Below are 57671 nucleotides of genomic sequence, written 5' to 3' on the forward strand. Positions count from 1 at the left end.
GCGTGCGGGGCGCTGCGCTCCACGGGCACCAAGCTCAAGTAGTCCGTGCGTCGGGGCCCGGCCCCGGTGCACCGGGGCCGGGCCCCCGGGGGGGGGGGGGCCCCCCAACCCCCTGGTCGGGGGCCCCCCCACCGCTGTGTCCGGCCTCAGCCGATCGCGCGCGGCAGCCGCAGGCTGAGGAGCGCCGTCAGGACCACCGCCCCGAGCTGCACCAGCAGCGTCACCGCCAGCGCGTCCCGCATCCCCACCGAGGCCACCAGCGTCAGGAAGAGCGAACCGAGCGTCGCCACTCCCAGCGCCAGCGCGGACTGCTGGGTCGTCACCAGCACCCCGCTGCCCACCCCGGCCCGCTCGGCCGGTACGTCCGAGAGCACGATCCGGATGATCACCGGGAGCTGGAGCCCCTGGCCGAGTCCGGCCAGCGCGATCCCCGGCAGCAGGTCCAGCGTGCCGAGCGCGGGCCAGTCCCGCCATACGGTCAGCACCAGCAGCGCCACGCCGATCCCCTGGAGCAGCGAGCCGGCCGTGACGACGAGACTGCCGTACCGCCGGATCAGCCGCGGCCCGGCCAGCGACGCCCCGAAGAACGCCACCGCCATCGGCACCAGCGCCACCCCGGCGGCCACCGCCCCCATCCCCAGCCCCTGCTGGAGCGCGACGGCGATCACGAACATGAAGCCGCCGAAGCCGATCGAGAACGGCAGGATCAGCGCCAGCCCCCGCCGCAGCGGGACCAGCGCGAACAGGCTCGGCGGCACCAGCGGCGTACGCCCCTCCCGGTCGGCCCGCCGCTCCACGCGCAGGAAGACGTACGCCACGACCGGGAAGGCGGCCAGCGAGACCCATGTCCACGCGGGCCACCCCGCGGCCCGGCCCTCGGTGAGCGGCGCGAGCAGCGTCACCAGGGAGAGCGCCAGCAGCAGCGTCCCCGGTACGTCCACGGGCGCGGGCCGCTGCGAGCGCGTCTCGGGCACCGAACGGAACGCCAGCACCAGGCCCGCCAGCGCCACCGGCACGTTGACCAGGAAGATCGCCCGCCAGCCGGTGCCCGCCAGGTCCGCGGCGACGAGCACACCGCCGAGGATCTGGCCCACCACCATCGCCAGCCCCGCGGTGGCCCCGTACAGGCTCAGCGCCCTGGCGCGGCGCGGCCCGGTGGTCGAGGCGTGGATCGTGGCCAGCACCTGCGGCAGCATCAGCGCCGCCGCCGCGCCCTGCGCGACCCGGGCCCCGACCAGGGTCCACGCGGTCGGCGCGAGTCCGCAGGCGAGCGAGGTGAGACCGAAGGCCGCCATACCGGCCAGGAAGAGCCGCCGTCGGCCGAACATGTCCCCGAGCCGGCCGCCGAGGACGAGGAGCACGGCGTACGAGAGCCCGTACCCGGCGACGACCAGCTCCAGCAGCGCGGGTCCGGCCGCCAGGTCGCGGTCGATGGTCGGCAGGGCGACATTGACGATGAAGAAGTCGATCAGGGGCAGCGCCGCGCCGAGCAGCACGGTGAACAGCCCGAGCGCGCCGAGGACGGAGCCGTGGTCGTGGATGGCGTGGCCGTCCGCGCCGCGATCGCGCGTTCCGTGGTCGCGTGCCGCGGGCGCCGCGGCGCCGGCCCCGATGGTGCCGGCGGCGGTGGACGGGGTGGGGAGGGGTGCGGATGTCTTGCTCACCTCATCGAGGTTGCTCCCCTTCCGAGCCTGGTACCAGAGTCTCTTTATCCGGGTATCGGCACTACCTGGCAACCGGCTCGGCGGTGCGGCACCCTGGAACCATGAGCACCACTGCGGGGACCGTACAGGCCGGACAGGCGACCGACATCCGGCGGCACGAGCTCGCGGGGTTCCTGCGGAGCCGCCGGGAGCGCATCACGCCCGAGCAGGTCGGGCTCGACCGGGGGCCCCGGCGCCGTACCCCGGGGCTGCGCCGCGAGGAGGTCGCCCAGCTCTCCGCCGTCGGCGTCACGTGGTACACGTGGCTCGAACAGGCCAGGCCCATCCAGGTCTCCGCGCAGGTCCTCGACGCGCTCGCCCGCGCCCTGCTCCTCGACGCCGGCGAGCGGGCGCACCTCTTCTCGCTGGCCGGAGCCGTCGACCCGGCCCCCGGGACGCCCTGTCCCACCATCACCCCCGCCCTGCGGGAGATGCTGGCCCGGCTCGACCCCTTCCCGGCGTGCGTGCAGAACAGCCGGTACGACATCCTCGCGTACAACCGGGCCTACAGCGTGCTCATGTGCGACCTGGACGCCGTGCCGCCCGAGGACCGCAACTGCATCCTGCTCGCCTTCACCAACGAGGAGTGGCGTTCCTCGCTGGGCAACCGGGACGAGACCGTCCGGATCATGGCGGCCAAGTTCCGGGCCGCCATGGCCGAGCACCTCGCCGAGCCCCCGTGGAAGACGCTGCTGGGGCGGCTGCGCGCGGCCTCGCCCGAGTTCCGGGAGATCTGGGAGCGGCACGAGGTCGTCGCCCCGGTGGGCGACCGGACCAAGCGGTTCGTCAACGCGCGCGTCGGCCAGCTCAACCTGGAGCACACCAACCTCTGGCTCGGGCCGGCCTCGGGGCCCCGGCTGGTCACATACGTACCCGTGGACGAGGAGTCCCGGCTGCGGCTGGAGAAGCTGGCACGGATCCCGAAGGATCGCGAGGCTCAGGCGCCGGCCCTGGTGTCCGCGGCGTCCGCGCGGGCCTGATCCCTCGGCACGCCCGCCGAAGAAGGACCGAAGGGGCCGGAGGGCTCGGAAGGGCCGGAAGGCTCGGAGGCCTCAGAGGGCTCGGAAGGTTCGGCCGCCAGGCGGTCCGCCGTACGCCGCGCCGTCCCCCGTGCCCACGCACCGCTGGTCAGCAGGCCCACGAGCAGGACACAGAGCCCGCACGCCGTGATGATCCACCACGCGGTGCCGCTCGCGCCGTCGAACGCCGTACGGTACGCGGCCGATCCGACCCCGTCGGCCGTGCCCGCGGCCACCCCGCCCGCCAGTACCGCCCCGATCACCGCGACCCCCAGCGTCTGGCCGATCTGGCGGCTCGTGGAGGCGACGGCCGCCGCCACGCCCGCCTGGGCGCGGGGCATCCCGGAGACGGCGGTGTTGGTGATGGGGGCGTTCACCATGCCGAAGCCGAGCCCGAAGAGCACGTACCCGGTGAACATCAGCCCGGTCGTCGCCCCGGTGCCCAGCGTGGCGAAGAGCAGCCCGCTCGCCGTCATCGCCGCGCCGGCGATCAGCAGCGACAGACGCGGGCCGCGGTTGCCGACCAGCCGGCCCGACAGCGGGGCGCAGAGGAAGGTCAGGGCCGCCATGGGCAGCATGTAGAGGCCGGCGTGGAGCGCGCCGAGGCCGCGCACGTTCTGGAGATAGAGCGTGTTCAGGAAGAGGAAGCCGCCCAGCGCCGCGAAGGCGCACACGGCGATCACCGTCGCCCCGCTGAACGGCGCGCTGCGGAAGAAGCGCAGGTCGATCAGGGGCTCGGCGCGCCGGGGCTCGTACAGCACCAGCCCCAGCAGACAGAGCGCGGAGAAGCCGGCGAACGACACGATCAGCGGTGAGCTCCACCCCTCCGAGGGCGCTTCGATGATCGCGTACGTCAGCGCCCCGAGGACGCCGATCACCAGGAGCTGTCCCACCGGGTCGGGCCGGCGCGGTTTCGGGGCGCGGGACTCGGGGACGTACCGCCAGGTCAGCAGCAGCGCGGCCAGCCCGATCGGCAGGTTGATCCAGAAGATCGACCGCCAGCCGACCGAATCCACCAGCAACCCGCCGACCAGCGGTCCCGCCGCCATCGAGATGCCCACGACGGCGCCCCAGACGCCGATGGCGCGGGCACGCTCGCGCGGTCCGGTGAAGGTGTTGGTGATGATCGACATCGCGACGGGATTGAGCATGGAGCCGCCGACGGCCTGCACCATGCGGAACGCGACGAGCGAGGTGAGGTCCGGCGCGAGGGAGCAGAGCACCGAGCCGAGCGTGAAGAGGGCGAGACCGGTCATGAACACCCGGCGGCGGCCGATCCGGTCGGCGGTGGAACCCGCCAGCATCAGCAACGAGGCGAGGACGAGGGTGTAGGCGTCGATCGTCCACTGCATCCCGGACACCGACGCGCCCAGGTCCCGCTGTACGGAGGGCAGGGCGACATTCAGGATGGTGTTGTCCAGGCTGACGATCAGAAGACTCATGCAACAGATCGCCAGAACCAGCATTTTCCGCCGGTGGCTCATTTCTGGCATGTCTCGATGGTACGACTGACTAGTACGGCTAACTAATGAACGCCCTCGTGCGCGACAATGGCCGGATGACCGCTCCACTCACCATCGGCCCGTACCCCGTGACCCCGCCTGTCGTGCTCGCCCCCATGGCCGGGATCACCAACGCCCCCTTCCGCACCCTGTGCAGGGAGTTCGCCGAAGGCGTCCGGGGGTTCGGGGATCGTCCCCCGACAGGCACTGCCAGTGGAGGGAAGGGGCTGTTCGTCAGCGAGATGATCACGACCCGGGCCCTGGTCGAGCGCAACGAGAAGACGATGCAGCTCATCCACTTCGACGCGTCCGAGACGCCGCGCTCGATCCAGCTGTACGGGGTGGATCCGGTCACCGTCGGCAAGGCCGTCCGCATGATCGTGGACGAGGATCTCGCCGACCACATCGACCTCAACTTCGGCTGCCCGGTGCCCAAGGTGACCCGCAGGGGCGGCGGCTCCGCCCTGCCCTACAAGCGGCCCCTGCTGCGGGCGATCCTGCACGAGGCCGTCTCGAACGCGGGCGATCTGCCGGTCACGATGAAGATGCGCAAGGGCATCGACGACGACCACCTCACCTACCTGGACGCCGGGCGGATCGCCGTCCAGGAGGGGGTGACGGCGATCGCGCTGCACGGCAGGACCGCCGCCCAGCACTACGGCGGCACCGCCGACTGGGAGGCGATCGCCCGGCTCAAGGAGCACGTACCGGAGATCCCGGTGCTCGGCAACGGCGACATCTGGTCGGCCGGGGACGCGCTGCGCATGGTGCGCGAGACCGGCTGCGACGGCGTGGTCGTGGGCCGGGGCTGCCTGGGGCGGCCGTGGCTCTTCGGCGATCTGGTGGCCGCGTTCGAGGGGACGGGGACGGTCGCGGCGCCGACGCTGCGCGAGGTCGGGGCCGTCATGCGGCGCCACGCCCAGCTCCTGGGGGAGTGGATCGGGGACGAGGCCCGCGGGGTGATCGACTTCCGCAAGCACGTGGCCTGGTACCTGAAGGGCTTCTCGGTCGGATCGCAGCTCCGCAAGCAGCTCGCGATCACCTCCTCGCTCGCGGAGCTGGACGAGCTGATGGCCGGGCTCGACCTGGACCAGCCGTGGCCGGACGGCGCGGACGGGCCGCGCGGGCGTACGTCGGGCAACAACCGGGTGGTCCTGCCGGACGGCTGGCTGAAGGACCCGTACGACTGCGCGGGGATCGGCGCGGACGCGGAACTGGACACCTCCGGCGGCTGAGCCCGGCGGCTGGGCGAGCCCGGAAGCAGGGCCGACCCCTGCCGAGTCGCGTGTTATGGAAACGTTATATTCCGGTCCTCTGGTGATCACACTGCCGCAGCAGCCTTCGTCTTTCTCTGACTCTCCGACGAGAAGGACAGGCAGCTTCGATGCGCAGACCCATCAGGCCCGTCAGGCCCACCAGATCCAGCAGACCCCACAGGCCAGGGGCACCCGTCGGATACCGGGCGGGCGCCGTCGCGGTCGCGGTGGCGCTCGCCGCCGGACTGGCGACCACGGCGGGCGCCGTGACGCCGGACGCGCCGGGCGGCGGCCAGGGCTTAGGGCGGGGATCCGTTCCGCAGGAGGCCACGGTCACACTGATCACCGGTGACCGGGTCGGTGTGGACGGCCGCGGCAACGTGACGCGGGTGGTTCCCGCCGAGGGCCGCGAGGACATCCGGATGTCGGTCCGCCGGGAGGGGGACCGTACGTACGTGATCCCGACCGACGCCCTGCGGCTCGTCGGCCAGGGCACCGTGGACCGGCGGCTGTTCGACGTGACCGGCCTGGTCGAGGCCGGGTACGACGACACCCACCGGGACACGCTCCCGCTGATCGTCTCGTACCGGAAAGCGGGCGCCGGTACGGCGAAGTCGCGCGTGGCCGCGGCGGGTGCGCGGGCCGGGCGGAGCCTCCCCTCCGTCGGCGGCCAGGCCCTCACGGCGGCCAAGGACGGGGCCGCCGACGTGTGGCAGGCCCTGACCGCGGGCGCCGGGACGTCCGGGGCCCGGGTCGCGGCCTCCGGCATCAGCCGCGTGTGGCTCGACGGCAAGCGCCGGGTGAACCTGGACCGGAGCGTGCCGCAGATCGGCGCGCCCACCGCCTGGGAGGCCGGGTACAAGGGTGACGGCGTGAAGGTCGCCGTCATCGACACCGGCGTGGACCAGACGCACCCGGACCTGGCGGGGGTGGAGGTCGAGGAGCGGAACTTCTCCGATGCGGGCGACGCCGTGGACCGTACCGGCCACGGCACCCACGTCGCCTCGACCATCGCCGGCAGCGGCGCCGAGGCCGGCGGGAAGTACAAGGGCGTCGCCCCCGAGGCGGAGATCCTGGACGCCAAGGTCTTCGACGACGACGGCTACGCCTCCGACTCGGGCATCGTCGCCGCGATGCAGTGGGCGGCCGACAAGGGCGCCAAGGTCGCGAACATGAGCCTCGGCGGCTACGACGAGGTGGAGACCGACCCGCTGGAGGAGGCCGTCGACTCGCTCTCCGCGAGCAGCGGCATCCTCTTCGTCGTCTCGGCGGGCAACGAGGGCCCCGGCGCGGGCACCATCGGCTCGCCCGGCAGCGCGGCGGCGGCGCTCACGGTCGGCGCCGTCGACCGCGAGGACGCCATCGCCGACTTCTCCTCCGTGGGACCGGCCGCCGACGGCTCGCTCAAGCCCGACATCACCGCGCCCGGCGTGGACATCGTCGCGGCAAAGGCGGCCGAGGGGACCATCGGCACCCCGGCGGGCGACGGCTACGTCGCGCTGAGCGGTACGTCGATGGCGGCGCCGCATGTCGCGGGCGCCGCGGCGATCCTCGCCCAGCGGCACCCGGACTGGAGCGGCGAGCGGCTGAAGCGGGCCCTCACCGCCTCGGCCGTCGCCACCCCGGGGCTGACGGCGTTCCAGCAGGGCACCGGCCGTACCGATGTCGCGAAGGCGATCACCCAGACCGTCGTCACCGAGCAGACCTCGCTCGGGTTCGGCACCCAGCGCTGGTCGCCGGAGGGCGCCGCACCGGTCACCAAGGAGGTCACGTACCGCAACGAGGGCACCGCGGCCGTCACCCTCGACCTGGCGGCGGACGCCGTCGGCCCCGACGGCGCACCCACCCCCGGCGGGCTCGCCACGACCGGTACGCGGCAGGTCACCGTGCCCGCCGGCGGTACGGCCAAGGTCGCGCTGACCCTGGACACCCGCGTCAGCGACCGGTACGGCGCCTTCTCCGGCGCGCTGGTGGCGACGGAGGCCGGGAAGCCCGAGGGGCAGAGCCTGCGCACCGCCTTCGGCGTCACGCGTGAGGCCGAGTCGTACGACGTCACGCTGGAACTGCTGGACAACAACGGCGAGCCGGCCGAGGCGTCCCCCACGTTCGTCGACCGTGAGACCGGGGAGCAGTACGGGGAGTGGACCGGCGACGGCAGGCTCACGCTCCGCCTGCCCAAGGGCGACTACCTCGTGGACGCGCCGATCGTCACCCCCACGGGCGGCGGGGACCCCGAACTCTCGCAGCTGATCCAGCAGAAGCTGAGCGTCACCGGGGACATGAAGGCCGTCTTCGACGGGCGCGCGGCCAAGCCGCTGGACCTCACGGGACCCGAGGCCGGGCAGGCCGTCCAGGCGTCGGTGTCCTGGAGCCTCGAACACGGCCGGGGCGGCACCTACGGCCTGTTCTACATGAGTTCGCTGGCCGGCTTCTCGACCGGCTCGGTCGGTGAGGAGGTGCCGGGCGGCACGTTCCGGGCCGAGGTCAGCACCATGCTGGCGGTCGGCGGGGACACGTACAGCCTGCTCTACGCGCGTGAAGGCAGCATGTTCGACGGCTTCACCCACCGGGCCGACCGGAGCGAACTCGCCCTGATCGAGGCGCGGGTCGGCTCCCCGGCGCCGGGCAAGGCGGGATCGGTCCACCCCATGTGGTGGAACGGCTTCATGGCGGTCGGCGGAGACGGCATCCAGGTTCCCCTCCCGTACACCTCGAAGCAGTACGTCACCACGCCGCCCGGCTACCGCTGGTCCTTCGGCGCCGGGCAGCTCCCCGCCGACGTGCCCTACGAGGGCGTGTACGAGGTGCTCTTCGACCAGGACGCGGGCCGGCGGTACGAGGCGGGCAAGAGCTACGGCCTCACCCTCAACGTCGGGGTGTTCGCCCCGGGCTTCCGCGCCGCGGACCTGTGGCGCGCCCAGGACTTCGCGCTCGTGTGCCTGCCGGTGTTCTCCGACCCCTCGGGGCGTCCCGGCCACACCGCGTCGGCCGTGGTGAAGACCGAGTTGATGGTGGACGGGAAGAAGCTCCTGGAGCAGGACGACCCGTGCATCCAGGTCTCCGGGCTGCCCGCGAAGGAGTCCGCGTACACGGTGCGCATCGACGCGTCGCGTGATCCCGGGGTCGCCCGGGTCTCCACGCGGGTCAGCTCCGAGTGGACGTTCACCTCCGCCTCGCCCGGCGACGAGGTGGTCGACCTGCCGCTGTCCACCCTCGGTTTCCGGCCGGAGCTGAGCGCGACCAGCACCGCGGCGGCGGGTGCCACCCTGCGGGTGCCGCTCGTCGTCCAGGGCAACGCGGCCGACAAGGGGATCGCGTCGCTGACGGTCGAGGCGTCCTACGACGGCGGCGCCACCTGGCGGAAGGCGCCCGTCACCACCGAGGACGGCGAGCGCGGTGTCACGCTGGACCATCCCACGTCCGCCGACTCGGTCTCGCTCAGGGGCGCGCTGAAGGACACCGAGGGCAACGGGTACGAGGTCACGGTCGTGGACGCGTACCTGCTGGCCTCCGGTGCGCCGAAGGCGTGATGTGCACGCGTGATTCTCGCCACGTTTGATGATGGAGAAGCTCAGATGAGCGGATCTTGAGTGGCCGTGGCATGGCTGTATCTCTGGAAGGGGTGGCACTGCGTGCCACCCCTTCTGCATTCAAGAAATGAACTCAGACGTCGATGTCATCGCTCATCTGAGCGGTAGAGGTCATGGGCAGGTCATGCCCGCTTCGAGGCGTGAAGGAGGGGCGCGCACCGCGCCCCCGCCGAGGTCGCTTTCGATCCGGTGGCGGACGGGTGGTTAAGGCCGTATGACAGTTAAGTGGCCGTGCCCAGGCGCCTTCGATCTGGGTATGTTCCTCGCCAGCCAGGTTCCCAGGCAGGTTCCCAGCCGGGTCAGTCACCGCGTCGTCGAGGAGTCGAGACCGTGCCGGAAAACAGTGATTCCCACGCAGCCACCTCCGAGAAGTACGTCTACGACTTCACCGAGGGCAACAAAGACCTGAAGCATCTCCTCGGCGGCAAGGGCGCCAACCTCGCCGAGATGACCAACCTCGGGCTGCCCGTCCCGCCCGGCTTCACCATCACCACGGAAGCCTGCAACATCTACCTCGACAGCGGTACGGAACCGGCCGCCCTGCGCGACGAGGTCGGCACCCATCTCGACGCCCTCGAAACCCGGATGGGCAAGAAGCTCGGCCAGTCCGACGACCCGCTGCTCGTCTCCGTACGCTCCGGCGCCAAGTTCTCCATGCCCGGCATGATGGACACCGTCCTCAACGTCGGGCTCTCCGACGCCTCGGTCGCCGGGCTCGCGGCGCAGGCGGGCGACGAGCGCTTCGCCTGGGACTCGTACCGCAGGCTGATCCAGATGTTCGGCAGGACCGTGCTCGGCGTCGACGGCGAGCTCTTCGAGGACGCGCTCGACGAGGCCAAGCGGGCCAGGAACGCCGCCACCGACGTCGATCTGCCCGTGGCCGACCTGAAGAAGCTGGTCAAGCACTTCAAGGCGATCGTCACGCGCGAGGCGGGCCGCGACTTCCCGCAGGACCCGCGCGAGCAGATGGACCTCGCGATCCGCTCGGTCTTCGAGTCCTGGAACACCGACCGCGCCAAGCTCTACCGCCGCCAGGAGCGCATCCCCGGCGACCTCGGCACCGCCGTCACCATCTGCTCCATGGTCTTCGGCAACCTCGGCCAGGAGTCGGGCACCGGCGTCGCCTTCACCCGCGACCCGGCCACCGGCCGCCAGGGCGTGTACGGCGACTACCTCCAGAACGCGCAGGGCGAGGACGTCGTCGCCGGCATCCGCAACACCGTCCCCCTCGCCGAACTCGCCACCATCGACAAGGAGTCGTACGAGCGGCTCCTGGCCATCATGGAGACCCTGGAGACGCACTACCGGGACCTGTGCGACATCGAGTTCACCATCGAGCGCGGCCAGTTGTGGATGCTCCAGACCCGCGTCGGCAAGCGCACGGCGGGCGCCGCCTTCCGGATCGCCACCCAGCTCGTCGACCAGGGGCTGATCGACGAGGCCGAGGCGCTCCAGCGGGTCAACGGCGCCCAGCTCGCGCAGCTCATGTTCCCGCGCTTCGACGAGGAGGCCAAGCGCGAGCTGCTCGGCCGGGGCATCGCCGCCTCCCCGGGCGCCGCCGTCGGCAAGGCCGTCTTCGACTCGTACACCGCGATCAAGTGGTCGCGCTCCGGCGAGAAGGTCATCCTGATCCGCCGCGAGACCAACCCCGACGACCTCGAAGGCATGATCGCCGCCGAGGGCATCCTCACCTCGCGCGGCGGCAAGACCTCGCACGCCGCCGTCGTCGCCCGCGGCATGGGCAAGACCTGTGTCTGCGGCGCCGAGGAGCTGGAGGTCGACACGAAGGCACGCCGGCTGACCGTGGGCTCCACCGTCATCGAGGAGGGCGACGTCGTCTCCATCGACGGCTCGACCGGCAAGGTCTACCTCGGCGAGGTCCCCGTCGTGCCCTCGCCCGTCGTCGAGTACTTCGAGGGCCGGATGCACGCGGGCGCCGACGACGCCGACGAACTGGTCGAGGCGGTCCACCGGATCATGGCCTACGCGGACCGCCGCCGCAGGCTGCGCGTGCGCGCCAACGCCGACAACGCCGAGGACGCGCTGCGCGCCCGCCGCTTCGGCGCCCAGGGCATCGGGCTCTGCCGCACGGAGCACATGTTCCTCGGCGAGCGGCGCGAGATGGTCGAGAAGCTGATCCTGGCCGACACCGAGGACGAGCGCGAGACGGCACTGGGTGCCCTGCTGCCGCTCCAGAAGAAGGACTTCATCGAGCTGTTCGAGGCGATGGACGGACTGCCGGTGACGGTCCGGCTGCTCGACCCGCCGCTCCACGAGTTCCTCCCCGACATCACCGAGCTGTCGGTACGGGTCGCCCTCGCCGAGGCCCGCAAGGACCACAACGAGAACGATCTGCGCCTCCTCCAGGCCGTCCACAAGCTCCACGAGCAGAACCCGATGCTCGGGCTGCGCGGCGTCCGGCTCGGCCTGGTCATCCCCGGGCTCTTCGCCATGCAGGTACGGGCCATCGCGGAGGCCGCCGCCGAGCGGAAGAACGCCAAGGCCGACCCGCGCGCCGAGATCATGATCCCGCTCGTCGGCACGGTCCAGGAGCTGGAGATCGTCCGGGAGGAGGCCGAGCGGGTCATCTCCGAGGTCGAGCGCGCGTCCGGCTGCGCACTCAAGCTGTCGCTCGGCACGATGATCGAGCTGCCGCGCGCGGCGCTGACCGCCGGGCAGATCGCGGAGGCCGCCGAGTTCTTCTCGTTCGGTACGAACGACCTCACCCAGACCGTCTGGGGCTTCTCCCGCGACGACGTGGAGGCCAGCTTCTTCACGGCGTACCTGGAGAAGGGCATCTTCGGCGTCTCGCCGTTCGAGACCATCGACCGGGACGGGGTGGGCGCGCTGGTACGGAGCGCGGTCGAGGCGGGCCGCGCCACCCGCCCCGGTCTCAAGCTGGGCGTCTGCGGGGAGCACGGCGGCGACCCGGAGTCGGTGCACTTCTTCCACGAGGTCGGCCTCGACTACGTCTCCTGCTCGCCGTTCCGGATCCCGGTGGCGCGGCTGGAGGCGGGGCGCGCGGCGGCCGAGTCGGGCGGCAGCGACTCGCGGTAGCGGCGCGGCCGTTGAGTACGGGGCGGCTGAGAGCCCGTACAGGACACGAGGGCCGCGTGGTGGCCCCGAACAAGGACGCCGGGGCCGCGTGTGGCCCCGTATCGGACACCGGGGCCGTTCCCGCGGCTCATCCCTCACCCTCGCCGGGCCGGCGGGGAAGGTCCCGGGGTACAGAAGGGGCGGGCGCGCTGTGCGGCGCGCCCGCCCCCGTCATGTGCCGGTGTCGGGGTGGACCTGAACGACGACCACTCGACCGGGAGAAGACCCAGGGAGAAGACCCAGGGAGAAGACCCGAGGGAAACACGGCCGTCCGCACGACGGACGCCTGTCCGTTGCCTGTCGGATGGCTGTCCGGTGCGACGAGTCCGGCGGGCGCCGAGCGCCAGTTCAAGGGCGCGGAACGCCCCGGCCGGCCCGGGTGATGTGCGGGACGGTCTCCAGCCGGGCGAAGTCGGCGCTGATGTCGCCCGCCGCCCGCAGCAACCGGGGGAGATGACCGTCGACCAGCTGTTCCACCGTCGTCTCGGCCGCGTGGGCGTTGACGTTCAGCGCCGCGACCACCCGCCCCGACCCGTCGCGCAGCGGCGCCGCCACGGACCGGATGCCGAGGGTGAGTTCCTCGTCCGTCAGGGCCCAGCCGCGCGCCCGGACCTCGCGCAGCACCTCCTCGCGCTCGGCGCGCCCCGGCTGCCGGCGGGGCACCAGCCCGGACCTGCTCGGCTCGGCGAGCACCGCGTCGGCCTCCCCGGGCGGGAGCGCCGCGAGCAGCACCTTGCCCAGCGAGGTCGGGAGCGCCGGGAAACGCGTCCCGATCTGCACCGCCAGGGCCACGATCCTCGGCACGGCGACCCGCGCCGTGCAGATGATGTCCGAGCTGTCGAGCTGGGCGATCGAGCACGACTCGCCGGTGCGCTCCGACAGCCTCTCCATGTGCGGGCGGGCCACGTCCCACAGACCCGTCGAGCGCACGTAGGCCACGCCCAGCTCCAGCACGCGCGGGGTCAGGGCGAATCCGGCGCCGGCCGGGCGCGCGTACCCCAGCTCCTGGAGCGTCAGCAGGATGCGCCGCGCGGTCGGGCGGGCCAGTCCGGTGGCGGCGGCCACCTCGCTCAGGGACATCGAGGCGCGGTGCGGGGTGAAGGCGGTGATCACCTCCAGGCCGCGCGCCAGGGCCTCGATGAAATCCGGACCGGTGCCTTCACGCGGCATGGTTTCTCCTCGGCTCGCTCGGTGTCCGTCGGCCGGACGCGCTGTCCTGCCACCCCTCTCGGGTACCAACGGCAGGGTCAGACACGCTCCTTGACACCTCGGCACGCCCTCCGCAGAGTGGCGAAGGACATCTGAAGACCGTAGTACGGATGGCGGTCCGCTGCGTGGTCGCGTACGTGGCACGGCCCGGTCCGCTGCATGGCAGGGCCCCCGCGAGGCGGCCCGGGGCAAGGAGTTCAAGGATGAGTGAACGGACCGAGTTCGGGCAGGGCAGGCCCGTCCTTCTGCGAGGCGGCACGGTGCTCCCGATGGACGACCGGGGCCGGGTCCTCCACGACACGGACGTCCTCGTGGCCGGCGACCGGATCGCGGCCGTCGGCCGGGAGCTCCCCGTACCGGAGGGCACCGCCGTGATCGACGCGACGGACGGGATCGTCATGCCCGGCATGATCGACACCCACCGTCACATGTGGCAGACCGTCATGCGGGGGTACGGCGCCGACTGGACGCTGACCCAGTACTTCGTCTGGTACTACCTGGAGTCGGGCAAGCTCTTCCGGCCGGAGGACGTGCACGCCGGGAACCTGCTCGCGGCGATCGAGGCGCTCGACGCGGGCGTCACCACCGTCGTCGACTGGTCGCACGGCCTGCAGACGGTGGACCACGCCGACGCCGCCGTCGACGCGCTCCGGTCGGTGCCCGGCCGCTTCGTACTCGCGTACGGCAACATCCAGCAGCCGCCCGCCGAGTGGAGCACGGCCCCGGAGTTCCGGGACTTCGTACGCCGCTGCGGCACCGACGACGACATGCTCGGCCTCCAGCTCGCGTTCGACGTCACCGGCGACCCCGCCTTCCCCGAGCGGCCCGCGTTCGAAGCCGCCAGGGAACTCGGGCTCGCCGTCACCACCCACGCCGGCGTCTGGGGCGCCACCGGCGACGACGGCATCAAGCTGATGCACGACCACGGCTTCATGACCCCCGGGACGGTGTACGTGCACGCCGCCTCGCTCTCCGCCGACTCGTACCACCGGATAGCCGCCACCGGCGGATCCGTCTCGGTCTCCACGGAGAGCGAGCAGAGCGCCGGCCAGGGATACCCGCCCACCTGGGCGCTGCGCGCCCACGGGATCCCGGTGTCGCTCTCGATGGACACCAGCGTCTGGTGGAGCGGTGACCTGTTCTCCGCCATGCGGACCACGCTCGGCGCGGACCGCTCGCGCGAGCACCTGGAGGCGCACGCCGAGGGCAGGACCGTCACGCACTGCGCGCTCCGCGCCGACCAGGTGGTCGACTGGGCGACGCGGGGCGGCGCGCGGGCCCTCGGCCGCGACCACGACCTCGGCAGCCTGGAGGTGGGCAAGAAGGCCGACATCGTCCTCATCAAGAACGACCGCTCGCCGGTGTCCTTCCCGCTGCTCAACCCGTACGGCCATGTCGCGTTCCAGGCCCAGCGCGGCGATGTGCACACCGTCCTGGTCGACGGGCGCGTCGTCAAGCACGAGCACCGGCTCATCGGCGTCGACCTCGCCGCCGCCCGCCGCGCGGCCGAACGGACCGTGGACCACCTGCGGTCGACGCTGGGGGAGGAGGCGTGGCGCAAGGGCATGAACCCCGACATCCCGGAGGCCGCCGTCCTCGACAACCCGTACACGTACACGGAATACCGCAGCAGTTCCACGCACGGCGGCTGAACGCGCCCGCCGCTTGTTGAATAAGAATCAACAAGCGGGCGCGGCGAGAGCAGGGAAGAGGCACGCGACAGGGGCACGGCCGGAGGATCCCCACCCACCGGCCGTGCCCATTACGCGAGCCGGACACGGAGCCGCAACCCGACCGACCGCCGCCAGGCGCCCAAAGCCCCCCACGGCCTCCGTCGCGCCTTTTCGGTCGTCCGGGTTTCATGCCCGACGAGGTACAGGATTTCGCTGGACACGGGACCCCCGCGACGCTTTTCAACTGTGGCTGAAACACCGTGGTAACAGCCGGTGATGGCGTGCATACTCAGTGACGGGGTGCCATGGTGGACGCAACAGGTGGGGTTGGTAAATGCTGCGTATTCATTTCACCGGAAAAGACCTGGGCGGGGTCAGGATGGCCGCCGGGCCGGATCCGTTATGGGAGACGATTCTCAGCTTTCATCGAATACGGGATCGGCGCGGACCGCTTGTCTACGGCGAATGGCGCGGGGAAACACGTACCAGGTTGAAAGGTGAAACAAGACTTCTCTCGGCGCTCGTTCCGCAGCGCGGCTATTTCCCGGATTTCCTCACCCCCGCACAAGGCCGCCTCGGCCTGGAGGCGGGACTCGAAGCGCTGCGCGCCACCCCGCAGGAGCGGGTCCGCGCCGAGCTGGCCCTGCTCGCCGTCGGCGGAGCCCGCCCGGCGCGCAAGGACCCCGGCGGGCGCCTCGCCCTGCTCGCCGACGGCGGGCCCGGCTGTCTCGCCCGGCTCGTGGAGGCGGTGCGTACGTACCACCGCGTCGCCGTCGAGCCGTACTGGCCGCAGATACGGGCCAGGGTCGACGGCGACCGGGCGCTGCGCGGCCGGGCCCTGCTCGACGGCGGCGCGGGGCGGCTGCTCGCCACGCTCCCGCCGATGCTCCGCTGGAACGGCTCGGTCCTGGAGGCCGACTATCCCGTCCGGCGTGACCTGCGCCTGGACGGACGCGGGCTGCTGCTCCAGCCGTCGTTCTTCTGCCGCTCCACCGCCGTGGTCCACCGCGACCCGACGCTGCCGCCCGTCCTGGTCTACCCCGTCACCCACTCCGACGCGCCCGCCGTCGCGGAGCGCGGCGGACCCACGCTCGGCCGGCTCCTCGGCCACACCCGCTCGGCGGTCCTCCAGGCCATCGAGCAGGGCGCGACCACCAGCGAACTCGCCCGCAGGACCGGGGTGTCGCTCGCCTCGGCCAGCCAGCACGCCTGTGTGCTGCGCGAGTCGGGGCTCGTCGTCACGCTGCGCCACGGCAACGCCGTGCTGCACACGCTGACCCCGCTGGGCACGGCCCTGCTGGAGGGCCGTGCCACGGCGGACGGGCTCTACGCCCGGAACGGCCCGGTCACCTCGTAGGTGATCCCGCCGGAGGAGCTCCCGCTGGTGCCGCGCTGACTGGAGAAGTAGAGACGCGTGCCGTCGGGCGAGAAGGCCGGTCCGGTGATCTCCGAGCCGGACTGGCCGTCGATCCGCAGGAACGGTGCCACGACATCGTCGGGAGTGATCACACAGATCTCCATGTTCCCGCCGTCCTCCGCGACGAAGAGGTCGCCGGACGCGGCCCCGGTGACGTTGTCGACCCCGGTGAGCGGCGCCGTACCGGACACCAGGGAGTCGTCGTACGCCAGCTCGATCGTGCCCGCCGCCGCGTTGTACTGCCAGACGCGGTTGTCGCCCTTGGTGGTGAACCAGCAGGTGTCGTCCGCGTAGTAGCATCCCTCGCCGCCGTTGAAGCGCTTGGCGCCGGAGACCTGGTTACGGGTGGCCGTCGAGGCCCCGCTCGGGTCGGGGACCGCCGCCCAGCTCACCGGCCCGCTCGTGGCCGTCCCGGCGACGAGGACCTCCAGTCGGCCCGCCGACAGATCGCCCCATGTGGTGGGCGTGAAGCGGTAGAAGCAGCCGTCGGTGGTGTCCTCGGTGAGGTAGACGGCGCGGCGCACGGGGTCGGCCGCCGCCGCCTCGTGCTTGAAGCGGCCCATCGCGTCGCGCCGTACCGCCGCGTTCACGCCCCACGGGTCGGTCTCGTACACATAGCCGCGGTCGACCTCCTCGCAGGAGAGCCAGGTCCGCCACGGGGTGCTGCCGCCCGCGCAGTTCTGCCGGGTGCCGGAGAGGATCCGGTACGCGCCGGTGATCGCGCCCGCCGCGGAGAACCGGACCGCGCTCGCCCCGCCCGACGGGTTGATCTCCGAGTTGGAGACATAGATCCAGCCGGTGCCGTCCGCGTAACAGGCCCCGCCGTCGGGCGCGTTGTGCCAGGTGTACGACGTGCCGGTGACCTGCCGGCCCGACCGGGCGACGACCCGGCTGGTGAATCCGGCGGGCAGCCGGACGCCGTTCGCGTCCGCCGAGCCGAGCGCCCCGTAGGGGCCGGTGCCGGGCTGCGCGGGTGCGGCGAGGGCGGCGCCGCGCCAGAGGGTGCCGCCCAAGGCCGCGGCCGAGGTGCCGATGACCGCTCCGCGCAGGAAGTTGCGACGTTCCACGGGGTCGCTCCAGGGGGTGTGGTGACCGCCCCGCGACGCCGGCCGGCGCCACGGGGTCGCACGGCGCAGGAGCGTAGCGGCTGTGCGTGGCCGGTGGCTGAACACCTGGCGGACTTTGCCGACGCCGGCACGGCGCCCGTGGCAGCCACCCGGGGCGTCAGGCCGTGGCGGGCACCCGCGCCCGTACCCGTATCTCGTACGCCTCGACGGCGACCTCCTCGTCGTCCAGGCAGCGGCCGGTCGCCAGCTCGAAGCGCTGCTTGAGCAGCGGCGACGCCACGAAGAACCGCCCCTCGTGCGTACCGGTCAGGCCCCGGGACAGGACGTACGCCCCGGAGAACGGATCCCGGTTGGAGACGGCGTACGGCCGGCCCGACCGGTCCAGGAACACCGCCACCTGACGGCCGTCGGGGAGCAGCGCGGCCACCCCCCGGCCCGGGATGAGCGCGGGCAGCTCGCAGACGGGGAACCACTCGTCGTCCCCGAGCAGGACTTCCAGCGTGTCCGACGCGGTCATCTCTGATGCGGTCATCGGGCGTTCGCCCCTTCCAGGGTGAGGAAGACCAGGTCCGGCTTGACCTGATCGCGTTCCGGTACGAACTTCACCGACGGGTCCGGCGCGTCGGGCGCGTTGACGAACGACACGAACCGCCGCAGCCGCTCGGGGTCGTTGATCGTCTCCGCCCACTCGTCCCGGTATCCGTCGACATGCGCGGCCATCAGGCCCTCCAGCTCCGCGCAGAGCCCCAGCGAGTCGTGGACCACCACGTCCCGCACATGGTCGAGACCGCCCTCGATCCGCTCCAGCCACGCGGAGGTGCGCTCCAGCCGGTCGGCGGTGCGGATGTAGAACATGAGGAACCGGTCGATCAGCCGCACCAGTTCGGCGTCGCCGAGATCCTGGGCCAGCAGATCCGCGTGGCGCGGGTCGGCGCCGCCGTTGCCGCCGACGTACAGGTTCCAGCCGTTGGCCGTGGCGATGATCCCGAAGTCCTTGCCGCGCGCCTCCGCGCACTCCCGCGCGCACCCCGACACCGCCGACTTCAGCTTGTGCGGCGAGCGCAGCCCGCGGTAGCGCAGCTCCAGGTCGATCGCCATCTTCACGGAGTCCTGCACGCCGTAGCGGCACCAGGTCTGCCCCACGCAGGACTTGACCGTTCGGAGCGACTTCCCGTACGCGTGCCCCGACTCGAAGCCCGCGTCCACCAGCCGGGTCCAGATCAGCGGCAGCTGGTCCACCCGGGCGCCGAACAGGTCGATCCGCTGGCCGCCGGTGATCTTCGTGTAGAGGCCGAAGTCCCGGGCCACCTCGCCGATCACGATCAGCTTCTCCGGGGTGATCTCGCCACCGGGGATCCGCGGCACGATCGAATACGATCCGTTGCGCTGGATGTTGGCGAGGAAGTGGTCGTTGGTGTCCTGGAGTGCGGCCTGTTCGCCGTCCAGTACGTATCCGCTCATGCCCAGCGCGGGGGCGAGGGAGGCGATGATCGAGCCGACGGCCGGCTTGCAGATCTCGCAGCCGTCACCGCCGCGCGCCCCGTCCCGGCCGTGCCCGTCGAGGAGTGCGGCGTACGAGGTGAGACGCAGGGTGCGGACGATCTCGTACAGCTCGCTGCGGGTGTACGGGAAGCAGCCGCACAGCCCCTTGTCCGCCGGGCCGTTGCCGCTCGCCGCCAGCAACTGGCCGATCACCTTGACGCAACTGCCGCAGCCCGTACCGGCCTTGGTGCACTTCTTCACCTCGGGCAGCGACGAGCAGGCGCAGATGGCGTCCTTGGTGACGTTGTGGCAGCTGCAGATCACCGCGTCGTCCGGCAGGGACTCCGGACCCATCGCCGCCGGCGCGCCGAGCCCGGCCGGCAGCACCAACTGGGCTGCGGGGACCGGCGGGACACTCCCGGTGAGCGGGCGCAGCATGCCGTACGCGTCGGCGTCCCCGACGAGCACGCCGCCGAGCAGTGTGCCTTCCCCGTCCACGACCAGCTTCTTGTAGACACCGGCCTGCGCGTCGGAGTAGACGACGTCCAGACAGCCCGGCGCGGCGCCGTGCGCGTCCCCGAACGACGCCACGTCCACGCCCAGCAGCTTCAGTTTGGTCGAGAGATCGGCGCCGGTGAAGCCGGACCCGTCGGGCCGGGCCCCGTCCGCCGCGAGGAGGTCCGCGACCGTCGTGGCCATCTCGTACCCGGGCGCCACCAGCCCGTACACCCGGCCGTCCGAGGCCAGCGCGCACTCGCCGATCGCGAAGACGGCGGGGTCGGACGTACGGCACTGCGCGTCCACCGCGATGCCGCCGCGCTCCCCGACCGTCAGCCCCGCGTCCCGGGCGAGCTGGTCGCGGGGGCGCACCCCCGCCGAGAAGACGACGAGATCGGTGTCGAGCGCGGAGCCGTCCGACAGCGCCATACCGGTGACGGTCCCGGCGGCGTCCGTCGTCACCTCCTGCGTCCCCACACCGGTGTGGACGGTCAGCCCCATCGACTCGATCGTGCGCAGCAGGGCCGCGCCGCCGCCCTCGTCGACCTGTACGGGCATCAGCCGGGGCGCGAACTCCACGATGTGCGTGTCGAGCCCGAGCCCCTTGAGCGCGCCCGCCGCCTCCAGACCGAGCAGCCCGCCGCCGACGACGGCGCCGGTGCGGGCCGTCATCGCGTACTCCTCGATCGCGAGCAGATCCTCGATGGTGCGGTAGACGAAACAGCCGGTGGCGTCCTTGCCCGGCACGGGCGGCACGAAGGGGTACGAGCCGGTGGCCAGCACGAGCGTGTCGTACGGGAAGACGCGCCCGGCCCGCGAGGTGACCGTGCGGGCGGCGCGGTCGACGGTCTCGGCCGGGTCGTCGAGATACAGCTCGATGGAGTGCCGCGCCATGAAGTCCGGCTCCACGAGGCTGAGGTCCTCGGGCGTACGGCCGTCGAAGTACGAGGTCAGCCGCACCCGGTCATAGGCGGGGCGTGGCTCCTCGCAGAGGACCACGACCCGGGCCCGCCCGGTCACGCCGCGCTCGGCCAGGGCCTCCAGGAACCGCTGACCGACCATTCCGTGGCCGACGACCACGATCGTGGGGGTGGACATCTCGGGGCCTCCATCGGGTAGGTCGTGGCTGGAAGCCTGCGCGGTGGCTGTTACCCGGCCGCATCGCCCCCGTTTCCCGTACGGAACGCTGCGCTCAGCGCGCCCGGCGTGCGGGTGTGAGGGGACGCGGGAGGGGAGGACTCTTCCTGGCGCGGCGGGTGGCGGGTGGAGTGCGGCGGGTGTCGGGCGCCCATGCCGTTCGCCCAGGTCGTTCGCCTATGTCGTTGGACAGGCCATGTATCCGCTCCATAAGGTCGCGACCGTGCCCGAGATATCGCTGACCGTGCTGGTCCTGCTCTGCCTCGCCGCCGCCGTGGCGGGCTGGATCGACGCCGTGGTCGGAGGGGGAGGGCTGCTGCTCCTGCCCGCGATGCTGCTCGGGCTGCCGCACGTCTCCGCCGCGCACATCCTCGGCACCAACAAGGCCGTGGCCATCGTGGGCACCACGGGCGCGGCGGTCACCTACGCGCGCCGGGCACCGGTGGACGTGGGGACGGCCGTACGGATCGGGGTCATGGCCCTCGGCGGGTCGATGACGGGCGCGTTCTTCGCGGCGGGGATCAGCAGCGCGACACTCCGTCCGGTGATCATGGTGGTGCTGCTGGGAGTGGCCGCCTTCGTGCTGCTGCGGCCGGCGTTCGGCCGGGAGCGGGCGGGCGGCCCGGTGGGGCGGCGCCGTACGGTCCTCGCGATCGTGCTGGTGGGCGGCGGGATCGGCTTCTACGACGGGCTCTTCGGGCCGGGGACGGGAACGTTTCTGGTGCTGGGGCTCACGGCGGTGCTCCACCTGGATCTGGTGACGGCGTCCGCCACCGCGAAGATCGTGAACGTCTGCACCAACGCCGGGGCGCTCGCCATGTTCGCGTACCAGGGCACGGTGCTGTGGCAGCTCGCCGGGCTGATGGCGGTCTTCAACCTGGCGGGCGGGACGCTCGGCGCGCGGATGGCGCTCAGCAAGGGCAGCGAGTTCGTCCGCGGGGTGCTGCTGGTGGTGGTGTTCTCGCTGGTCGCGAAGCTCGCGTTCGACCAGTGGACGGCGTGAGGGGCCCCGCCCCCGTCGGCTGCCGGCCTGACGGGGACGGGGCGAACGGCGCCGCGCGGCGCCGGGCGGGACGTGGCGGGGAGGAGGGCCCGCCGGCCGGCCTCCCTGCGCGCCGCTCGCCCGGCGGCGCAGGGGCCGGCTCCCGCCGACGGCGGGGGTGGCCGGAAGGCCCACCTCCGCCGCGACCCGGATGGTGCCGACGGACGCGGACACGGAGTCACCGAAGCGCCGAAGCTCCGAAGCTCCGAAGTGCCTGAGCACGGAAGCACGGAAGCACGGAAGCTCCGAAGCACGGAAGCCGTCTCCTCGCCGTCCCTTCCGAGATAAGGCGCCCGGAGCGGCGCGCGCCTTCCGGCCCGTTCCGAACGGGTGACAGAGGGCCGGTTCGGGGGCGGTTCGGCCGGTGCCCGCGTGTGCGTGTCCGTGCCTCAGATCCGGTCCCACACCACCCTCTCGTACACCTCGCGCACCGTCTTGAACAGCGCGTCGTCGCCCGGCAGGACCGTTCCGTCGATCCGCGCGACCGGCGATGCCGGTCAGGGCCGGGGCGTCCGGCCAGATCGCCGAGGTGCCGTCCCAGAAGGCGACGTTGGCGATCGCGCTCTCCGACACCACTCCGCCTCGGTCACGAGGAGCGGTGAAGTGGTCGTCATATCTCTCACCGTATGCCGGTCGCCGGGCCGCCCATCGGCGGCTTGACCTCGACCTTGGTTGAGGTAACAGGCTCTCCTCATGCCTACGAACATGTCCAGCAAGTCCGGCGCGGCGACCGTCACGCCGCTGAAGCTCGCCGTCATTCTCGGCAGCAACCGCGAAGGGCGCTTCGGCCCCGTCGTCTCCGACTGGTTCCTCTCCCGCGCCGCCGAGCGCGCCGACTTCACCACCGAACTCATCGATCTCGCGGGGGTGGAGCTGCCGACCGCCCTCTCCTTCCGGCCGGAACCCACCGTCCGGGCCGAACTCGACAAGGTCTCGGCGCCGTTGGCCGACGCGGACGCGTTCGTCGTCCTCACGCCCGAGTACAACCACTCCTTCCCCGCCACCGTGAAGTCGCTCATCGACTGGCACTACGCCGAGTGGCAGGCCAAGCCCGTCGGCTTCGTCTCGTACGGCGGGATCTCCGGCGGCCTGCGCGCCGTCGAGCAGCTCCGGCAGGTCTTCGCCGAACTGCACGCCGTCACCGTCCGGGACACCGTCTCCTTCCACCACGCGGGCGGCCACTTCGACGAGGCGGGCCGGCCCAAGGATTCCGCCGGCTGCGACGCGGCGGCCACCGCGATGCTCGACCAGCTCGCCTGGTGGGGCCTGGCGCTGCGGGAGGCGAAGGCCGTCCGCCCGTACGGCGGCTGACGGGGAGAGGAGGAGGACATGGGGGCGGGGTCTGTGGTGTGGTACGACCACCCGTGCGACGTCCGATGCCCGTGAAGGAGCCCCGCCGTGCCCGCGCCCCTGTCCCAGTCTCCGTCGTCCTCTTCCTCCGCATATCTGACCGTGCTGACCACGACCGACAGCGCCGACAAGGCGGAGGCGCTGGCCCGGGGCGTGATCGAGGCGCGGCTCGCCGCCTGCGCGCAGATCTCCGCGCCGGTCACCTCCGTCTACCGCTGGCAGAGCGTGATCGAGACCGCCGAGGAGTGGCAGATCCTGTTCAAGACGGTCGCGGAACGCTATGAAGCCCTGGAAACACACCTGAAGGCCGCCCATGACTACGACACACCCGAGATCATCGCCCTGCCGGTGGTGAGGGGAAGCGCGGAGTATCTGGCGTGGCTCACGGAGGAGACCACCGGCGCATGACGGCGGTCGCACCCGACCCGCCCGAGGGCCGCCCGTGCGGCGGCCGATCCGAGGGGCCGCTGTCGTTCTTCGTCTACGGCACGCTGCGGCCCGGCCAGCACCACCACGACCTGTTCCTGCGCGGCCGTACGGTGCGTGAGGAGCCGGCCCGCCTCGCGGGGGCGTGGCTGTACGAGGGCCCCGGCTACCCGTACGCGGTCGAGATTCCCGAAACCGAAGCCGGGAGCGGGGGTGGGAGTGGCGGGGAGAACGGGCCGGTCGTCGTGGGGGAGCTGGTGACGGCCACGTGTGAGGCGTACGACGAACTGCTGTCCGTTCTGGACGAGTTGGAGGAGTACGCAGCCCCCGGGGACCCGCGCAACCTGTACGAGCGGGCCGTCCGCGACGTCCTGCGCGCCGACGGCACCACGGCCCGGGCCTGGGTGTACTTCGCCGCGCCCCGGGTGGCGCGCCGGCTGCGGCGCGGGGGACGGCTGATCGAGGGCGGCGACTGGATCGCGTACGTCACTCCGCCCCCGTAGCGCCGCCGCGGCGGACGTGGGGCTCGGCCTGGACGCGGGCGTCGGCCAGCGCCTCCGCCACGCCTGGTTCCCGCGGCCCGAGGAACATGGGCTGCCGGTCGGTGACGGCGTCGGCCGCGGCCTTCCCGGCGGCGAAGATCTCCCGCACCGCGCCGTAGTACCACGTCACGTTGCGCGGTTCGTCGACCCCGACCCCGTACGCGTCGACCCCCGCGGCCTCGCAGAGCGCCACCGCGCGCCGGACATGGAAGCCCTGCGTCACCAGCAGCGCCCGCTCGACCCCGAAGATCTTCCTGGCCCGTACGCACGAGTCCCAGGAGTCGAATCCCGCGTAGTCGCTGACGATCCGCCCGTCGGGCACCCCGCGCTCCACGAGGTAGGCGCGCATGGCGTCGGGCTCGTCGTACTCCACCCGGCTGTTGTCCCCGGTGACCAGCACGACCTTCACCGTGCCCGCGCGGTACAACTCGGCGGCGGCGTCCAGCCGGTGGGCGAGATACGGCGCGGGCCGGTCCTCCCGCAGCCCGGCGCCGAAGACCACGGCGACGTCCCTGGCCGGGGCGTCCTCGACCGTACGGACCCGGCTGTCCGCGACCGCGTGCACCCAGGCCGCCGGCGCCAGGGCGAACACGCTGCCCAGCATGACGGCCTGCACGGCGCGCCGCCGTCGCACGCGGCCCTCACCGAGCAGTGCCTTGACCCCCGTCAGCGCTCTCGTCGGCCGCCAGGCCGTCACCGACTTCAGCGCCTTCGCGGGTCTGGACAGCGGCATGTTCCCCCCTGAGGTGGTCCCGGTGGTCCCGGTGGTCCCGGTGGTCCCGGTGGTCCCGGTGGGCTCGGGCATGGGCCCGAGCGGCCCGTCCCCTGTACGACGTTCGACGGCGCCCAATAGTTCGTGGCGCACCGGTCGTCCCGCGCGGAGTGTCCGGCCCGTCCGGCCCGCACGGTCAGTCGACGGATATCTCCGGTATCTCCGGCGGTGCCCAGGCCGCAAGCAGCAGCGATTCGGCCGCCGCCGCCGTATAGACCGACGCCGTGAGCCAGGCGAGGGCGAAGCCCTCGGGATCGGCGGGGAGCAGCCGGCCCAGCACGTCGTGGCGGCGGTCCGCCGCCGCCTCGGCCAGCGCGAGGGCCCGCCGCGCGCCGGTGGTGAGGCCCACGGCCCGCAACCGGCGGGGGAGTTCGTCCGCCACCGCCGCGGCGGACACGGCGCGCCCGCCCGCCACCGCGCGGTCCACGGCCCGGCGCAGCAGATCCAGCTCGACGGGGAGCGCCGGCCGCGCACCCGGCACAGGGGCCACGGGCCGGTCGCCCCCCACAGCGGGGAGGTGCGAGCGGTTGAGCCGGCGCAGCCCCAGGTCCACCCGGACGGGCTCGCCGTCGTGGCCCGTCCAGGAGGCGGCCAGTACGTGCACGAGGTCGGGGCGGTCCGGTACGACCCGCGCGACGAGCCGCAGGGCCGACCCGGGGCGGGTGGCGAACAGCGCCAGGTTCTCCGCGTAGGGCAGCTCCGGCCGCTCGTCGGGCGCCGCCAGCCGCAGCACGGGCCCACCGGACACGGCGAACCCCGTCCCCCCGCCGCCCGGCTCCGGGCCGGTGAGGACGCCGTCGAGGAAGAGCAGATCGCCACCCGCGCCTCTGGTTTCGACCGGCTCGGCCAACCACCGCAGAGCCGAAGCCAGTTGCGCCGCCGGTGGCCGCTCCCAGAGGGCGGCGAGCGGCGCGTCCCGCCACCCCGCACCCGGCGCCCGTACGGAACGCACCGGCCCGCCCCCGCCGATCCGCCCGTCCGGCGAGACCGTCGGCGAGGTGAGGATCACCCCGCCGCCGTCGCCCAGCTCCCGGAGGGCGAGCGCGCAGCCGCCGGGCAGCGGCGTCCCCGACGCCTGAAGGGCCCGGTCGGGGCCACCGGGAACCACGTCGGAGCGGGTACGGAGCGAGCCGTCCGGGGTGAGCGCGTACACGGTCGCGCCCGCGTAGCCGGACGCCGTCACCACGGGCTCGGTGAACAGCCCGTACAGCCGGAGCGGCCCCTCGGGCCGGTAGTCGCGTCGGACGGGCGCCGCCGCGTCGGCCGGGCGGCGCACCAGACCGAGGAGTTCGGCGAGTTCGCCGGAGAGCTCGGAGAGCCGGAACGCGGGGTCGTCGGAGCGGGCCTCACCGAGCCGCCGCGCGATCCTGACGGCGGTGGCGGCCGGCCGGGGCAGCCCGGCCAGCCGCGCGGAGTGCGCGGCGTGCAGCAGCTCGGCTCGGTGCACGGCGCCGGACCCGGCGACACCCGAGACCAGCACGGCAGTCGCGGCATCGCCGAGGGACCGCAGCGCGCCGGACTGCGCGGCGGTGAGCCGGAACAGCCCGCCTCCGCCTCCGTCAACGCCCTCACCCCCGCCGGCGCTCCCGCCCGGGCCGCCGTTGTCGCCTTCGCCGGCGCCCTCGCTCCCGTCGGCGCCCTTGCCTCCGCCCCGGCCAGGACCGGCGCCCTCGCTCCCGTCGGCGGTCTCCTCCTCGCCCGCTTCTCCGTTCCCCAGGGCGAGCGGGGCGCTGGACAGCACGGCCGCGCGGTGCAGACAGGCCGGGGCGAGCAGGCAGTCGCACACCGCGCTCCCGGCGTCGGCCACGATCCCGCCCGTCAACCGCAGCGTGACCGCCGTGTCCTCCGCGACGCGCACGAGGATGCCCTCGCCGGTGGTCTCCACCGGCCAGCCGGCCACCTTCGCGACCGCCCCGTCCACCCGCTTGCGCAGCCGGGCGGGCAGCAGATCGAGCGCCCCGGCCGCGACCTCGGCGGACACGGGCGGCAGTACGGCCGTGGCAGGCGAGGCCGCGACGACGGATCCTGCGGAGCCGGTGGGCTCAGTGGAACGGGCGGAACCGGTCATCGGGCTGCTCCTCCTACGCGTTCGCCGACCCAGCGGGCCAGCTCCAGGGGGCTGAGCGCCGCGACCGGCATGCCCGCCCCCACCAACTGGCCCGCCACGCCCGCCGAATAGCGCGGCCGTCCCTCGTCGTCCAGCGAGGCGCAGCCCAGGACCTGACAGCCCGAGTCGACCAGCGCCCGTACCTCGGCGAGCAGCGGGGAGACCGGGCCGCCCTCCTCGAAGTCGCTGATCAGCACGGTCAGCGTGCGCGACGGTACGGTCATCAGCTCGCGGGCGTGCCGCAGCCCGCGCGCGATGTTCGTACCGCCGCCGACCCGGACCTCCAGCAGAAGGCTCAGCGGGTCCTCCACCCGGTCCGTCAGGTCGACCACCTCCGTGGAGAACGCGACGAAGTGCGTGCTGACCGCCGGGACCCCGGCCAGCACGGAGGCGGTGAGCGCGGCCCAGATGGTGGACGCCTCCATGGACCCCGAGACGTCCACGACCAGGATCAGCCGCCAGTCCGCCGACTTACGGGCCCGGGTGCGGAAGACGGGCCGCTCCGGCAGGACCGTCACCGCGCCGGTCTCCGGGTCCCGGCGGGCCGTCGCCAGATTCGCGCGCAGCGTACGGGAGAGATCCAGCGGGCCGCCGGGCCGGCGCGTCGGGCGCGGATGCGCGAGCCCGGTGAGCGCGGGGCGCATCCGGTTGGCGAGTGCTTCCGTCAACTCGGCGACCAGCCGTGCCACCAGAGGCCGCAGCCGGGCGAGCTGCTGCTCGGGGAGGCCGCCCGCGTACGACAGGACCGTACGCAGCAGTTCCACGGAGGGCCGGGCCGCCGCCGGGTCGAGTTCCAGTGCGGCGTCGAGCCGGCCGGCCTCGGCGGCGGCGGCGAGCACCTCCTCGCGCACACCGGGTCCGAAGAGCGCGGCCAGCTCCGCCGACCAGGACCGCACATCGGGATACGGGGCCCCGTCCCCGCCGCCGGTCCCGCTTCCGGTCCGTTCCTCGCTCCGGGCGCCCTCGCCGTGCCCGTACCCGTACAACTCGTCGAGTGCCCCGGCGATCCGCGCCGCCCGGCCGCCCAGCCCCCGCCCCTTGCCGAGCAGCAACCGCCACCGCTCCCCGGCGCCGAGAACCGGCTCCGCGCCTTCCGCTACGGGGCGGGCGGCCGCCGCGGCGCCTTCCTGGCGGGGCGGGGCGGAGGCACTCGGCTCGCCCTTGTCCGCCGTCGGCTCCCGCTCCTCCGCCGCGTCGGCCAGACCCCGTGCCGCCAGGGCCTCCCGGCCCGCCAGATCGGCCGAGGCGAGGAGGGCCAGGGCCGCCGGGTCGGAGAACGCGGCCGGGAGGGTGCCCGCCGCGAGGCCCGTGCGGTCCTGCACCGCGGCCAGCAGACGTGACCTGGCCGCGGGGGAGAGGATGTCGAACCCCGCCCGCAGCGCGGGCAGCCGGTCGAGGAACCCCCGGTCGGACAGCGACTCGACCCGTTCCAGCAGCGGGTCGAGCGCCCCGCCCGTCTCCAGCAGCGGGCCCGCCGCCAGCAGCGTCCCGCGCAGGAAGCCCGCCAGATCGGTACGGAGCCCGGGCGTGGTCGCACCGTCCACCCGGGACGCCACCCGGACGCCGAACTCCCCCGCATCCCGCTGCCCCAGCAGGACCCGGGCCGCCCCCGCCGCACCCCGGATCAGCGGTGTCCCCGCGGCGTCGAGCCGCCGCAGCGCCGCGTCCAGCCGCAGCCCACCGCCCCCGGCCTTCGGCGCCGGGGCTCCGTCCGCCGCACGACCCGGTGGAGCGGTGGCCCGGTCCGCCAGCGACACCAGGGCCCGCGCGTCCGCCGGATCCGTGGAGCCCGCCAGCCCGTCGAGGGCGCGGACCCCCGCCGTGGCCAGCTCCTCGTACGCCGCGTCGAGCGCGACCCGCTCCCACCCCGCCGGCAGCCCCGGCAGATGACCCGACCGGATCCGGTCCAACAGAGTGAGCCCCGCGAGCAGTTCGGGCAGGGTGCCGGAGTCCGGCAGCAGCGCGGCCGTCTCCGTCAGCCGCTCCGCCGCCAGCACGGGCAGCCCGCAGCGCGCCGCCTCCAGCAGACCGGCCAGCACCTCGGCGGCCGTCGGGCCGCCCGCGCCCCGCTCCGCCGCGCGCCGTCTGCGCAGCATCCCGGCCGCCGCCTGGTCGAGCGTCACCCCGTGCACGCCCGCCAGGTCGAGCATCGCCGCCGTCGACGGGGTCCACGCCACCACCCAGCGCGTGGTCAGCGGCGCCGCCTCGCCCACGGCCGCCACCTCGCCCTCCTCCCCGTACGGGATCCGGCAGGCGGCCAGCCGGCGCAGACACAGCTCGCGGCGCCGGTCCCGCTCCCCGCGGTGTGCGTCGAGGCGCAGCTCACGGCGGCCCGGATCGACCGGAGTGGGCAGCGACAACTCGCCGAGCAGCGCCTCCACGGCGGGTCCCAGCCCCGAACGCGGGGTGCCGGGGGCCTGCCGGCCCTGCCGCGAGCCGACCAGGACCTTCTCCATGGCGGCGGCCACGACCCGGCCCCGCCCGAGCACCCGCCCCTGCGCGAGGACGGTCTGGACCGCCTCCACCAACTCCCCGCGCCCGGCGGCGGGCAGCCCGCGCAACGCCGCGAGATCCCGGGCGACCCGGACGACCTCACGGGCGTCCACCGGTCCGCTCGGATGCCCGGCCTCCCGTACGGACGCGCAGATCCGCACCGCGGTCGCCGTCAGCAACTCGTCCAGCAGCGCGCGATCACCACCGGCGAGATACACCCCGCGCTGCCACTCCGGATCCCGGATCCCCGCCGGGTACCCGGACCGCTCGTCCAGCAGCGCGTACGTGTACGGCACGAGCGAGGTGACGACCTCCCCGGCGCCGTTCCCTGCGCTCGCGTGGATGTCCGTCTCCGCACCGTCCGCCTCCGCCCTGCCGGGCAGCAGCGCGGGCGCGTGAAAGGCCCCGATCACGGCGGCCGTACGGCGGCCCCGGTGCTCCGCCAGCCGCCGCCGCATGTTCGCCTCACGCCGCAGGTCGTACGGGTCCACCGGGCCCGCGTCGGCCCGCAGCGCCCAGCCGACCAGCAGTGCGGCCCGGCGCAGCGCCTCCGCGTCCGATCCGGGGGCCACGGCCTCGACGAGCCGGTCCCACAGGTCGTCGCCGGGCCGTCCGCCGACCCGGGCGCGCAGCGCGGCGGCGAGCGTGCCGGGGACGACGCCCGATCCGCCCCGCGGCTCCGGCGCGCCCGCCCCGGTCTCCTCCCGGCGGCGTGCCGTCGCCCGCGCCGCCAGCGGCAGGTCGAAGGCGACGACCTCCACCCCCGCCGCCCTTGCCCAGCGGATGGCGGCCAGCTCCGGCGAGAACTCCGCGAACGGCAGGAACACCAGCCCGCTCCCCGCCCCGTCCCCCGGGCCGTCCGAGTCCGCGGTGGTGCCCGCCAGCGCGACCGGCTCCACCGTCTCCGGGTCGGCGAGATACGGCAGCCAGGCCCCGAACTCCTCCGGCAGCTCGACGAACACCACCTCCGGCGCCGCCTCCGCCAGCATCGCCGGTACGGCCGCGGCCAGCGCAGGGGAGTGGTGCCGTACCCCGATCAGATACGGCTCCCGGCATCCGGCGAGCGCCTCCAGCGCCCCCGGGACCCCGGCCGCGTCACCGCCCGCCCCACAGGCCCCGGCCTGATCGACCGGAGCCTGCCCGACCGGAGCCTGCCCGACCGGCGCCTGCCCGGCCCCCGCCTCACCCCAGCTCATGGCGCAGCTCCCACAGCGTCCGCCACAGCGGTGCCCCCGCCTCCGCACGGCGCCGGACCGGGCCGTCCCAGTAACCCAGCAGCCGCGCGTGGTCGGCCGGGTCGTCCTTGCGTACGGTGCCGAGCAGATGGCCCGGCAGCGTCCGTACGACATCCCGGCCCTCGCCGAGATAGGCCGCGCCCAGCCCCATGGACGTGGCGACGTGGACCGCCTCCGCCGTCGACATCACCGTCGAGGGGCGCTCGATCTCCCAGCCCTCCGCGCTCCGCCCGGTGCGCAGCTCCCGGAACGCCGTCACCAGCGCTTCGAGCACCGTGTCGTCCACCAGGAGTTCCGTGCCGCCGCGTGCCAGTGCCGCCGTCGCCTGAGCACGGACCAGCGCCGTCTCGGCCTCCAGATCGTCGATCGGGCCGACCGTCTCGAAGTTGAACCGGCGCTTCAGCGCGGCGGACATCTCGGAGACCCCCTTGTCGCGGAGATTGGCCGTGGCGATCAGCGTGAAGCCGGGGACCGCGTGCACCGTTCCCTCCCCGCCGTCCCCGCCCGCCAGTTCGGGCACCGACATCCGGCGCTCGGAGAGCAGCGAGACCAGCGAGTCCTGCACCTCCGGCAGCATGCGGGTGACCTCTTCGACCCGGGCCACGGCGCCGCGCGTCATGGCCGTGAGAACCGGGGAAGGCACCAGGGCTTCCCTGCTCGGGCCCTTGGCGAGGAGCATCGCGTAGTTCCAGCCGTAGCGGAGCTGGTCCTCCGTGGTGCCCGCGGTGCCCTGCACGGTGAGCGTGCTGGCGCCGCAGACGGCGGCGGCCAGCAGCTCGGAGAGCATCGACTTCGCCGTGCCCGGCTCACCGACGAGGAGCAGCCCGCGCTCGCCCGCCAGCGTCACCACACAGCGCTCCACCAGTGACCGGTCGCCGACGAACTTCCTGGTGACGACGAGCTGTTCGCCGTCCGGGGCGCGCAGTGGCTCCTCGCCCGAACCGCAGATGAACAGCACCACCGCGCGCGGCGTCAGCCGCCAGCTCGGCGGCCGTGGTCCGGTGTCGTACGCCGCCAGGAACGCCAGCTCCGCCGCGTACCGGTCCTCCGGGAGCTCCAACTGCCGCCCCGGCCCTGACCCGGAATCCGTCTCCGTACCCATCCCCGCGCCGTCCTTCTCCGTACCTGTGCCCGTGCCCGACGGCCTGCCCGCCGGACCCACACCTGCGTCCACGCCCGCCGGAACCGCACCTGCGCCCACGCCCGCCGGTCCCACTCCGGGCCTCCCCGCGTCCGTCATCGCCGGCCTCCCCGGCGGCCGCGCCCGCCGCGCCCCTGGAACTCCTCGTACCCCGGCGCGTCGCCCTCGGCGACCCGCCGCCAGGCGGCCTCGAACAGCCGCTCCACCGGCCGGTGACCGACCACGAACCCCGGCATGTCCATCGCCAGGAGTGCCGTCTTCCAGCTCTCCGAGGGCAGTCGCGGGGTGGACACCTCCACCCAGCCGCCGGGCAGGAAGAGCGACCGGCCCGCCCTGGCCCGCTTGGCCTCCACCACCAGGTCGGTGGCGGCCAGTTCGGCCCGTGCCTTCTTCAACCGGGCGGGCTTCCAGCCGGTCCACGCGGCCTGGTTCCGGTCGGTCGGATCCGGCAGCGCGAGCAGCATCAGATAGAGCGCCGCCGCGTCCTCGGAGAGCCCCGACCGGCCGGCCGCCTCCGCCACCAGCTCCGGGGCGCTGTGGCACGGGTTCTGCTGCGCCCCCGGCGCGCCGTCGGCCGAGACCAGCTCCATGAACTCCTCGCCCAGCACCGTCCGCAGGGCGGCCAGCGCGGGCGCGTGGCCCGCCATCGCCGCCAGCAGCTTCAGATCAGGATGGTCGGGCCCGCCCTCCCCCACGTGTCCGGGCCCGCCCGCGGCGTCGCGCGGCACGACGGCCGCCGGACGCAGCCAGACCGAGTCCGCGCCCTGGCCGTACCGGTCCGGCGCCAGCACCAGCGCCGGGGACAGCTCGAACAGCTCCTTCTCGCCCGCCGCGCGCGTCGGCGCCACCCCGTGCGCCTCGCGTAGCCGCGGCGACACCGGGTCCCACGCCGAGTCCCGGTCGACGCCCAGGTGCAGCAGCAGCCCCGGGTCGGCCAGCCGCTCGCGCACCCTCCGCACCGTCGTCGGCAGGACGGCGCGCAGCGGGTCGCCGTACGGCAGCCGGTACGCCAGCCAGCGCACCGCGTCCACCAGCCCGGCCAGCCCGGACGCCGTCAGCAGCCGGTGCGGTTCGGCCGCCTCCAGCGCGCCGTCGACCAGGCGCTGTTCCGTACGGCCCGTCAGCGACTCCAGCAGCTCCGGGTTGAGCGCGTCGTTCACCACCGTGCCGCCGTACCCCTCGGCCACCATCCGCCGGACCAGCCACGCCGGGGTGGCCCGCCGACGGCCGCGCGCGGCGATCCACGCGCCGGCCACCGGCTCCACCGCGAAGCCGTCCGTCCACAGCTCCGCCACCCGCGCCGGATCACCGGGCAGCAGCAGCGCGGTGTACGTGGTCAGCTCCGCCGCGCTCAGCACACTCAGCGCGGCGCGCCCCACCTGGGCCTCGGCGCTCTTCGCACCCAGCGGCTCCAGATACCCGGCGCTCAGCACGTCCTGCCCCCGGTAGCCGTTCAGCCCGGGGGAGCCCAGCTGGAGCAGGGCGGCCGCGACAGCCGTCGTCCCGACCCGCTCCGCGAAGTCCACGGCCCACTCCGGGCGGTACGCCAGCGGCCCGCGCTCCCGCACCAGCTCCACCAGGCGGCGTACCGCGGGCGCCCGCAGCGGGTCGTCCGCCGCGCCCAGCACCTCCGACGCGACGACCGTGCCGCCGTCCCAGCCGCCGAAGGCCCCGGCCGGGTCGTACTCGACGGCGTGCCAGAACGCGTCCTTCCCGTCGGTGCGCACGTGGCCGAGGACCAGCAGCCGCCGCGCCCCCGCGTGCCGCACCTCTCCACCGGACGCCTGGCCCTCCCCGCTCGCCGGGGCCCGCAGCTCCACCGTGCGCAGCCGGCCGCGCGGATCGATCAGCAGGGTGTCACCACCCGCCCCGGTCCCCGCCTCCCCGGCGCCGTCGGCCACCACGGACAGCGCCGTGTCCAGGAACTCCAGGAGCGCGGCCCGCTGCTTCTCCTCCGTGGCGGGCGAGGCGGCCCGCACCGCGAGCGCGGCCATGCCCGCACCGCACAGCGTCACCCACCCCACGCTCACGCTCTTCAGATCCGTACGGCCCGGGACCGCGCCCGGCGCCAGCACCTCGCGCACCCGCCGGATCTGGTCGAGGACCGCCGTGCCGCCCTGCGCCCGGGACGGGTAGTAGCGGGCGTACGGCGAGCGGGCGAAGCCGCGGAACGTCTCGCTCAGCACCCCGTCGAAGGCGTGCCGCGCCCCCGGGCCGCGCTGCCCGTCCGAGGCGTCCCGCGCGGCCCGCGCGGCGAGGGTGCGCACGCGCCCGGCGTGCCGCACAGCCTCCGCCAGCACCCCGGCCACGCCCGCCACCAGCGCCGGGTGCGTGAGCCCGGGCAGCAGTTCACGCACCACCCCCTCGGCCTTCGCCACCGTCTCCGCGTGCGTCCCCTCGCCGACGGCGGCCAGCAGCGCCGCCGCGTCCTCGTCGGTCACCGCGCGCAGCACGGCCGAGCCCCGCTCGTCACGGGGGCGCAGCGCGTGCCAGTGGGCCAGCGGCGCCACGAGGGGCGTACCGGCGGCGTACGCCCCGCCGCGGTCGTTCTCCTCCACCTGGGCGAGACGGATGCCCTCGGCGTCGTACACATCGATGTGGGAGCGGTATCCGGTCGTCTCCCGGAGGTGCAGCACGGCCCCGCCGGGCAGCCGCAGCGGCGGCAGGGGAAGGCCGGTGGGAAGGTGCCCGGGGTACGGGTCCGCGGGCAGCGGGACGGCCGGACTGCGGCTGCCGTCCACCGAACAGGCCGTCAGCGTCCGCGCCTTCGGGTCGTGCGTCACCCACCACCCCAGCAGCCCGTCCGCCGTACCGAACGGCGAGGACTCCTGACCCGGCTGTACGGGAAGCAGCCGGCACGCGTGTTCCACCAGCTGTACGCCGCCGCCCGTGAGCGCCGAGTCGAAGAAGCCCGGCACCGAGATCCGGCCCCTGCGGGCGGACTCCGGGTCGTACTCCCACCACTGGTCCTCGTGCAGCACCCAGACGGAGATGCCGTCCGAGGCGACCGGGCGGCGCTCCGCCGCGAACGAGGTGTCGCCCGCGTACACCGGCCGGCCGCCGTAGCAGCGTCCGCCGTCGGGCAGCTCGAACGACGCCGACCGGCTGTACGACCAGTGGTCGGACAGGTCGCCCGCGGGTGTGAACACCTCGGCGGGCCGCCCGGACCACACGGCCCGCCGGTCGTCGCCGTACCCGTGGGCGACCAGCCACTGGCCGCCCACGTAGCGGACCGACACCCGGTGCCGGTCCTGGCCGGACCCGGCCGGAACGGGGAGGGTCCGCCGGTCGAGGACCTCGGTGGGCCCCACCGCCGCGGCCTCCGAGTTGAGGTGCACCAGCAGGGCCGGCCAGGCGTCCCCCACCTGGTAGAAGCGGTCCGCCCCGTGGCCGTGCCAGTGGTTCGAACCGGGCGGGGCGACCTCGCCGAGCCCCGGCAGGGCCTCCTCCAGCGCGGGCCAGCCCAGCTCGTCCAGGATGCCCGCGCGCAAGGTCCTCGCCAGCGCCGGGGCGGGCGAGACCGCCGTGATCCGGGCGACCGCCTCCGGCGCGGTGGCCAGCACCGGGCCGGACGAGAAGCGGCTCAGCCGCCTCAACTGCTCGCTCAGCTCCGGCAGTCCGAAGGGCCGCGACAGGTCGTCGGCCCGGTCTCCGAGCCAGCCCACGAGCGCCGTGCGCAGCGCGGGGTGGGCGACGATCCTGTCCAGCCGCTCCGTGGCGTCCCCGGTGTCCGCGGCCTCCTCCACACCGGCGCGCAGCAGCGCGGTGAACCGCGGGTCGGCCGCGAGCGCCGCCAGGTCCCTGGCTCCCGCGGACGTGTCCGACAGCCACTCGTCGAGGCGGAGACAGCTGTCGCCCGGCGCGGGACCGGCCACCGGCACACCCCACGCGAGACACGCGTCGAGCAGATCCAGGTCCGCGCTCACGTGCCGGCCGCGGTTCCCCAGCAGCCGCACCGGCGTGCCGTCCGCCACCAGCCGGTCCACCAGCCGTTCGGCCAGCGCCAGTTCGGCGGGGAGCCGCCGGGAACTCCGCCAGCCGCGCCGCCGGTGGCCGGCCCACCCGGACAGCCACTCGGCCGCCGGCACCGTCCCGTCCACCAGCAGCTCGATCGCGCCGCACCGGTCCAGCAACTCCAGCCAGGAGGCGTCGAACTCCTCCGGCCGGTCCCCGCCCGTGGTCGGCAGCAGGGTCAGCAGCCGCTCCCGCACCGAGCGGTCCCCGGCAGCGACCGAGGCCAGCGCGGGCAGCGCCGACTTCCAGAAGCTCCCCGCCGCCCGGTTCATCGGACCCGTGTGGATGATCTCCCGGAGCAGCGAGCGCTCCTCCTCCGCCGCGTCCAGCCCCGCGCCCTTCGCGAGACGCCGCAGGTCCTCCAGCATGCCCGCGTACGGGGCGAGTCCGGCCGCGCACCGCTCCAGCGAGACCGCCCGGAACTGTCCGTACGCCTCCGCCGCCGACAGCCGGGCCGTCAGCGCCTTCGCGTGCTCACGCAGCGCCTTGCCGCTCAGCGCGCCCGCCCCGGCGAACTCCAGGAACACCTCCCGCAGCCGCGCCTCGTCCACCGCCAGGGCATGCCGCTGCTCCGCCGCCCGCGCCTTGCCGAAGAACACCGAGGCGTGCTGCCGGGACTCGATCCCCAGGAAGAGCCGCGCCACCTGCTCGTAGAACGTGGGCAGGAAGTGCGGTACGGAGCGGTCCAGGCGCTCGCCGATCTCGTCGAACCCCTCCTTCGCCAGCCCCGGTTTGGTGGTGACGAGCCGGGTCAGCCGCTCCATCTCCTTCACCACGGCCAGCGCGTGATGCCCGTTGCCCGGGTCGTTGACCAGCGCCCAGGCGGGGAAGCCCAGCGACTGCCGCCTGACCCGGCCGACCGGCTCCGCCCGCGGCGCGCCGAATCCCAGGTACTCCAGCGACAGGTCCTCGGCCGCCCCGATCGCCTCGGGCACCAGCCGGACCACGGCGCGCCCGTCCAGCGCCGGGTGTCCGTACGCCCGCGCCGTGAGCACATCGCCCTCCGTGCCGCCCCCGTACGGCAGGACCCCTCCGGCGTCCAGCAGAACCCTGTCCGGCCCCCCGGCCGTACGCGCCGACCCGGCCCGCTCGCCCGGAGCCTCGTTCCCCAACGGTCGTACGTCGCTCACAGCGCCTTCTCCTCGTCACTCTCGACCACGCGGCCCGCGTACACCAGCGCGGCCATCCGCTCGCCCTCGGACCAGGCGACCGGCCCCACCTCGGCGAGCGGCAGCCGCCGCCCCGCCGTGTCGCGCCACTCCAGCGCGCCCGTCAGCGTCTCCCCTTCGGGGTAGTCGTCCCCCAGCCAGTACGCCGCCTCCAGCGCCCGGCCGTCCTCCACCAGCGGACAGACGGCCTGGCCGCCGCGCACCCGGTAGCCGAGCGAGACCGCGCGCGCCGTGGCGTGCCGCAACTGCGCGAACTTCCCGTCGGCGTACGCCCGCCACACCCCCGGCCCTGCGGCATCGACCGTCCTGGCCGCCCCGGCCACATCGACCGTCCCGCCCGTACCGGCGGTCCCGTCGGCCGCGTCGCCGCTCCCCGAGAGGTCCGGCCGCCGCCACACCTCGCGGAAGAGCTGCTCCGCCCCCTGCTCGACCCCCAGCTCCGCGGCGAACTCCCGCAGCTCCGACAGGCCTTCGAGGAGCACCGGATGGGGCAGCAGCACCGTCTCCACCGCCGCCGGATCCAGCCGCACCGAGTCCCCGTCCAGATCGACGATCCCCAGCCCCCGCACCGGATCCGCGTCCCGCAGGAAACCGGCGCGCGCGGTGTCCGCGGAGCCGTCCGGGGCCACCGGCGCCACCACCAGATCGCGCAGCACCGCCTGCCACGCCGGATCCGGCCATACCCGCGCCAGCAGGGCCACCGGGACCGGCAGCGACCGGACCAGCCAGCCGTCCACCTGCTCCCGGCACTCCCGCTCGTGCCGCTCCAGCCACTCGGCGAGCTGCCGCAGCCGCACCACCTCGGCGTCGTCCTTGAGCTTGGGCGGCACCTGTTTCAGCGTCCGCCCCGCGGCGTTGCGGCACAGCACCTTCGCGCCGTCCAGCGCGACGGCGTACCCACCCGACGTTTCGATCCAGCCCACGGCAGGACCCCCTCCCCGACCTCTGGTTTCCGAGCTGCCATGACCCTAGGTGACGGGTCTGACAACGTCCCGGCGGTGTGTGTGAGGCTGTGGAAAACCTCCGTCACGGCCGCGCAACGGCCCGGCAATCCGGGCCCGGCAGTATCGGGCCCATGACGGAGCAGGCGAGCACGCACCCCCACACCCTGGTCGTCGTGGCCCACGGCAGCCGCGACCCGCGCGCCCTGCGCACCGTCACGGCGCTCCTGGACCGGGTACGCGAACTGCGCCCCGGCGTGGACGTACGCCTCGGCCACATCGAGATCGAGGAACCCCTCCTCTCCGACACCCTGGCCTCCCTCACCGGCGGCCGGACGAACCGGCCCGACCTGCCCCTCCTGACCGACCCGCCCGCCCGGGCCGTGCTCGTACCGCTGCTGCTGAGCCGCGGTACCCACATCAAGCGCGACCTGCCGGCCTTCGCCGCCGCTGCCGCGCCCCGGCTGGAGATCCGCGTCGCCGCCCCGCTCGGCCCGCACCCGCTCCTGGTCGAGGCCCTGTACGACCGACTCCTCGAAGCGGGCTGGCCCGCGGACACCGCGCACCGCGGCGCCGGCGTCGTCCTGGCCGCCGCCGGGTCCCGCGACCCGGAGTCCGCCGCCGACACCCGCCGTACGGCCGGACTCCTCGGCGAGCGCCTCGGCGGCGTCCCGGTCCTGCCCGCGTACGCCTCCGCGGCCTCGCCCACGGTCCCCGAGGCGCTGCGCGCCCTCGCCGCCCGCGGTCGGCACCGGATCGCGATCGCCTCGTACTTCACCGCGCCCGGATACTTCGCCACCCGCAGCACCGCCGCCGCGCCCTGGATCGCGGCGGCCCCGCTCGGCGCGCACCCCGCGATGGCCCGGCTGCTCCTGCACCGTTACGACGAGGCCCTCGCGGCGCCGCGCGAAGCGACGGGCCACCACCTCCTCGCCTCCGTATAACCCGCCCGCCCCCACGCCCCGGCCCCACGCTCTCGCAGAGCCCCCGCCGCCCCGCCCGCCGAGCCGTTCGCCGGGCCCGCCGGTTACGGTCGGCGCATGGCAGGCACCACCGGAACCACCCCACCGCCCCCCTCGGCACCGGCGGGCGCGTACGACGACCAGGCCACCGAGCGCTGGGACGCCGAACCCGACAAACGCCCCGGCCGCACCGCGTTCCAGCGCGACCGCGCCCGCGTGCTGCACTCCGCCGCCCTGCGCCGGCTGGCCGGAAAGACCCAGGTGGTCACGCCCGGCTCCCGCAGTCAGGAGTGGGACGCCAGTCCCCGTACCCGGCTGACCCACTCCCTGGAGTGCGCCCAGGTGGGCCGCGAGCTGGGCGCGGCCCTCGGCTGCGACCCCGATCTCGTCGAGACCGCCTGTCTCGCCCATGACATGGGCCATCCGCCGTTCGGCCACAACGGTGAGCAGGCCCTCAACCAATTCGCCGCGGACTGCGGCGGCTTCGAGGGCAACGCCCAGTCGCTCAGGCTGCTGACCCGGATCGAGCCCAAACGTTTCGTCCGGTCCCCGGAGAGCGGCGAACTCGTCAGCGTCGGCCTCAACCTCACCCGCGCCGCGCTCGACGCCGCCACCAAATACCCGTGGCCGCGCGGCGCCCACCCCACCCGGCCCGATTCGGTCAAGTTCGGGGTGTACGAGGACGACCTGCCGGTCTTCCGCTGGGCCCGCGCGGGCGCCCCGGCGGGCCGCGTCTGCTTCGAGGCACAGGTCATGGACTGGTCCGACGACGTGGCCTACTCGGTCCACGACTTCGAGGACGCCCTGCACGCCGGCCATGTCGACCCCGCCGCCCTCGCCTCCGAGGCCGAGCGCGGCGGGATCTGGGAGGTCGCGGTCGGCCGCTACGTACCGGCGGACACCGACCCGGGCGAGCTGGCCGCGGCCCTCGACCGCCTCATGGCCCAGGAGTGGTGGCCGCACGGCTACGACGGCTCCGCCCTCGCCCAGTCCCGCCTCAAGGACGCCACCAGCCAGCTCATCGGCCGCTTCTGCGAGGCCGCCGAGAGCGCGACCCGGCGGACGTACGGCACGGGCCCGCTCACCCGGTACGCCGCCGAACTCGTCGTCCCGCGCGGCGCCCGCCACGAGTGCGCCGTCCTCAAGGCCGTCGCCGACCGCTACGTCATGCAGCGCGCCGAACAGGAGGCCCTCCGCGCCGACCAGCGCGTCGTCCTGGCGGAACTCGCCCAGGCGCTGACGGCCCGCGCCCCGCACGGGCTCGACCCGCAGTTCCGCGCGCTGTTCACGGCCGCCGCCGACGACGCGGCGCGCAAACGCGTCGTCGTCGACCAGATCGCCTCGCTCACGGACACCTCGGCCCGTTCCCTCCACGCGGAACTGACCGGCCACGCGGAACGGACCGGGAGAACAGAGAAGAACTGACCGACCGCACCTGAGGCGAATGAGCGACCCGCGCCCCTCGTAGCACGCACCTGGCGCCCACTTTCGGCGCGGGCGTGTACGAAAGTAACCGGATCTTGTCGGATCCCGTCGGATCCGGCCGAGAGTCAGGCCCGTGGAGCGCTCCCTCTTTCGCCATCACGCTCCGTGCGGGACGCTCACAGATGGCGGCAGCGCGAAGAGGAGGCATCAAGTGGTCGACGCACATCGGACATTTGTCATCGTCGGTGGAGGGCTGGCCGGGGCGAAGGCCGCGGAATCCCTCCGGAAGGAGGGGTTCACCGGCCGGGTGATCCTCATCGGTGACGAGCGCGACCACCCCTACGAACGCCCGCCCCTGTCCAAGGGGTATCTGGCCGGCAAGGAGGAGCGCGACAGCGTCTTCGTCCAGGAACCGGCTTGGTACGCACAGGCCCAGGTCGAGCTGCACCTCGGCCAGAGCGTCACCTCCGTGGACCGCGACGCCCGGTGCGTGCATCTCGGCGACGGCACCTCCCTGCGGTACGACAAGCTGCTCTTGGCGACCGGCGCCGAGCCCCGCAGGCTGGACATCCCCGGCACGGATCTGGCGGGCGTCCACCATCTGCGCAGGCTCGCCCACGCGGACCGGCTGCGCCAGGTCCTGACCGCACTCGGCCGCGACAACGGCCATCTCGTGATCGCGGGCGCCGGCTGGATCGGCCTGGAGGTCGCCGCGGCGGCCCGTGGCTACGGCGCGGAGGTCACCGTCGTCGAGCCCGAGGCGACCCCGCTCCACCGGGTCATCGGCCCCGAGCTGGGCCAGCTCTTCACCGAACTGCACCAGGAGCACGGCGTACGGTTCCACTTCGGCGCCCGGCTCACCGAGATCACCGGCCAGGACGGCATGGTCCTGGCGGCCCGCACGGACGACGGTGAGGAGCACCCGGCGCACGACGTGCTCGCCGCGATCGGCGCGGCCCCGCGCACCGCCCTCGCCGAGGCCGCCGGGCTCGCGCTCGCCGACCGGTCCACGGGCGGCGGCATCGCCGTGGACTCCGCGCTGCGCACCTCCGACCCCGACATCTTCGCCGCCGGGGACGTGGCGGCCGTACCGCTGCCGGGCTGGGGAGCCTCGCTCGCCGTCGACCGGGTGCGCGTCGAACACTGGGCCAACGCCCTCAACGGCGGCCCGGCGGCCGCGCGCGCCATGCTCGGCCTGGACGTCGTCTACGACCGGGTTCCGTACTTCTTCTCCGACCAGTACGACCTCGGCCTAGAGTACTCGGGCTGGGCGCCGCCCGGCTCGTACGACCAGGTGGTGGTGCGCGGCGACGTGGGGAAGCGGGAGTTCGTCGCCTTCTGGCTGAAGGACCGCAAGGTGCTCGCCGGGATGAACGTCAACGTGTGGGACGTCACCGAGGACATCCAGCGCCTGATCCGCTCGGGCGCCCGCCAGGATCTGGACGCCCTCGCCGATCCCAACGCCCCGCTCGCCTCCCTGGCCACCTGACGACCGACGCCCCTTGGCCACCTGACAGCCGGCCTCCCCGCGTGCCCGGAACCCGGCCGCCGGCGCGGCCACGGAGGGGTCTGCGGAGGGACCGCTGGAGGGGTCGCCGGGCCGACGGGTGTCCACGGCTGTCGGCGGGTCCCCGTAGGATTCACGCGTGGCAGGCAGGATCAACGATGACGACGTGAAGGCGGTCCGGGACGCGGTCCCGATCGACGCCGTCGTGTCCGAGTACCTTCAACTGCGCAGCGCGGGCGGCGGCAATCTGAAGGGGCTCTGCCCCTTCCACGACGAGAAGTCCCCCTCCTTCCAGGTCAGTCCGAGCAAGGGTCTCTTCCACTGCTTCGGCTGCCAGGAGGGCGGGGACACCATCGCCTTCGTGATGAAGATCGACCATCTCTCCTTCTCGGAGACGGTCGAGCGGCTCGCCGCCCAGGCGGGCATCACGCTGCGGTACGAGGAGGGCGGGTACAACCCCGCGAGCCAGCGCGGCGAACGGACGCGCCTGGTGGAGGCGCACCGGATCGCCGCGCGCTTCTACGCCGACCAGCTCTCCGGGGACGAGGCCGCCATCGGCCGGACGTTCCTCGCCGAGCGCGGCTTCGACCAGACGGCGGCCGAGCACTTCGGCGTCGGCTACAGCCCCGTCGGCTGGGACCACCTCACCCGCTTCCTGCGCGGCCAGGGCTTCACCGACAAGGAGCTGATGCTCTCCGGCCTCTCCCAGGACGGCCGCCGCGGCCCCATCGACCGCTTCCGCGGCCGGCTGATGTGGCCGATCCGCGACATCGCCGGTGATGTCGTCGGCTTCGGCGCGCGCAAGCTCCGCGAGGACGACAACGGGCCGAAGTACCTCAACACCCCCGAGACGGCGATCTACAAGAAGTCCCAGGTCCTGTACGGCGTCGACCTGGCCAAGAAGGACATCGCCAAGGCCAGCCGCGCCGTCGTCGTCGAGGGGTACACGGACGTGATGGCCTGCCATCTCGCCGGGGTCACCACCGCCATCGCCACCTGTGGCACGGCCTTCGGCGGCGACCACATCAAGATCCTCCGGCGCCTCCTCATGGACAACGGCAGCGCCCGGGTGATCTTCACTTTCGACGGGGACGCGGCCGGCCAGAAGGCCGCGCTGCGCGCCTTCGAGGACGACCAGAAATTCGCCGCCGAGACCTACATCGCCATCGCCCCCGACGGCATGGACCCGTGCGACCTGCGGCTCGCCAAGGGCGACGCCGCCGTCCAGGACCTGGCCGAACCGCGGACCCCGCTCTTCGAGTTCGCCATCCGCCAGATCGTCTCCCGGTACGACCTGGAGACCCCGGCGGGCCGCGCCGCCGCGCTCGACGAGGCCGCGCCGATCGTCGCCCGGATCAAGAACGGCTCCTCGCAGCACGAGGTCGCCGTCCAGCTCGCCGGCATCCTCGGCATCCTCGACACCCAGTTCGTCGTCAAGCGCGTCGCACAGATGGCCCGCTGGGCGCGCGATCGCGGCGGCCGGGCCCCGTCGGCCGGCCCCGAGCAGCGCGCAAGGCAGCCGTACGAGACCGAGGCGCGCCAGGCCCCCTCCGGCCCCGCGCTCACCCTCCGCAGCCCCGCCCACCGCACCGAGCGCGAGCTGCTCAAGCTCGCCCTCCAGCGGCCCGAGCTGGTCTCCCCGGCCTTCGACGCCTACGGGGAGGACGAGTTCACCGCCCCGCCCTACGCCGCCGTACGCCGCGCGATAGAGGACGCGGGCGGCGCCGAGTCGGGCCTCCAGTCCGCCCCCGAGTATCTGGCCCGGGTCCGCGAGGCCGCGCCGAACGACGCGGTGCGCGCCATGGTCACGGAGCTCGCGGTGGAGGTCTTCCGCGGCAAGACCATCGACGAGGTCTACGCGGGACAGCAGCTCGTCCACGTCAGGCTGCGCGCCGTCGACCGCCGCATCCAGGACGTCACCGGCACGCTGACCCGGCTCGGCAGCCAGGGCGACCCGGAGCGGTACGAGGCCGTCCAGAAGGAGCTGTGGGTGCTCCAGCAGTACGGCCAGGCGCTGCGCGCCCGCGGCGCGGAAGCGCTCTGACACAGCCCCTGACACAGCCCCTCAGGCCGCCCCTGGGGCCGCTCCCGGGGCCGCCGCCGGTGCCGGCGCCCCGCACCGGCGCCCGCGCCGGGTGACGGCACGGGGACGCCGCGCCGCCTTGGCTGTAACGGCCCGGTTACGGACCGGACTCAGAAAGTCGCCGCACGCCCCTCGTGGCGGCGATATCTCTTACCCCACACTGGGGTGCGGTGCCTGAGTCCTCGGAGCGCGGCCCGTCCACCGGCAGGTGGACATCCCACCCCCGCGGATCCGCTCATCGTGTACGGGACGGAAAGCGGCCCGGCCGCCCCCGTCCCGCTGCCGTACGCCCCCCGAACCGGCAGCGATCACCCTGGAGGTCGCCCCCCGTGCAGACCCAGACCCTGACCGAGTCGCCGACCGAGACGACGACCGCGGTGCCGGCCATGGCGCCGACCGAGTCGCCGGACGCGCCCACCACCGGACGCGCCGGCGCCGTACCGGCGCAGAGCCGCGCGGCGCACCACCCCGAGACGGTCCCTCTCGACCCGACCGGCGAACCCATGGCCCCCGAGGACGGCCCGGCGCCCCTGAACTCCCCGGAGCCCCTCACCGAACATCCCGTGGAGGTCCCCCTCGTGCCCGAGCCCGCGGCACGGCGGGGCAGCCGCGCCGACACCGGCGGGCCCTCGTCCGACCTCTTCCGGCAGTACCTGCGGGAGATCGGCCGTATCCCGCTGCTCACGGCCGCCGACGAGGTCGAGCTGGCCCGCCGCGTGGAGGCCGGTCTCTTCGCCGAGGAGAAGCTGAGTGCCGCCAGCGACCTCGACACGGAGCTGGACTCGGAACTCGCCCTGGACCTCGACCGGCTGGTCGTCCTCGGCCGGATGGCCAAGCGCCGGCTCATCGAGGCCAATCTGCGCCTCGTCGTCTCCGTCGCCAAGCGCTACGTCGGCCGCGGGCTGACCATGCTCGACCTCGTCCAGGAGGGAAACCTGGGCCTGATCAGGGCCGTCGAGAAGTTCGACTACGCGCGCGGCTACAAGTTCTCCACGTACGCGACCTGGTGGATCCGCCAGGCGATGTCCCGCGCCCTCGCCGACCAGGCCCGTACGATCCGGGTGCCCGTCCATGTGGTCGAGCTGATCAACCGGGTCGTACGGGTCCAGCGCAGGATGCTCCAGGAACGCGGCTACGAACCGGCCCCCGAGGAGGTCGCCGCCCACCTCGAACTCACCCCCGACCGGGTCAGGGAGGTACTGCGGCTCGCCCAGGAGCCCGTCTCGCTGCACGCCCCGGTGGGGGAGGAGGACGATGTCGCGCTCGGGGACCTGATAGAGGACGGCGACGCCGCGTCCCCCGTCGAGTCGGCGGCCTTCCTGCTGCTGCGCGAGCATCTGGAGGCCGTGCTCTCCACGCTCGGCGAGCGAGAACGCAAGGTCGTGCAGTTGCGTTACGGCCTGGACGACGGCCGGCCCCGCACCCTGGAGGAGATCGGCCGGATCTTCGGCGTGACCCGCGAACGCATCCGCCAGATCGAGTCGAAGACACTCAGCAAACTCCGCGATCACGCCTATGCCGACCAGCTCCGGGGCTACCTGGACTGATCCGTACGGCGCGTACGGACCGGTCCGGGCAGCCCTCGGCGCCGATGACGGCCGGCGCCGCCACCGACCACGGCCCCGGCCGCGGTCGGTGGCCGGCCCTCAGTCGACCTCGGCGACCGCCTGGGCGAACTGCGCCTGGTAGAGGCGGGCGTAGGCGCCCTCGGCGGCCAGCAACTCGTCGTGGGTGCCCTGCTCGACGATGGAGCCCTGCTCCATGACGAGGATGACGTCCGCGTCGCGGATGGTGGAGAGGCGGTGCGCGATGACGAAGCTGGTCCTGCCGTGGGCCAGGCGCGCCATGGCCTTCTGGATCAGCACCTCCGTACGCGTGTCGACCGAGCTGGTCGCCTCGTCCAGCACCAGGATCACCGGATCCGACAGGAACGCGCGGGCGATGGTGATGAGCTGCTTCTCGCCCGCGCTGACGCCCGAGCCCTCGTCGTCGATGACCGTGTCGTAGCCGTCCGCCAGGGTCCGTACGAACCGGTCCGCGTGCGCCGCCCGGGCCGCCTCCTCTATCTCCTCCCGGGACACCTCGCGGGCCGCCCCGTACGCGATGTTCTCCGCTATCGTGCCGCCGAACAGCCAGGTGTCCTGCAGCACCATGCCGATCCCGGACCGCAGCTCCTCCCGCGACATCCGCGCCACATCGACGCCGTCGAGGAGGATCCGGCCGCCGGTCACCTCGTAGAACCGCATCAGCAGATTGACCAGGGTCGTCTTGCCGGCGCCCGTCGGGCCCACGATCGCCACCGTCTGGCCCGGCTCCACCGCCAGCGACAGATCCTCGATCAGCGGCTTGTCCTTCTCGTACCGGAACGACACGCCCTCCAGCACCACCTGGCCGCGCACCGCGCGCAGCCGCTCCACGGCCGGGGCGTCGGCCTCCTGCTCCTCCGCGTCGAGCAGCTCGAAGATCCGCTCCGCCGACGCCACCCCGGACTGCACGAGGTTGGCCATCGAGGCGACCTGGGTCAGCGGCATCGAGAACTGCCGGGAGTACTGGATGAACGCCTGGACATCGCCGATCGACAGGGTGCCGGAGGCGACCCGCAGCCCGCCGACCACCGCGACCAGCACATAGTTGAGGTTGGAGATGAAGAGCATCAGCGGCTGCATGATCCCGCTGTTGAACTGCGCCTTGAACCCGGCCTCGTACAGCTGGTCGTTCTGCTCGCGGAACGTTTCGGCGGACTCGTCCGCCCGCCCGAAGACCTTCACCAGCGAGTGCCCGGTGTACATCTCCTCGATGTGGGCGTTGAGCGAGCCCGTGACCTTCCACTGCTGGACGAACTGCGGCTGCGACCGCTTGCCGACCTTCGCCGCGACGAACACCGACAGCGGCACCGTCACCAGCGCGACCAGCGCCAGCAGTGGAGAGATCCAGAACATCATCACCAGGACGCCGACGATCGTCAGCAGGGAGTTGACGAGCTGGCCCATCGTCTGCTGCAGGGTCTGCGAGATGTTGTCCACGTCGTTCGTCGCCCGGCTGAGGACCTCGCCGCGCGGCTGCTGGTCGAAGTAGGAGAGCGGCAGCCGCGACAGCTTCGCCTGGATCTCCTCGCGCATCCGGTACACCGTGTTGTTGATGACGCGGATGGAGAGCCGGCTCGACACCAGCATCAGCAGCCCGGCGCCGACGTACACGGCCAGCGCCATCAGCAGTACGGTGCCGACCGCGCCGAAGTCGATGCCGTGCCCGGGGGTGAAGTCCACGCCGGAGAGCAGGTCCGCGAGCCCGTCGTCGCCCTTGGCCCGCAGCCCTTCGATGGTCTGCTCCTTGGAGACGCCCCCCGGGGTCTGCCGGCCGATCACCCCCGCGAAGATCAGGTTGGTGGCCTCCCCGAGGATCTTCGGCCCCCACACCGAGAGCCCGACGCTGAACACGCCGGCCCCGACCATCCACCACAGGGTCGTCTTCTCGACCGACAGCCGCCGCAGCAGCCGCCTGCTCGACCCCTTGAAGTCCATGGACCGCTGCGTCGACGCGGCACCGGCCATCATCATGCGTCCGCCCGGACCGCTCATCAGGCCGCCTCCGCCTCGGTCAGCTGGGAGAGCACGATCTCCCGGTATGTCTCGTTCTCCGCCATCAGCTCGTGGTGGCGGCCCTCGCCCACGACCCGCCCCTCGTCCAGGACCACGATCCGGTCGGCGTCCCGGATGGTGGAGACCCGCTGGGCGACTATCAGTACGGTCGCCTCCGCGGTCTCCCGCGCCAGCGCGGCCCGCAGCGCCGCGTCCGTCGCGTAGTCCAGCGCCGAGAAGGAGTCGTCGAAGAGATAGATCTCCGGTCGCCGTACCAGCGTCCGCGCGATCGAGAGCCGCTGCCGCTGCCCGCCGGAGACATTGGTGCCGCCCTGCGCGATGGGCGCGTTCAGCCCGCCCTCCAGCGAGGCGACGAACTCCCTGGCCTGCGCGACCTCCAGGGCGTGCCACAGCTCCTCGTCGGTCGCGTCCGGGTTCCCGTACCGCAGGTTCGACGCGACCGTCCCGGTGAACAGATACGGCTTCTGCGGCACCAGGCTCACCGTCCGCGCCAGCAGGGCGGGGTCCAGACCGCGGACGTCGGAGCCGTCCACCAGTACCTCCCCGCCGGTCGTGTCGAACAGCCGGGGGACGAGTCCGAGCAGCGTCGACTTCCCGCTGCCCGTCGACCCGATGACCGCGGTCGTCTCGCCGGGCCGCGCGGTCAGCGAGACCTCCCGCAGTACGGGCTCCTCGGCACCCGGAAAACGGAACTCGGCGTTCCGGATCTCCAGATGGCCATGGCGGCGCAGCTCCCGCACCGGATTCTCGGGCGGCACGACGCTCGACCGGGTGTCCAGCACCTCCTCGATGCGCTCGGCGCACACCTCGGCGCGCGGCACCATCATGAACATGAAGGTGGCCATCATCACGGCCATCACGATCTGCATCAGATACGCGAGGAACGCGGTCAGCGCCCCGATCTGCATCCCACCGCTCTCGATCCGGTGCGCGCCGAACCAGACGACGGCGATCGACGACAGGTTCACCACCGTCATCACGGTCGGGAACATCAGCGCCATCAGCCGGCCGGTCGACAGCGCCACATCGGTCAGGTCGGTGTTGGCGCCCTTGAAGCGCCCCTTCTCGTAGTCGTCCCGGACGAACGCCCTGATCACCCGGTTGCCGGTGATCTGCTCACGCAGCACCCGGTTGACCGTGTCCAGCCGCGTCTGCATCGTGCGGAACAGCGGCCGCATCCGCCTGACGATCAGGCTGACGGAGATCCCGAGCACCGGCACCACCGCGAGCAGCACCGACGACAGCGGTACGTCCTGGCCGAGCGCCATGACGATGCCGCCCACGCACATGATGGGCGCGGACACCATCAGCGTGAACGACATCAGGACCAGCATCTGTACCTGCTGGACGTCGTTGGTGGTACGGGTGATCAGCGACGGGGCGCCGAAGTGCGCGACCTCACGGGCGGAGAAGCTCTGCACCCGCCCGAAGACGGCGGCCCGCACGTCCCGGCCGAGCGCGGAGGCGGTCTGCGCGCCGTAGTACACGGCGCCGACGTTGCAGATCACCTGGACCATGCTGACGGCGATCATGAGGCCGCCGAACCGCAGGATGTAGCCGGAGTCACCCGTCACCACACCGTTGTCGATGATGTCGGCGTTGAGGGTCGGCAGGTAGAGCGTGGCGATCGTCTGCAGCAGTTGCAGCACCACCAGCAGGGCTATGGGTCTTTTGTACGGGGCGAGATGGGCTCGCAGAAGTCGTAGCAGCACGCGGGGTCTCTCGGGTTCGGCTCGGATTCGGCTGGGCCGAACGGCTCGGGCCGGTCGGCGGAAGATCAGGGGATCCCGACCCTCCATCTTGCGGCACACCACCCGCAGAACCCCAAGGATTTAAGCCCAAGGACGGGTCAAGAACGCCCGCGCCCCGGCGCCGTACGAGCCGACACGCAGCCCACGGACACAGCCGCATCGACGCTCAGCCCACAGCACCACCTCATCGCCGCTCAGACCCCGAGCGGCCCCTGCCCGAGCACCCCGGGCCCGAACGCCCCGGGGTGGACCTGCTCCCGCGTCGCCCGGTACTGCTGCCGTACGGCCGCCCCCACCGCCGTGTCGTCGCCCGGCTCGAAGACCTGCGCCGCCGCGCCCTGCCAGGCCGGCGGATGCTGCGGCGAGTGCGTCCCCCGCGCGACCCCGAGCGCCCAGGCCGCCTGCCGCGCCGCGCCCAGCGCCGCGTAGTCCGCCGGCTGCGGCACGACGACCTGCGCGCCGAAGACCGACGGCGCCAGGACCTGTACGGCGGGCAGCTCGGCGGCGGCGCCCAGCAGGAACACCCGGCGCACCTCCACCCCGCGCCCGCGCAGCACGTCCATCGCGTCGGCGAGCGAGCAGAGCATCCCCTCGAACGCCGCCCGCGCGAGATGCTCCGGCTTCATCGACTCGCGCCGCAGCCCGGTCAGCGTGCCCGCCGTGTGCGGAAGCTGCGGGGTCCGCTCACCCTCCAGATACGGCAGGAACACCAGCCCCGACGAACCCGGCGTGGACTTCAGCGCCAGCGCGGACAGCTCACCCAGATCCGCCGTCCCCAGCAGCTCCGCCGTACCGCGCAGCGCTCTGACCGCGTTCAGCGTGTGGACCACCGGCAGATGCATCCCCGTGGCGTCCGCGAAGGAGGTGATCAGCCCGGACGGGTCGGCCGCCGCCTCGTGGTGCACGGCCATCACCGAACCCGAGGCGCCCAGCGACACCACCGCGTCCCCGATCCCCACCCCGAGGCCGAAGGCCGCGGCCATCGTCTCCCCGGTCCCCGCGGAGATCAGCAGCCCCTCCGGCGTGGTCCCCGCCGCGTCCGCGGGACCGAGCACCTCCGGCAGCGCCGCCTGGTGCCCGAGCGCCAGCTCCACCAGATCCGGCCGGTACGCGCCCGTACGGGCCGACCAGTAGCCGGTCCCGGACGCCGCGCCCCGGTCGGTCGTCCGGCGCGCGGGCCGCCCCAGCAACTGCCAGACCAGCCAGTCGTGCGGCTGCAGCACCAGCGCGGTGCGGTGCGCCGCGTCCGGCTCGGTCCGCGCCATCCAGCGCAGCTTCGCCACGAGCCGGCTCGACTGCGGTACGGACCCGACGGCGTCGGCCCACGCCTGCCGCCCGCCCAGCGCGTCGATCAGATCGGCGGCGGCGACCTGCGCGCGCTTGTCGTTCCCGATGAGCGCGGCCCGTACGGGGTTGCCCTGCCGGTCCAGCGCCACCATCCCGTCCTGCTGCGCCGAGACGCCGATGGCCTCCACGCCCTCCAGGAGCCCGCCGGAGGCCGCCTCCCCGAGGGACAGCAGCCACACCTGAGGGTCGACCTCGGTGGCTTTGGGCTCGACCGGATGGTGCGCGTACCCCTGGCGCAGTACGGCACCTGTGTCCGCGTCGCAGACGACGACACGTGTGAACCCGGACGAACTGTCCAACCCGGCGACTATTCCCATGACACCCGATTCTGCCGCACGCGCGCCATGAACAGCGCGGCCGGGACGATCAGGTATTGCTGGTTCCCCAGTCGTCGAGACCGTTCTGGCTCCGTTCCCGCAATGAGCGGACGCGCTGGGCGACGGAGTCGGGCAGCTTGTCCCCGAGCCGGTCCCCGACCACGCTGTTCACGGAGTGGTACGCCCGTCCCGCCACCTCACGGCCCGTCTGCGCGGCCGACTCGGCGGCGTTGCGCACCGCCGGGTTCTGCGAGACCTGCCGCGCGGATTTCTTGATCTGCTCGTAACGCTCGCGCCCTGCCCTGGTTCCGAGAACGTATCCGCAAGCGAGTCCGGCGATGAACGTGAGGCGGTACCGCATGGCTGCCCAGCCTTCCTTGGTGTCGGCGTCCCGTCCGCCGGTGTCGGACCATCGGTCTGTGCCCTGCGCCTACCCCGTCCCGGGCCGGGATCACCCGAGGTGACCCGGGTCGATACCGATTGGCGGAGCACCCCCCTGGTTGCGCTAATGTATGTGTCGCAGCGAACGCGCGCCGCCCGGGAGGACCGGGGTAGGTACGTTCGGTGCACACGCAGCAATCCCCTGTAGCTCAATTGGCAGAGCAGCCGGCTGTTAACCGGCAGGTTACTGGTTCGAGTCCAGTCGGGGGAGCGCGATCCCCTGTAGCTCAATTGGCAGAGCATTCGGCTGTTAACCGGAGGGTTGCTGGTTCGAGTCCAGCCGGGGGAGCGGGAAAGACGGAAGGGACCCCTCAGGGGTCCTTTTTCGTTGTGCCACCCCGCGCCCACCTGCCACGCGCCCCCATCGTCCAGCCCGCCCAACGGCCTTGGCGCGCCGCCTCGGTGTCCCTCGTACGGCTGTACCCGCGCGTTCGTGGAACCAGGCGGCGCGTGGAGCAGTCTTCATGGTCAAGTGATGCCGACCATCCGGAGCAGGAGATCGTATGAGCGGCTATGCTGCGGCAGAACGGCGCGCACAAATGTGCGCGACGCACCGTTAGGGGCGGTAGCTCAGCCGGTTAGAGCAGCGGACTCATAATCCGTCGGCCGTGGGTTCGAGTCCCACCCGCCCCACCCAAGAGGTCCACGTGCAGGAACGTTCCAAGCTGCTGGGACACCTAAACACGGGGTTCAGAAGGAACCGCGCAAGACACGCTGAAGATCGCTTGCCGGCCCCCTGTCGGCCCAAGAGGTAAACGATCACGACACGGAAGGCCCCCGGCCACGCATGGCCGGGGGCCTCTGGTGTGTGCGCGGTGTGCCCAGGATCCGGCGCCGCAGCATGGACTCATACCGGCACCATAGGGGCAAGTGCGGTCAGTTCGGGCCGGATTCACAGTTGACCTCGCAGTCGTTGTCCCCGCAGTTCGGGACTGGGCCGGCGGTCCGCTGCCGCCTCGGGCCGGGCTGCCACAGTTCCGTGTCGATCCGGAAGCCGGCTGCCTCGACGGCGGCCTGGGCGAACGCGCGGATGCCGGGGGCGTGCGGGTGGGTGGGGTCGCGCATCACGACGTCGCATCACGACGCCGGTCCGATGGTCGGAGGTTCCGCGAGTGCGCGCTTGCGGAATCTGTCACTTAGTGACAGTGTCACTAAGTGACAGGCGGGCCCCTGGCCTCGCCTTCTTGCGACACCTGTCGCTGACCACAGGAAGGATCGACATGGCACTGCCGGAGACCATCTCCGTCGAGGAGTTCTTCGGGCCATCGGCTCGCGCTCAGGTCACCCTCTCGCCGGACGGGGCGAAAATGGCGTACCTGGCGCCGTGGGAGAACCGCATGAACGTCTGGATCGAGAGTGCCGACGAGCCGGGGGACGCGCGGTGCGTGACCACCGAGGACCGCGGAGTGGTGAGCTTCCACTGGACCCGTGACCCGCGGTGGCTGCTCTACACCCGGGACCAGGGCGGCGACGAGAACGTGCACCTCTACCGTGTCGACCTGGAGGCCCCGGACGCTCCTGCGGTGGACCTCACGCCCTATCCCGGGGTGCGGACCGTGGGCCTGGACCTGCCGGCCGGGCGGCCCGGCAAGGTGATCACCCAGCTGAACCTGCGCGACCGGGCCCAGTTCGACCTGGTCGAACTGGACATCGCCACCGGCGACTTCGAGACCCTCGCCCGGAACCCGGGGGGCAATGTCGAAGGGTGGCTGTACAGCGAGCGCGAACTGTTCGCGGTGGGGACGACGGCCGAGGGCGATGTCGAGCTGTCCCGGTGGGACGGGGCAACGGGTGCGCTGGACCCCGTGGTGCGGTTCGAGGGCGCTGACGCTCCGCTGGGGATCTACCCCCTGGAGGTCACGCCGGACGGCGCCGGAGTGTGGCTGGGCTCGAACCGTGGGAGCGACCGTCTCCGCCTGGCCCGGCTCGACCTGGCCACCGGCCAGGAGGAAGAGGTCGACTCCCACCCGCAATACGACCTGGACACCCGTCCGCGGGCCTTTCCCGTCCTGCCCTCCCCCCTGATCCGCAGCCGACGCACGGGTGAGCTGCTCGGAGTCCGTTATCTCGGGGAGCGGCAGGTGATCCACGCGCTGGACCCGCACTTCGCCGCGGTACTGGAGAACCTGGAGAAGCTGTCCGACGGTGATCTCGCCAGGCTCTCCTCCGACGAGAGCGGACAACGCTGGGTGGCCGCCTTCACCCACGACCGCGATCCCGGGGTCACCTTCCTCTACGACCACACCACAGGCGAGGCCCGTCTGCTCCACCGGGCGAAGCCGCACCTCGACCCCGAGTCGCTGGCACCGATGCGACCGGTGTCGATCACCTCCCGTGACGGTCTGACGCTGCCCTGCCACCTGACGCTGCCGGTCGGTGTCCCGTCGTCCCGGCTGCCGCTGGTGCTGTTGGTCCACGGCGGTCCCTGGACCCGGGACAGCTGGGGGTACAGCCCCGCCGCACAGCTCTTCGCCAACCGCGGCTGTGCGGTGCTGCAGGTCAACTTCCGCGGCTCCACCGGCTACGGCAAGGCCTTCACCAGGGCCGCTGTCGGGGAGTTCGCCGGCAAGATGCACGACGACCTCATCGACGGCGTGCGGTGGGCGGTCGACCAGGGGTACGCCGACCCGGACCGCGTGGCGATCCTAGGAGGCTCCTACGGCGGCTACGCGGCACTGGTCGGTGTCACCTTCACCCCGGACGTCTTCGCCGCCGCCGTCGACATCGTCGGCATCTCGGACCTGGCCAACTTCATGCGCAGCCAGCCCGACTTCGTCAAACCGATGCTCGCCTACAACTGGTTCACGTACGTCGGTGACCCGGCCGACCCGGAGCAGGAGGCCGACATGCTGGCCCGCTCCCCGATCAGCCGCGTCGACCAGATCCGCACACCGCTGATGGTGGTGCACGGCGCCAATGACGCCCGCGTCGTCGTCGCCGAGTCCGACCAGCTCGTCGAAGCCCTCCGCGCACGAGGTGTCCCCGTCGAGTACATCGTCATGAAGGACGAAGGCCACGCCATCGAGAACCCGGAGAACGTGGTCGCCCTCTACACCGCGGTGGAACGCTTCCTGGCCGAACACCTGGGCTTCGAGGCCCACACCTCCTGACCCACATCCTTGCGCGTCCTGTCATGCGCATCCTTTTCAAGGAGACACCATGCGTCAGACGCTGCCACAGCGGCTGTACCTGATCTGCTACACCGTGGACAAGGGCAAGTTCCAGCTCGACAGCACGCAGGGCCGCGGCCAGCTACTGCGTGCCGGTGCCATGACCGAGCTGGCTCGCGACGGACTGCTCGACGCCACGGGAGGGAAGGTGGTCCGAAGGCCCGGGAAGACGCCGGACGACTCCTTCGCCGCCGCGGTGTGGGGCGACCTGCCCGAGGGCAAGCCGAAGGGCTGGCTCAACTACGTGCACAACAAGGCCCACACCGCCGAGGCACCGGTCCGCGACCAGCTCGCCGCCGCGGGCGAGGTCACCATCTCCCGCGGCAGGTTGATGGGACTCATCCCCTCCGAACGTGTCACCGTCGCACACCCGGAGGAGGTGCGTGTCCTCCAGGAGCGGGTACGCGCCACCGTGCTCGACGGAGCCGACCCGGCGTCGATGTCGTTGGAGGACCTGGCCATGGCCGTGTTCGTGGCGGAGGTCGAGGTGGTGTGCGTGTTGAGCCGCGCAGAAATCGGCGCCCACAAGCAGGAGCTCAAGGGGCTCTTCACGCGGTTCGACGAGATCGTCCCCGGCTTGCGCCCGGCGCTGCGCGACTCGTACCTGGCGAGCCGGGCGGCCGGCGGCGGCTGGAGCATTTGAGCGCCGGCCGCCCGGCCCGGGAGTTACCTGTCGCAGCGGACACCGTCACCGGGAAAGGAGCCACGCCGCAAGCAGCGTGGCTCCAGTTCGGCCAACCCTGAAAGGGCGCGCGGTGTCAGCCCGCTGTACCGTCCAGCAGCCGGCTGTACCGCAACCGCAGGGCCCGCTCCGTACCGGCCGCCAAGGTGACCGCGGTCAGCACGACGTTGCCCCAGAACGACGGATGGACCGGCGAGGTGAAGGCCCCGACGCGCTCGGCCACCACCGCCACCTCGGTGATCTTTTCGGCGAGCTGCGCGACCAGCATGACCAGGGCGACGACGAGCGCGGTCAGCGAGACGGTGCCGATCCCGCGGCTCAGCACCGGATGCGCACGGTCGAGGTGGGCCCGGCGCCCCTCCGCGGAGGCGGCGTCCGGGACGAGCAGGTGTTCGGTGCCCTTGGCGGTGACGTAGTGGCAGCGCCGCAGCCCGAAGCCGCTCAGCCGCACCTCGACGGTGCCGCCGGGGACCGGGAAGGCGGCGGGAAGCCTCGACCGGGCGTGGTGCCTGCCGTCGAGGTACAGATCGGCCTTGGCCTCCGAGGACGTCTGATCCTGACCTCGCTTGACGTCCACGGCGTAGACCGCCTGCCCGCCGCCACCGTCGGGCAGCCGGAGGTAGAACAGGGAGCGGTAGGGCAGCTGCCACCAGCGGAACCGCTTGAGCGGCCTTCCGTCCCCCGGGGTGAGCCGCCGGGCGGCCCGGCGGCTTCGCATCTCCTCGAACATGTCCGGCGTCTCCGTTGCTCGCTTACTCGCCTACTGGGTCACTTGCTCGGTTCCGCCGCGCAGGAGACGTCCCGCGCGGGGCGTTCTCCGGTGGTCAGGAACGTCGTCGCCGCGTCGTTGACGCACGTGTTGCCGCCGTACGGGTAGACACCGTGGCCGCCCTGATCAGCCGTCACCATCGTGGCCCGCCCGCCGAAGGCCCGCCGCAGCTCCCGGGCGTCGGCCAGCGGCGTGCCCGGGTCGCGCTCGTTCTGCACCATCAGCACGTTCGACGGGCCCCGGCCGGTGATGCGCACCGGCGGTTCGGTCCGCTCCTCCGGCCAGAACGCGCAGGGGTTGATGCTCGCCGTGGAGCCGCCCAGCATCGGGTACTTCAGCCGGTCGACGGCGACATTGCGCTGATACTCCCGGACCGTACCCGGCCAGCGGGAGTCACCGCAGACCACGGCGAACCGCGAGGCCATCAGGTTCTCCGTGCCCTCGGGCAGCCCCGGGAGCGGCAGTTCCGCGCCCGTGTCGACCGCCTGCCAGAACGTGGCGAGCTTGGGCATGGAGCCGTCGGCGTAGATCTGCTCGAAGGTGTAAGCGCGGAACGCGGTCCCGTTGACGCCCTGGACCGGCTTCGCGTCCAACTTCTTCACGAGCTCCCAGAACGTGGCGGTGACCTGCCCGGGCGTGGAACCCAGACCGTACTCGGGGTGCTCGGCGGCGAACGTGGCGAAGTCGGGGAAGCGGTCCTCCATCCCCCGGGCGAGCTCACGCATGGCCGTGACGTCGTACCCGCCGGGACCCAGGTTGCTGTCGAGGATGATCCGGTCACCGCGCCGCGGGAACAGTGTGGTGTAGACCGCGCCGAGGTAACTGCCGTAGGAAGCACCGAGATACGACAGATTCGGCTCGCCCAGAGCAGCCCTGAGGCGGTCCATGTCACGCGCGGTGTTGGCGGTGGTGGTGTGCGGCAGCATCCACGCCGTCCGCGAGCTGTTGCACTGTTCGGCGATCTTCCGCGCGGGCCCGGCCTCCCGCGCGACGTCGGCGGAAGTGTGCGCGTACGGCGGGAAGTTGCCGCGCCACTGCTGCTCCTCCGTCAGGTCGCAGGTCACCGGCGTACTCCGGCCGACACCACGCGGGTCGAAGCCGATGAGGTCGTAGGAGTCGAGCACCTTCTGCGGCATCCCCGAGGCGGCGAGAATGGCCGGGTACGTCAGGCCCGAACCGCCCGGACCGCCGGGGTTGGTCAGCAGGACGCCGCGCCGCTGCGACGGCTTCTCGCTCCTCAGCCGGGAGACGGCGACCTCGATCTGCCGGCCGTCCGGATCGCGGTAGTCCAGGGGGACTTCGAGCGTCGAGCACTCAAGGCGGGGCGCGGACGCTCCCTCGGGGCACGGGCCCCACCGCAGAGCGCTCGGCGTCGGTGTCACCGTGGCCGACGACGAGGCCGCCGTCGACAGCGCGGTCACCGCGAACGCGGTGGCGGCAAGAGCGAGGGACAGACTTCTGCGCATGAGGTTTCTTCCTGTGGGGGGGCTTTGACCGGCACGTGAAAGAGTCTGTTCGCCGGGCGTGGGAGATACATCGGCCTGGCGTACCGACCCGGACCTACCGCGGGAGGGGCACCGGTTAGACCTGGGTCGAAGGCGCACCGGACCGAGGTCTGATCCACAGGTATCCCTGTGAGGCGGCACCGGCCTGGTGAAAACGGACGTGACGCCGAGTCTCGGGGTGTGGCAGCAGGCCTGGCGGCTGATGGCGACCGTGGTCGTGAGCCTGCCGGTC

36 protein-coding genes and 3 tRNA genes are annotated in these 57671 nt (G+C 73.0%); 20 read left to right on the forward strand and 19 right to left on the reverse strand.

From position 1 onward, the window contains the following. Positions 1-146: 146 nt before the first annotated feature. Positions 147-1541 (reverse strand): MFS transporter, encoded by a 1395-nt coding sequence (locus ACFTZC_RS12960; protein WP_382889161.1) that lies wholly within the window; start codon positions 1539-1541, stop codon positions 147-149. A 224-nt stretch (positions 1542-1765) separates the two neighbouring features. Between ACFTZC_RS12960 and ACFTZC_RS12965 the strand changes: the two genes are divergently transcribed. Continuing rightward, entirely contained in the window at positions 1766-2683 is a 918-nt protein-coding gene (locus ACFTZC_RS12965) for a helix-turn-helix transcriptional regulator (RefSeq protein WP_382888865.1), read from the forward strand. Here the strand turns inward: ACFTZC_RS12965 and ACFTZC_RS12970 are convergent. Then, complete coding sequence (locus ACFTZC_RS12970) at positions 2641-4215, reverse strand: MFS transporter (protein ID WP_382888868.1); 1575 nt, start codon at positions 4213-4215, stop codon at positions 2641-2643. The two genes, ACFTZC_RS12965 and ACFTZC_RS12970, sit on opposite strands and share 43 nt — an antisense overlap. 65 nt (positions 4216-4280) lie before the next feature. On the opposite strand from ACFTZC_RS12970, the gene dusB reads away from it, so the two are divergent. From dusB to ppdK, 3 genes are all read left to right on the forward strand, one after another. Continuing rightward, positions 4281-5459: a tRNA dihydrouridine synthase DusB gene (gene dusB / locus ACFTZC_RS12975; protein ID WP_382888869.1), complete on the forward strand. Its 1179-nt coding sequence runs from the start codon at positions 4281-4283 to the stop codon at positions 5457-5459. A 149-nt stretch (positions 5460-5608) separates the two neighbouring features. Continuing rightward, the gene (locus tag ACFTZC_RS12980) at positions 5609-9010 is read left to right on the forward strand and encodes a S8 family serine peptidase (RefSeq protein WP_382888871.1); all 3402 of its coding nucleotides are present in this window, start codon (positions 5609-5611) and stop codon (positions 9008-9010) included. 390 nt (positions 9011-9400) lie between these two features. Further along, complete coding sequence (gene ppdK / locus ACFTZC_RS12985; protein WP_382888873.1) at positions 9401-12127, forward strand: pyruvate, phosphate dikinase; 2727 nt, start codon at positions 9401-9403, stop codon at positions 12125-12127. 387 nt (positions 12128-12514) lie between these two features. On the opposite strand, the gene ACFTZC_RS12990 is transcribed toward ppdK, so the two are convergent. After that, positions 12515-13336: an IclR family transcriptional regulator C-terminal domain-containing protein gene (locus tag ACFTZC_RS12990; protein ID WP_382888875.1), complete on the reverse strand. Its 822-nt coding sequence runs from the start codon at positions 13334-13336 to the stop codon at positions 12515-12517. Positions 13337-13578: 242 nt separating this feature from the next. Here ACFTZC_RS12990 and ACFTZC_RS12995 point away from each other — a divergent pair, with 242 nt between their 5' ends. Further along, entirely contained in the window at positions 13579-15027 is a 1449-nt protein-coding gene (locus ACFTZC_RS12995; protein ID WP_382888877.1) for an amidohydrolase family protein, read from the forward strand. A 355-nt stretch (positions 15028-15382) separates the two neighbouring features. After that, the gene (locus tag ACFTZC_RS13000; RefSeq protein ID WP_382888879.1) at positions 15383-16405 is read left to right on the forward strand and encodes an ArsR/SmtB family transcription factor; all 1023 of its coding nucleotides are present in this window, start codon (positions 15383-15385) and stop codon (positions 16403-16405) included. Here ACFTZC_RS13000 and ACFTZC_RS13005 read toward each other — a convergent pair. The 3 genes from ACFTZC_RS13005 to nirB all read right to left on the reverse strand — a co-directional run bounded on the left by ACFTZC_RS13005 (position 16375) and on the right by nirB (position 20610). Next, positions 16375-17532, reverse strand: coding sequence for an alkaline phosphatase PhoX (locus ACFTZC_RS13005; protein WP_382888881.1), 1158 nt, complete (start codon positions 17530-17532; stop codon positions 16375-16377). The genes ACFTZC_RS13000 and ACFTZC_RS13005 overlap by 31 nt on opposite strands. 157 nt (positions 17533-17689) lie before the next feature. Then, positions 17690-18064 carry a nitrite reductase small subunit NirD gene (gene nirD / locus ACFTZC_RS13010; RefSeq protein ID WP_382888882.1) on the reverse strand — a complete coding sequence of 125 codons (375 nt, stop codon included), beginning with the start codon at positions 18062-18064 and terminating at the stop codon, positions 17690-17692. After that, on the reverse strand, positions 18061-20610 hold the full coding sequence (gene nirB / locus ACFTZC_RS13015; protein ID WP_382888884.1) for a nitrite reductase large subunit NirB: 2550 nt from the start codon (positions 20608-20610) through the stop codon (positions 18061-18063). Before nirB ends, nirD begins: the two co-directional genes overlap by 4 nt. A 262-nt stretch (positions 20611-20872) precedes the next feature. Between nirB and ACFTZC_RS13020 the strand changes: the two genes are divergently transcribed. The 4 genes from ACFTZC_RS13020 to ACFTZC_RS13035 all read left to right on the forward strand — a co-directional run bounded on the left by ACFTZC_RS13020 (position 20873) and on the right by ACFTZC_RS13035 (position 23970). Beyond that, a complete protein-coding gene (locus ACFTZC_RS13020; RefSeq protein WP_382888886.1) occupies positions 20873-21652 on the forward strand; it encodes a TSUP family transporter in 780 nt (259 codons plus the stop codon). A gap of 732 nt (positions 21653-22384) precedes the next feature. Beyond that, positions 22385-23002 (forward strand): NADPH-dependent FMN reductase, encoded by a 618-nt coding sequence (locus tag ACFTZC_RS13025; protein WP_382888888.1) that lies wholly within the window; start codon positions 22385-22387, stop codon positions 23000-23002. 87 nt (positions 23003-23089) lie between these two features. Continuing rightward, positions 23090-23449: a divalent-cation tolerance protein CutA gene (gene cutA, locus ACFTZC_RS13030; RefSeq protein WP_382888890.1), complete on the forward strand. Its 360-nt coding sequence runs from the start codon at positions 23090-23092 to the stop codon at positions 23447-23449. Continuing rightward, positions 23446-23970 (forward strand): gamma-glutamylcyclotransferase family protein, encoded by a 525-nt coding sequence (locus ACFTZC_RS13035; protein ID WP_382888892.1) that lies wholly within the window; start codon positions 23446-23448, stop codon positions 23968-23970. The genes cutA and ACFTZC_RS13035 overlap by 4 nt, the downstream gene beginning before the upstream one ends. On the opposite strand, the gene ACFTZC_RS13040 is transcribed toward ACFTZC_RS13035, so the two are convergent. From ACFTZC_RS13040 to ACFTZC_RS13065, 6 genes are all read right to left on the reverse strand, one after another. Then, complete coding sequence (locus ACFTZC_RS13040) at positions 23954-24814, reverse strand: vancomycin high temperature exclusion protein (RefSeq protein WP_382888895.1); 861 nt, start codon at positions 24812-24814, stop codon at positions 23954-23956. The two genes, ACFTZC_RS13035 and ACFTZC_RS13040, sit on opposite strands and share 17 nt — an antisense overlap. 103 nt (positions 24815-24917) lie before the next feature. Beyond that, the gene (locus ACFTZC_RS13045) at positions 24918-26849 is read right to left on the reverse strand and encodes a hypothetical protein (RefSeq protein WP_382888897.1); all 1932 of its coding nucleotides are present in this window, start codon (positions 26847-26849) and stop codon (positions 24918-24920) included. After that, positions 26846-30577, reverse strand: a complete 3732-nt coding sequence (locus tag ACFTZC_RS13050; protein ID WP_382888899.1) for a DUF5682 family protein — start codon at positions 30575-30577, stop codon at positions 26846-26848. Before ACFTZC_RS13050 ends, ACFTZC_RS13045 begins: the two co-directional genes overlap by 4 nt. Then, on the reverse strand, positions 30564-31718 hold the full coding sequence (locus tag ACFTZC_RS13055; RefSeq protein WP_382888901.1) for an AAA family ATPase: 1155 nt from the start codon (positions 31716-31718) through the stop codon (positions 30564-30566). Before ACFTZC_RS13055 ends, ACFTZC_RS13050 begins: the two co-directional genes overlap by 14 nt. 134 nt (positions 31719-31852) lie before the next feature. Next, complete coding sequence (locus ACFTZC_RS13060) at positions 31853-36901, reverse strand: hypothetical protein (protein WP_382888903.1); 5049 nt, start codon at positions 36899-36901, stop codon at positions 31853-31855. After that, positions 36898-37863 carry a DUF4132 domain-containing protein gene (locus tag ACFTZC_RS13065; RefSeq protein ID WP_382888904.1) on the reverse strand — a complete coding sequence of 322 codons (966 nt, stop codon included), beginning with the start codon at positions 37861-37863 and terminating at the stop codon, positions 36898-36900. The genes ACFTZC_RS13060 and ACFTZC_RS13065 overlap by 4 nt, the downstream gene beginning before the upstream one ends. A gap of 152 nt (positions 37864-38015) precedes the next feature. Here ACFTZC_RS13065 and ACFTZC_RS13070 point away from each other — a divergent pair, with 152 nt between their 5' ends. From ACFTZC_RS13070 to ACFTZC_RS13090, 5 genes are all read left to right on the forward strand, one after another. Beyond that, positions 38016-38825, forward strand: a complete 810-nt coding sequence (locus ACFTZC_RS13070) for a sirohydrochlorin chelatase (protein WP_382888906.1) — start codon at positions 38016-38018, stop codon at positions 38823-38825. A gap of 96 nt (positions 38826-38921) precedes the next feature. After that, positions 38922-40268, forward strand: a complete 1347-nt coding sequence (locus ACFTZC_RS13075; protein ID WP_382888908.1) for a deoxyguanosinetriphosphate triphosphohydrolase — start codon at positions 38922-38924, stop codon at positions 40266-40268. A gap of 211 nt (positions 40269-40479) precedes the next feature. Further along, complete coding sequence (locus tag ACFTZC_RS13080; protein WP_382888910.1) at positions 40480-41757, forward strand: NAD(P)/FAD-dependent oxidoreductase; 1278 nt, start codon at positions 40480-40482, stop codon at positions 41755-41757. Positions 41758-41914: 157 nt separating this feature from the next. After that, positions 41915-43819 carry a DNA primase gene (gene dnaG, locus ACFTZC_RS13085; protein ID WP_382888912.1) on the forward strand — a complete coding sequence of 635 codons (1905 nt, stop codon included), beginning with the start codon at positions 41915-41917 and terminating at the stop codon, positions 43817-43819. A 425-nt stretch (positions 43820-44244) separates the two neighbouring features. Beyond that, on the forward strand, positions 44245-45405 hold the full coding sequence (locus tag ACFTZC_RS13090) for an RNA polymerase sigma factor (protein ID WP_382889163.1): 1161 nt from the start codon (positions 44245-44247) through the stop codon (positions 45403-45405). Positions 45406-45504: 99 nt separating this feature from the next. Here ACFTZC_RS13090 and ACFTZC_RS13095 read toward each other — a convergent pair whose 3' ends face one another. From ACFTZC_RS13095 to ACFTZC_RS13110, 4 genes are all read right to left on the reverse strand, one after another. After that, positions 45505-47436 (reverse strand): ABC transporter ATP-binding protein, encoded by a 1932-nt coding sequence (locus ACFTZC_RS13095; protein WP_382888914.1) that lies wholly within the window; start codon positions 47434-47436, stop codon positions 45505-45507. Continuing rightward, positions 47436-49169 (reverse strand): ABC transporter ATP-binding protein, encoded by a 1734-nt coding sequence (locus ACFTZC_RS13100; protein WP_382888916.1) that lies wholly within the window; start codon positions 49167-49169, stop codon positions 47436-47438. Before ACFTZC_RS13100 ends, ACFTZC_RS13095 begins: the two co-directional genes overlap by 1 nt. A 233-nt stretch (positions 49170-49402) precedes the next feature. Beyond that, positions 49403-50872 carry an FGGY family carbohydrate kinase gene (locus ACFTZC_RS13105; protein ID WP_382888918.1) on the reverse strand — a complete coding sequence of 490 codons (1470 nt, stop codon included), beginning with the start codon at positions 50870-50872 and terminating at the stop codon, positions 49403-49405. Between the two features lie 49 nt (positions 50873-50921). After that, complete coding sequence (locus ACFTZC_RS13110; protein ID WP_382888920.1) at positions 50922-51233, reverse strand: YtxH domain-containing protein; 312 nt, start codon at positions 51231-51233, stop codon at positions 50922-50924. A gap of 218 nt (positions 51234-51451) precedes the next feature. Between ACFTZC_RS13110 and ACFTZC_RS13115 the strand changes: the two genes are divergently transcribed. The 3 genes from ACFTZC_RS13115 (at position 51452) to ACFTZC_RS13125 (ending at position 51946) form a co-directional block, all read left to right on the forward strand. After that, positions 51452-51524: transfer RNA gene (locus tag ACFTZC_RS13115), tRNA-Asn, on the forward strand. Between the two features lie 5 nt (positions 51525-51529). Next, positions 51530-51602: transfer RNA gene (locus tag ACFTZC_RS13120), tRNA-Asn, on the forward strand. Positions 51603-51872: 270 nt separating this feature from the next. Then, positions 51873-51946: transfer RNA gene (locus ACFTZC_RS13125), tRNA-Ile, on the forward strand. A 243-nt stretch (positions 51947-52189) separates the two neighbouring features. Here ACFTZC_RS13125 and ACFTZC_RS13130 read toward each other — a convergent pair. After that, positions 52190-52378, reverse strand: a complete 189-nt coding sequence (locus ACFTZC_RS13130) for a hypothetical protein (RefSeq protein WP_382888921.1) — start codon at positions 52376-52378, stop codon at positions 52190-52192. Between the two features lie 155 nt (positions 52379-52533). On the opposite strand from ACFTZC_RS13130, the gene ACFTZC_RS13135 reads away from it, so the two are divergent. Continuing rightward, positions 52534-54423 (forward strand): S9 family peptidase, encoded by a 1890-nt coding sequence (locus ACFTZC_RS13135; RefSeq protein WP_382888923.1) that lies wholly within the window; start codon positions 52534-52536, stop codon positions 54421-54423. A gap of 49 nt (positions 54424-54472) precedes the next feature. Continuing rightward, complete coding sequence (locus ACFTZC_RS13140; RefSeq protein ID WP_382888925.1) at positions 54473-55126, forward strand: GPP34 family phosphoprotein; 654 nt, start codon at positions 54473-54475, stop codon at positions 55124-55126. Positions 55127-55241: 115 nt separating this feature from the next. Here ACFTZC_RS13140 and ACFTZC_RS13145 read toward each other — a convergent pair whose 3' ends face one another. Together ACFTZC_RS13145 and ACFTZC_RS13150 are read right to left on the reverse strand one after the other, a co-directional pair. After that, positions 55242-55895 carry a hypothetical protein gene (locus ACFTZC_RS13145; RefSeq protein ID WP_382888926.1) on the reverse strand — a complete coding sequence of 218 codons (654 nt, stop codon included), beginning with the start codon at positions 55893-55895 and terminating at the stop codon, positions 55242-55244. Positions 55896-55933: 38 nt separating this feature from the next. Then, positions 55934-57400 carry an alpha/beta hydrolase gene (locus tag ACFTZC_RS13150; RefSeq protein ID WP_382888928.1) on the reverse strand — a complete coding sequence of 489 codons (1467 nt, stop codon included), beginning with the start codon at positions 57398-57400 and terminating at the stop codon, positions 55934-55936. Between the last annotated feature and the right edge of the window lie 271 nt (positions 57401-57671).

This window comes from Streptomyces sp. NPDC056987, assembly GCF_042673865.1.
Taxonomy (GTDB): domain Bacteria; phylum Actinomycetota; class Actinomycetes; order Streptomycetales; family Streptomycetaceae; genus Streptomyces.

Coding starts and splice junctions, on each gene's coding strand:
- ACFTZC_RS12965 (WP_382888865.1), top strand. CDS start 1,766: ATGAGCACCACTGCGGGGACCGTACAGGCCGGACAGGCGACCGACATC.
- ACFTZC_RS12970 (WP_382888868.1), bottom strand. CDS start 4,215: ATGCCAGAAATGAGCCACCGGCGGAAAATGCTGGTTCTGGCGATCTGT.
- dusB (WP_382888869.1), top strand. CDS start 4,281: ATGACCGCTCCACTCACCATCGGCCCGTACCCCGTGACCCCGCCTGTC.
- ACFTZC_RS12980 (WP_382888871.1), top strand. CDS start 5,609: ATGCGCAGACCCATCAGGCCCGTCAGGCCCACCAGATCCAGCAGACCC.
- ACFTZC_RS12990 (WP_382888875.1), bottom strand. CDS start 13,336: ATGCCGCGTGAAGGCACCGGTCCGGATTTCATCGAGGCCCTGGCGCGC.
- ACFTZC_RS12995 (WP_382888877.1), top strand. CDS start 13,579: ATGAGTGAACGGACCGAGTTCGGGCAGGGCAGGCCCGTCCTTCTGCGA.
- ACFTZC_RS13000 (WP_382888879.1), top strand. CDS start 15,383: ATGCTGCGTATTCATTTCACCGGAAAAGACCTGGGCGGGGTCAGGATG.
- nirD (WP_382888882.1), bottom strand. CDS start 18,064: ATGACCGCATCAGAGATGACCGCGTCGGACACGCTGGAAGTCCTGCTC.
- nirB (WP_382888884.1), bottom strand. CDS start 20,610: ATGTCCACCCCCACGATCGTGGTCGTCGGCCACGGAATGGTCGGTCAG.
- ACFTZC_RS13025 (WP_382888888.1), top strand. CDS start 22,385: ATGCCTACGAACATGTCCAGCAAGTCCGGCGCGGCGACCGTCACGCCG.
- ACFTZC_RS13035 (WP_382888892.1), top strand. CDS start 23,446: ATGACGGCGGTCGCACCCGACCCGCCCGAGGGCCGCCCGTGCGGCGGC.
- ACFTZC_RS13040 (WP_382888895.1), bottom strand. CDS start 24,814: ATGCCCGAGCCCACCGGGACCACCGGGACCACCGGGACCACCGGGACC.
- ACFTZC_RS13045 (WP_382888897.1), bottom strand. CDS start 26,849: ATGACCGGTTCCGCCCGTTCCACTGAGCCCACCGGCTCCGCAGGATCC.
- ACFTZC_RS13050 (WP_382888899.1), bottom strand. CDS start 30,577: ATGAGCTGGGGTGAGGCGGGGGCCGGGCAGGCGCCGGTCGGGCAGGCT.
- ACFTZC_RS13055 (WP_382888901.1), bottom strand. CDS start 31,718: ATGGGTACGGAGACGGATTCCGGGTCAGGGCCGGGGCGGCAGTTGGAG.
- ACFTZC_RS13070 (WP_382888906.1), top strand. CDS start 38,016: ATGACGGAGCAGGCGAGCACGCACCCCCACACCCTGGTCGTCGTGGCC.
- ACFTZC_RS13075 (WP_382888908.1), top strand. CDS start 38,922: ATGGCAGGCACCACCGGAACCACCCCACCGCCCCCCTCGGCACCGGCG.
- ACFTZC_RS13090 (WP_382889163.1), top strand. CDS start 44,245: ATGGCGCCGACCGAGTCGCCGGACGCGCCCACCACCGGACGCGCCGGC.
- ACFTZC_RS13095 (WP_382888914.1), bottom strand. CDS start 47,436: ATGAGCGGTCCGGGCGGACGCATGATGATGGCCGGTGCCGCGTCGACG.
- ACFTZC_RS13105 (WP_382888918.1), bottom strand. CDS start 50,872: ATGGGAATAGTCGCCGGGTTGGACAGTTCGTCCGGGTTCACACGTGTC.
- ACFTZC_RS13110 (WP_382888920.1), bottom strand. CDS start 51,233: ATGCGGTACCGCCTCACGTTCATCGCCGGACTCGCTTGCGGATACGTT.
- ACFTZC_RS13130 (WP_382888921.1), bottom strand. CDS start 52,378: ATGCGCGACCCCACCCACCCGCACGCCCCCGGCATCCGCGCGTTCGCC.
- ACFTZC_RS13135 (WP_382888923.1), top strand. CDS start 52,534: ATGGCACTGCCGGAGACCATCTCCGTCGAGGAGTTCTTCGGGCCATCG.
- ACFTZC_RS13140 (WP_382888925.1), top strand. CDS start 54,473: ATGCGTCAGACGCTGCCACAGCGGCTGTACCTGATCTGCTACACCGTG.
- ACFTZC_RS13145 (WP_382888926.1), bottom strand. CDS start 55,895: ATGTTCGAGGAGATGCGAAGCCGCCGGGCCGCCCGGCGGCTCACCCCG.
- ACFTZC_RS13150 (WP_382888928.1), bottom strand. CDS start 57,400: ATGCGCAGAAGTCTGTCCCTCGCTCTTGCCGCCACCGCGTTCGCGGTG.